Source organism: Mesorhizobium sp. CNPSo 4670 (assembly GCF_057784235.1).
Genome location: NZ_JBWJFQ010000021.1, coordinates 1 through 57,671, shown reverse-complemented (window position 1 = coordinate 57,671; position 57,671 = coordinate 1). Strand labels below are relative to the sequence as shown.

Annotated in this window: 48 protein-coding genes and 2 pseudogenes (1 of these 50 running past the window's edge); 28 read left to right on the top strand and 22 right to left on the bottom strand. The window is 62.8% G+C overall.

From position 1 onward, the window contains the following. The 9 genes and pseudogenes from AC0ZT5_RS27955 to AC0ZT5_RS27915 form a co-directional block, all read right to left on the bottom strand. Window positions 1-484 (bottom strand): annotated as a pseudogene (locus AC0ZT5_RS27955) (GNAT family N-acetyltransferase); it reaches 4 nt to the left of the window's first position. A 4-nt stretch (window positions 485-488) separates the two neighbouring features. Beyond that, window positions 489-1,244: a molybdopterin-synthase adenylyltransferase MoeB gene (locus tag AC0ZT5_RS27950; protein ID WP_488499058.1), complete on the bottom strand. Its 756-nt coding sequence runs from the start codon at window positions 1,242-1,244 to the stop codon at window positions 489-491. A gap of 156 nt (window positions 1,245-1,400) precedes the next feature. Then, window positions 1,401-2,540, bottom strand: coding sequence for a DNA replication/repair protein RecF (recF, locus tag AC0ZT5_RS27945; RefSeq protein ID WP_488499057.1), 1,140 nt, complete (start codon window positions 2,538-2,540; stop codon window positions 1,401-1,403). 186 nt (window positions 2,541-2,726) lie between these two features. Then, the gene (gene dnaN, locus AC0ZT5_RS27940; protein WP_488499056.1) at window positions 2,727-3,845 is read right to left on the bottom strand and encodes a DNA polymerase III subunit beta; all 1,119 of its coding nucleotides are present in this window, start codon (window positions 3,843-3,845) and stop codon (window positions 2,727-2,729) included. Between the two features lie 305 nt (window positions 3,846-4,150). Continuing rightward, window positions 4,151-5,698: a chromosomal replication initiator protein DnaA gene (gene dnaA / locus AC0ZT5_RS27935; RefSeq protein ID WP_488499055.1), complete on the bottom strand. Its 1,548-nt coding sequence runs from the start codon at window positions 5,696-5,698 to the stop codon at window positions 4,151-4,153. A gap of 846 nt (window positions 5,699-6,544) precedes the next feature. Beyond that, window positions 6,545-6,811 (bottom strand): 30S ribosomal protein S20, encoded by a 267-nt coding sequence (gene rpsT / locus AC0ZT5_RS27930; protein ID WP_095084274.1) that lies wholly within the window; start codon window positions 6,809-6,811, stop codon window positions 6,545-6,547. 160 nt (window positions 6,812-6,971) lie between these two features. After that, window positions 6,972-7,745 carry an enoyl-CoA hydratase gene (locus AC0ZT5_RS27925; RefSeq protein WP_488499054.1) on the bottom strand — a complete coding sequence of 258 codons (774 nt, stop codon included), beginning with the start codon at window positions 7,743-7,745 and terminating at the stop codon, window positions 6,972-6,974. A gap of 157 nt (window positions 7,746-7,902) precedes the next feature. Further along, the gene (gene mutM, locus AC0ZT5_RS27920) at window positions 7,903-8,793 is read right to left on the bottom strand and encodes a bifunctional DNA-formamidopyrimidine glycosylase/DNA-(apurinic or apyrimidinic site) lyase (RefSeq protein ID WP_488499053.1); all 891 of its coding nucleotides are present in this window, start codon (window positions 8,791-8,793) and stop codon (window positions 7,903-7,905) included. Beyond that, window positions 8,786-10,027, bottom strand: a complete 1,242-nt coding sequence (locus AC0ZT5_RS27915) for a phosphopentomutase (RefSeq protein WP_488499052.1) — start codon at window positions 10,025-10,027, stop codon at window positions 8,786-8,788. The genes mutM and AC0ZT5_RS27915 overlap by 8 nt, the downstream gene beginning before the upstream one ends. Window positions 10,028-10,307: 280 nt before the next feature. On the opposite strand from AC0ZT5_RS27915, the gene AC0ZT5_RS27910 reads away from it, so the two are divergent. Beyond that, window positions 10,308-11,249, top strand: coding sequence for a phosphate/phosphite/phosphonate ABC transporter substrate-binding protein (locus AC0ZT5_RS27910; protein WP_488499051.1), 942 nt, complete (start codon window positions 10,308-10,310; stop codon window positions 11,247-11,249). Window positions 11,250-11,295: 46 nt separating this feature from the next. Here the strand turns inward: AC0ZT5_RS27910 and AC0ZT5_RS27905 are convergent, their stop codons facing one another. The 3 genes from AC0ZT5_RS27905 to AC0ZT5_RS27895 all read right to left on the bottom strand — a co-directional run bounded on the left by AC0ZT5_RS27905 (window position 11,296) and on the right by AC0ZT5_RS27895 (window position 13,094). Continuing rightward, the gene (locus tag AC0ZT5_RS27905; RefSeq protein ID WP_488499105.1) at window positions 11,296-11,907 is read right to left on the bottom strand and encodes a TadE/TadG family type IV pilus assembly protein; all 612 of its coding nucleotides are present in this window, start codon (window positions 11,905-11,907) and stop codon (window positions 11,296-11,298) included. A 44-nt stretch (window positions 11,908-11,951) separates the two neighbouring features. After that, a complete protein-coding gene (locus AC0ZT5_RS27900) occupies window positions 11,952-12,533 on the bottom strand; it encodes a TadE/TadG family type IV pilus assembly protein (RefSeq protein WP_488499050.1) in 582 nt (193 codons plus the stop codon). 138 nt (window positions 12,534-12,671) lie between these two features. Next, window positions 12,672-13,094 carry a pilus assembly protein N-terminal domain-containing protein gene (locus tag AC0ZT5_RS27895; RefSeq protein WP_488499049.1) on the bottom strand — a complete coding sequence of 141 codons (423 nt, stop codon included), beginning with the start codon at window positions 13,092-13,094 and terminating at the stop codon, window positions 12,672-12,674. A 327-nt stretch (window positions 13,095-13,421) separates the two neighbouring features. On the opposite strand from AC0ZT5_RS27895, the gene AC0ZT5_RS27890 reads away from it, so the two are divergent. The 9 genes from AC0ZT5_RS27890 to AC0ZT5_RS27850 all read left to right on the top strand — a co-directional run bounded on the left by AC0ZT5_RS27890 (window position 13,422) and on the right by AC0ZT5_RS27850 (window position 22,527). Next, entirely contained in the window at window positions 13,422-13,598 is a 177-nt protein-coding gene (locus AC0ZT5_RS27890) for a Flp family type IVb pilin (RefSeq protein WP_184877599.1), read from the top strand. Window positions 13,599-13,783: 185 nt separating this feature from the next. Continuing rightward, window positions 13,784-14,302: an A24 family peptidase gene (locus AC0ZT5_RS27885; protein WP_095082371.1), complete on the top strand. Its 519-nt coding sequence runs from the start codon at window positions 13,784-13,786 to the stop codon at window positions 14,300-14,302. A gap of 214 nt (window positions 14,303-14,516) precedes the next feature. Further along, window positions 14,517-15,335 (top strand): Flp pilus assembly protein CpaB, encoded by an 819-nt coding sequence (gene cpaB, locus AC0ZT5_RS27880; RefSeq protein ID WP_488499048.1) that lies wholly within the window; start codon window positions 14,517-14,519, stop codon window positions 15,333-15,335. Then, entirely contained in the window at window positions 15,332-16,849 is a 1,518-nt protein-coding gene (locus tag AC0ZT5_RS27875; RefSeq protein ID WP_488499047.1) for a type II and III secretion system protein family protein, read from the top strand. Before cpaB ends, AC0ZT5_RS27875 begins: the two co-directional genes overlap by 4 nt. 12 nt (window positions 16,850-16,861) lie before the next feature. Next, window positions 16,862-17,599, top strand: a complete 738-nt coding sequence (locus AC0ZT5_RS27870) for a CpaD family pilus assembly protein (RefSeq protein ID WP_478351324.1) — start codon at window positions 16,862-16,864, stop codon at window positions 17,597-17,599. A 43-nt stretch (window positions 17,600-17,642) separates the two neighbouring features. Next, window positions 17,643-18,926 (top strand): CpaE/TadZ family protein, encoded by a 1,284-nt coding sequence (locus AC0ZT5_RS27865; protein ID WP_488499046.1) that lies wholly within the window; start codon window positions 17,643-17,645, stop codon window positions 18,924-18,926. A gap of 29 nt (window positions 18,927-18,955) precedes the next feature. Then, window positions 18,956-20,461: a TadA family conjugal transfer-associated ATPase gene (locus AC0ZT5_RS27860; RefSeq protein WP_488499045.1), complete on the top strand. Its 1,506-nt coding sequence runs from the start codon at window positions 18,956-18,958 to the stop codon at window positions 20,459-20,461. A gap of 20 nt (window positions 20,462-20,481) precedes the next feature. Further along, window positions 20,482-21,495 (top strand): type II secretion system F family protein, encoded by a 1,014-nt coding sequence (locus AC0ZT5_RS27855; RefSeq protein WP_488499044.1) that lies wholly within the window; start codon window positions 20,482-20,484, stop codon window positions 21,493-21,495. 9 nt (window positions 21,496-21,504) lie between these two features. Then, on the top strand, window positions 21,505-22,527 hold the full coding sequence (locus AC0ZT5_RS27850; protein WP_457151533.1) for a type II secretion system F family protein: 1,023 nt from the start codon (window positions 21,505-21,507) through the stop codon (window positions 22,525-22,527). Window positions 22,528-22,698: 171 nt separating this feature from the next. On the opposite strand, the gene AC0ZT5_RS27845 is transcribed toward AC0ZT5_RS27850, so the two are convergent. Next, on the bottom strand, window positions 22,699-23,520 hold the full coding sequence (locus tag AC0ZT5_RS27845) for a tetratricopeptide repeat protein (protein ID WP_488499104.1): 822 nt from the start codon (window positions 23,518-23,520) through the stop codon (window positions 22,699-22,701). A gap of 124 nt (window positions 23,521-23,644) precedes the next feature. Here AC0ZT5_RS27845 and AC0ZT5_RS27840 point away from each other — a divergent pair, with 124 nt between their 5' ends. The 5 genes from AC0ZT5_RS27840 (at window position 23,645) to pdeM (ending at window position 29,703) form a co-directional block, all read left to right on the top strand. Further along, window positions 23,645-25,009 (top strand): leucyl aminopeptidase family protein, encoded by a 1,365-nt coding sequence (locus AC0ZT5_RS27840; protein WP_488499043.1) that lies wholly within the window; start codon window positions 23,645-23,647, stop codon window positions 25,007-25,009. A 72-nt stretch (window positions 25,010-25,081) separates the two neighbouring features. Continuing rightward, window positions 25,082-25,432: a MarR family winged helix-turn-helix transcriptional regulator gene (locus AC0ZT5_RS27835; protein WP_488499042.1), complete on the top strand. Its 351-nt coding sequence runs from the start codon at window positions 25,082-25,084 to the stop codon at window positions 25,430-25,432. A gap of 94 nt (window positions 25,433-25,526) precedes the next feature. Then, a complete protein-coding gene (locus AC0ZT5_RS27830) occupies window positions 25,527-26,387 on the top strand; it encodes a C40 family peptidase (protein ID WP_488499041.1) in 861 nt (286 codons plus the stop codon). A gap of 66 nt (window positions 26,388-26,453) precedes the next feature. Beyond that, on the top strand, window positions 26,454-28,973 hold the full coding sequence (locus AC0ZT5_RS27825) for a ligase-associated DNA damage response DEXH box helicase (RefSeq protein WP_488499040.1): 2,520 nt from the start codon (window positions 26,454-26,456) through the stop codon (window positions 28,971-28,973). Window positions 28,974-28,986: 13 nt separating this feature from the next. Further along, complete coding sequence (gene pdeM, locus AC0ZT5_RS27820; RefSeq protein ID WP_488499039.1) at window positions 28,987-29,703, top strand: ligase-associated DNA damage response endonuclease PdeM; 717 nt, start codon at window positions 28,987-28,989, stop codon at window positions 29,701-29,703. 23 nt (window positions 29,704-29,726) lie between these two features. Here the strand turns inward: pdeM and AC0ZT5_RS27815 are convergent, their stop codons facing one another. The 3 genes from AC0ZT5_RS27815 to AC0ZT5_RS27805 are packed head-to-tail and all read right to left on the bottom strand — an operon-like array spanning window position 29,727 to window position 34,329. Then, window positions 29,727-30,662 carry a dimethyl sulfoxide reductase anchor subunit family protein gene (locus tag AC0ZT5_RS27815; RefSeq protein WP_488499038.1) on the bottom strand — a complete coding sequence of 312 codons (936 nt, stop codon included), beginning with the start codon at window positions 30,660-30,662 and terminating at the stop codon, window positions 29,727-29,729. Window positions 30,663-30,667: 5 nt separating this feature from the next. After that, entirely contained in the window at window positions 30,668-31,402 is a 735-nt protein-coding gene (locus AC0ZT5_RS27810; RefSeq protein ID WP_488499037.1) for a 4Fe-4S dicluster domain-containing protein, read from the bottom strand. Further along, entirely contained in the window at window positions 31,399-34,329 is a 2,931-nt protein-coding gene (locus AC0ZT5_RS27805) for a molybdopterin oxidoreductase family protein (RefSeq protein WP_488499036.1), read from the bottom strand. The genes AC0ZT5_RS27810 and AC0ZT5_RS27805 overlap by 4 nt, the downstream gene beginning before the upstream one ends. A 278-nt stretch (window positions 34,330-34,607) precedes the next feature. On the opposite strand from AC0ZT5_RS27805, the gene AC0ZT5_RS27800 reads away from it, so the two are divergent. Further along, complete coding sequence (locus tag AC0ZT5_RS27800) at window positions 34,608-35,516, top strand: LysR substrate-binding domain-containing protein (protein WP_488499035.1); 909 nt, start codon at window positions 34,608-34,610, stop codon at window positions 35,514-35,516. Window positions 35,517-35,526: 10 nt separating this feature from the next. Here AC0ZT5_RS27800 and AC0ZT5_RS27795 read toward each other — a convergent pair whose 3' ends face one another. The 4 genes from AC0ZT5_RS27795 to AC0ZT5_RS27780 form a co-directional block, all read right to left on the bottom strand. After that, window positions 35,527-36,783, bottom strand: coding sequence for an Hsp70 family protein (locus AC0ZT5_RS27795; protein ID WP_488499034.1), 1,257 nt, complete (start codon window positions 36,781-36,783; stop codon window positions 35,527-35,529). A 112-nt stretch (window positions 36,784-36,895) separates the two neighbouring features. Next, the gene (locus AC0ZT5_RS27790; protein WP_488499033.1) at window positions 36,896-37,687 is read right to left on the bottom strand and encodes a TIGR02186 family protein; all 792 of its coding nucleotides are present in this window, start codon (window positions 37,685-37,687) and stop codon (window positions 36,896-36,898) included. Continuing rightward, a complete protein-coding gene (locus tag AC0ZT5_RS27785; protein WP_095082339.1) occupies window positions 37,687-38,610 on the bottom strand; it encodes a sulfite exporter TauE/SafE family protein in 924 nt (307 codons plus the stop codon). The genes AC0ZT5_RS27790 and AC0ZT5_RS27785 overlap by 1 nt, the downstream gene beginning before the upstream one ends. Before the next feature lie 192 nt (window positions 38,611-38,802). After that, entirely contained in the window at window positions 38,803-42,771 is a 3,969-nt protein-coding gene (locus tag AC0ZT5_RS27780; RefSeq protein ID WP_488499032.1) for a peptidoglycan-binding protein, read from the bottom strand. Window positions 42,772-43,225: 454 nt separating this feature from the next. Here AC0ZT5_RS27780 and AC0ZT5_RS27775 point away from each other — a divergent pair, with 454 nt between their 5' ends. The 8 genes from AC0ZT5_RS27775 to AC0ZT5_RS27740 all read left to right on the top strand — a co-directional run bounded on the left by AC0ZT5_RS27775 (window position 43,226) and on the right by AC0ZT5_RS27740 (window position 52,674). Further along, entirely contained in the window at window positions 43,226-43,687 is a 462-nt protein-coding gene (locus AC0ZT5_RS27775) for a MerR family transcriptional regulator (protein WP_095082335.1), read from the top strand. A 276-nt stretch (window positions 43,688-43,963) separates the two neighbouring features. Next, entirely contained in the window at window positions 43,964-45,754 is a 1,791-nt protein-coding gene (locus AC0ZT5_RS27770) for an acyl-CoA dehydrogenase (RefSeq protein ID WP_488499031.1), read from the top strand. 50 nt (window positions 45,755-45,804) lie between these two features. Further along, complete coding sequence (locus AC0ZT5_RS27765; protein WP_488499030.1) at window positions 45,805-46,977, top strand: acyl-CoA dehydrogenase family protein; 1,173 nt, start codon at window positions 45,805-45,807, stop codon at window positions 46,975-46,977. 86 nt (window positions 46,978-47,063) lie between these two features. Beyond that, complete coding sequence (locus AC0ZT5_RS27760; protein WP_488499029.1) at window positions 47,064-48,272, top strand: acetyl-CoA C-acetyltransferase; 1,209 nt, start codon at window positions 47,064-47,066, stop codon at window positions 48,270-48,272. A gap of 15 nt (window positions 48,273-48,287) precedes the next feature. Continuing rightward, window positions 48,288-50,507 carry a 3-hydroxyacyl-CoA dehydrogenase NAD-binding domain-containing protein gene (locus AC0ZT5_RS27755; protein WP_488499028.1) on the top strand — a complete coding sequence of 740 codons (2,220 nt, stop codon included), beginning with the start codon at window positions 48,288-48,290 and terminating at the stop codon, window positions 50,505-50,507. Between the two features lie 198 nt (window positions 50,508-50,705). Next, a complete protein-coding gene (locus tag AC0ZT5_RS27750) occupies window positions 50,706-51,011 on the top strand; it encodes a hypothetical protein (protein ID WP_488499027.1) in 306 nt (101 codons plus the stop codon). Between the two features lie 160 nt (window positions 51,012-51,171). Beyond that, window positions 51,172-51,813, top strand: coding sequence for a S24 family peptidase (locus tag AC0ZT5_RS27745; RefSeq protein ID WP_488499026.1), 642 nt, complete (start codon window positions 51,172-51,174; stop codon window positions 51,811-51,813). A 9-nt stretch (window positions 51,814-51,822) separates the two neighbouring features. Continuing rightward, entirely contained in the window at window positions 51,823-52,674 is an 852-nt protein-coding gene (locus AC0ZT5_RS27740) for a thermonuclease family protein (protein WP_488499025.1), read from the top strand. Here AC0ZT5_RS27740 and AC0ZT5_RS27735 read toward each other — a convergent pair. After that, window positions 52,640-54,286 (bottom strand): lysine--tRNA ligase, encoded by a 1,647-nt coding sequence (locus tag AC0ZT5_RS27735; RefSeq protein ID WP_488499024.1) that lies wholly within the window; start codon window positions 54,284-54,286, stop codon window positions 52,640-52,642. The two genes, AC0ZT5_RS27740 and AC0ZT5_RS27735, sit on opposite strands and share 35 nt — an antisense overlap. A 156-nt stretch (window positions 54,287-54,442) precedes the next feature. Here AC0ZT5_RS27735 and AC0ZT5_RS27730 point away from each other — a divergent pair, with 156 nt between their 5' ends. Continuing rightward, window positions 54,443-54,856, top strand: a complete 414-nt coding sequence (locus AC0ZT5_RS27730) for a tellurite resistance TerB family protein (protein WP_488499023.1) — start codon at window positions 54,443-54,445, stop codon at window positions 54,854-54,856. A gap of 19 nt (window positions 54,857-54,875) precedes the next feature. On the opposite strand, the gene AC0ZT5_RS27725 is transcribed toward AC0ZT5_RS27730, so the two are convergent. Next, window positions 54,876-55,736 carry an ABC transporter substrate-binding protein gene (locus AC0ZT5_RS27725; protein ID WP_477289836.1) on the bottom strand — a complete coding sequence of 287 codons (861 nt, stop codon included), beginning with the start codon at window positions 55,734-55,736 and terminating at the stop codon, window positions 54,876-54,878. Window positions 55,737-55,994: 258 nt separating this feature from the next. Here AC0ZT5_RS27725 and AC0ZT5_RS27720 point away from each other — a divergent pair, with 258 nt between their 5' ends. The 3 genes and pseudogenes from AC0ZT5_RS27720 to AC0ZT5_RS27710 form a co-directional block, all read left to right on the top strand. After that, a complete protein-coding gene (locus tag AC0ZT5_RS27720; RefSeq protein ID WP_488499022.1) occupies window positions 55,995-56,726 on the top strand; it encodes a helix-turn-helix transcriptional regulator in 732 nt (243 codons plus the stop codon). Between the two features lie 97 nt (window positions 56,727-56,823). Continuing rightward, complete coding sequence (locus AC0ZT5_RS27715; protein WP_095082315.1) at window positions 56,824-57,462, top strand: acyl-homoserine-lactone synthase; 639 nt, start codon at window positions 56,824-56,826, stop codon at window positions 57,460-57,462. A gap of 14 nt (window positions 57,463-57,476) precedes the next feature. After that, window positions 57,477-57,671, top strand: a pseudogene (locus AC0ZT5_RS27710) (enoyl-CoA hydratase-related protein); the annotation flags it as partial.

Here is a 57,671-nt window from a genome sequence, read left to right as displayed (position 1 = left end):
GCAAGGACCTTGCGCATGGTGATAGAAGTCGGCCTGATGTAGCCCTCATGCGCCGTCCGTTCGGTCTCGTGAAAGCCGAGGCGGGCAAAGGCGGCATGGTTTCCGGTCAGCTCGATCCGCGTCTGAAGTTCGACCGCAGCCTTGCCGCGGCTGCGGGCAAGATCCTCGACCGCCAGCATCAGCCGCCGGCCAATGCCTTGTCCCTGACAATCCAGCGCGACGGCGAGCTTGCCGACGTAAAATTCCGCCATCCTTTCAAGGGCAAACACGCAGCCGACGATCCTGTCTCCTTCGAACGCCACGAAGCCGGCCTCCTGCCGCGCCTTGTCGCGCAAGGTTTCGGCGGTCAGAAGGTGCGCCGAGGAGGGCGGGTCGATGACACCGTCCATGGTGGTGAACGCGTGCATGATCATGCGAGCATATCGTCCCAACGGTCGAAATCGGCCGGGATCCGCGTGATGGAAACAGCTTCGGTCCGATTCACGATGTCAGCTTCTCTTGTAGCGGATCGTGTCGAAGCGCGCGGCCAGCCCATCATAGAGCAGCAGCCGGCCAACCAGCGGCTCGCCAATGCCGGTGATCAGCTTGATCGCCTCCATCGCCTGCAGCGTGCCGACGACACCGGTCAGTGCACCAAGCACCCCGGCCTCGGCACAGGAGGGCACCAGGCCAGGCGGCGGCGCTTCCGGAAACAGATCTCGATAGCCCGGATTTGGCTTCCCGTCCTTGCCGTCTTCGAATGGCTTCAGCACGGTCACCGAACCATCGAAGCGTCCCACGGCGGCGTGCACCAGGGGTTTCCTCTCGCTCGCGCAGGCGTCGGCCACCGTATAGCGGGTTTCAAAATTGTCGGAACCGTCGACGACGACGTCATAACGGGCGACGAGGGCAGCGGCGTTGTCCGCGGTCAGCTGGAACGTATGTGTCTCGACGGCGGTGTTGGGATTGATGCGCGCGATTGCCGCCTTGGCGCTATCGGTTTTCAGCATGCCGACGGCGTCGGTGCCGTGAATGACCTGGCGCTGCAGGTTGGAAAGCGAAACGGTGTCGTCGTCGATCACGCCGAGCGTGCCGACGCCGGCGGCGGCAAGATACTCGAGCACCGGCGCACCCAGCCCGCCGGCGCCGATCACCAGCACCCGCGCCTGCTTCAACCTCTGCTGGCCGGCGCCGCCGACCTCGGGCAGCACGATGTGGCGGGCATAGCGTTCGATCTCTTCGTCGGTCAGGGCGGCAGCGGTCATTGCCGGACCATATAGCGGCTGAAAAACCTTGTCAGGAGCTAATGCATGTCGCCCAAAAGTGTCAGCGGTTTTGGGACGACGACATGCATAAACCCGATGCATGTCGCCCAAAAGTGTGAAGCGGTTTTGGGGACAACGACATGCGTAGACAAAGATCTAGGTCGTTGGCACGACCGTGCCGTGGTCGACAGTCAGGAATTGCGCACGTCCCTTGAGACTGGAAAACAGCGCCGCATCGGTTCCGGTCATGAACGCCTGGCAGTTCAGGTCTTCGAGGATGGAAAACAGCGCCGCGCGCCGCCCGCCATCCAGATGCGCGGCGATTTCGTCAAGCAGCAGGATCGGTGTCATGCCAGACATCTCGCCGGTCAGCCGGGCGTGCGACAGGACGATGCCGACCAGCAGCGCCTTCTGCTCGCCTGTCGAGCAGAGCTCTGCCGGCATCGCCTTGGGACGGTGCCGAACCACCAGATCCGAACGGTGCGGTCCCTCGAGCGTGCGCCCGGCGGTGCGGTCGCGGTCACGACCCTCGGCAAGTGTCCGGCGGAACCGCTCCTCGACGTCTACCGCCGGCGCGATGGCAATCTCGGCCTCAAGCTCACCCGAAAGGCCGATATCGGCCTGCGGAAACGGTCCGGTGTCGGGCAGCCTGTCGATCATCGCGGCCAGCAGGCGCACCATCTCGGCGCGTGCGGCGGCGATCGCCACACCGGTTTCGGCCATTTGTGTCTCGATCGCGTCGAACCAGCGGTCGTCCCGGGAGCCTTCAGTAAGCAACCGATTGCGGCCGCGCATCGCCTTTTCGTAGTCGATTGCGCGCTGGCCGTGCCCGGGATCGATCGCCAGCACCAGCCGATCGAGAAAGCGCCGGCGATCCGCAGCTGGTCCGGTGAACAAGGCGTCCATTGCCGGCGTCAGCCATACCACGCGCAGCCACTCCAGCATCTCCTCGGCCGATCGCGCCGAAGCGCCGTTGATACGCACCCGCCTGCCGCCTTCGCCGGCACTGTCGCCGCCTGAAATGCCCGTACCGATCTCGACCTGGCCGTCGGGCCCATCTAGCCGGGCGTGCAGGGCAAAGCCGCCGTCGCCGCCCTCGCGCGCGACATCCGCATAAGGCGCGCGGCGCAAGCCGCGTCCCGGCGTCAGCAAGGAGATCGCTTCGAGAAGATTGGTCTTGCCGGCACCGTTGTCGCCGGAAAAGACCACAGCACCAGGCGCTAGGTCGATCGCCAACCCCGCATAGTTACGAAAATTAGTAAGTGTAAGCTTACTTATGTGAGTCTGTGCCGGCAACCGCTATCCGCCTGTAGAGCGGTCGTCGTTTCACGGAAACGCAGACCTGCTCCAACTCTTTGTTTTGACGCAATTCCGGGCGGAAACCGTTTCATGCTTTTCTCCTGGAATTGCTCTGGAAGTCGCCGCAACCAACGATCTCGCTGCCGGTCCAGTCGCGGGGCCGGGTTGGTGACGCCGCGCCGGCTAGACCCGCATCGGCATCAGCACGTAAAGCGCGGTCTCGTCGGCCATGTCGTGGATCAGCGTCGGCGAACCGGCGTCGGCCAGCATGAACTTGGCCTCCGTGCCGGTCAGCTGCGCGGCGACATCGAGGAGGTACTTGGCGTTGAAGCCGATCTCGATCGGATCGGACGAATAGTCGGCGGCCAGTTCCTCAGTGGCGCTGCCTGAATCCGGATTGTTGACCGCAAGCGTCACCTGACCGTCGCTGATCGAAAGCTTTACCGCGCGACCGCGTTCGGAGGAGATGGTCGAGACGCGATCGACAGCGGCGGCGAAACTCTGGCGGTCGATGATCAGCCTCTTGTCATTACCGGTCGGAATGACCCGCTGATAGTCCGGGAAGGTGCCGTCGATCAGCTTCGAGGTCAAAACCACGCTGCCGATGGTGAAGCGGATCTTGGTGTCGGACAGTTCGGTGGTGACCGCGACATCCGGATCGTCGACCAGCTTCTGCAACTCGCTCACGGTCTTGCGCGGAATGATGATGCCCGGCATGCCCTCGGAACCCGCCGGCGCGTCGATCTCGGCGCGTGCCAGGCGGTGGCCGTCGGTCGCCACCGAGCGCAGCTTCAGCTTGCCGCTGACCTCGTGCGTGTGCAGGTAGATGCCGTTCAGATAATAGCGCGTCTCTTCGGTGGAGATGGCGAACTGTGTCTTTTCGATCAGGCCCTTCAGAGCAACCGAGTCGAGACGGAAGATATGCGAGAAGGATCCGGCCGAAAGCTCGGGGAAGTCGGATTGCGGCAGGCACTGGAGGCGGAAGCTCGAACGGCCGGACGTCACCGTCATGGCGTTGCCGTCCTCGTCCGTCTTCAGCATCACCTCGGCGCCGTCGGCGAGCTTGCGCACGATGTCGTAGAGCAGATGTGCCGGAACCGTCGTCGCCCCGCCGCGCTCCACCTTGGCGGGCGTCGCTTCCGTCACCTCCAGGTCTAGGTCGGTCGCCTTCATTTCGAGGCTGGCGCCCTCGGCGCTGAGCAGCACGTTGGACAGGATCGGTATGGTGTTACGCCGCTCGACGACACGGTGGACGTGGTTGAGCGACTTCAGGAGATTTGACCGTTCCAGGATAACACGCATGACGAAACAGGCTCGCTTGAATGAATGACGGGTCACCAGTGAGCGGCGCCCCGCGAAAGGTCTGAACAGGCTCAGAATCTGCGTAAACTGACAGGAAAAAACCAGCAAACGCAAGCCCGCGACACCGGTTCAGGCCGGCTACGCGGGCTTTCTGGGGATAAAGGCCACGAAGTCGGCGAGCCGGTGTCGCAAAACCAAAATTCGGATCGCCCCCAGGCGACACCACGAACCCATTTCGGATCCAGGACCGCACCGGCAAGTCATTGAATTCCGGTGCTATTCTGGTCTCGACTTGCCCAGACCGGTCAGGCCTGGTCGTTGATCAACCGCCTCAGGAGCTCAAGTTCCTGCGCCAGCGTGTTGTCGTTGCCCGAAAGGTCCTCGATCTTGCGCACTGCGTGCAGCACCGTGGTGTGATCGCGGCCGCCGAAGCGCCGTCCGATCTCGGGCAGCGAGCGCGGCGTCATCACCTTCGACAGGTACATGGCGACCTGCCGTGGCTTGACGATGGTGCGTGTGCGCCGGTTGGACAGCAACTCGGTCTTCGACACGTTGTAGTGGCGCGCGACGATGCGCTGGATGTCCTCGATACGGACCCGCTTCGGCTCGCCAGTGCGATAGATGTGGCCGAGGATCTCGTCGATCCGGTCGATGGTGATCTGCGGTTCGAAGGACTGGCGGAACAGCAGCTGATTGAACGCCCCTTCCAGCTCGCGTCCGCTGCCGGTCACGGTGCGGGCGACGTGATTGAGGATCTCCTCCGAAATATAGAGCGATGCGTCATCGATCCTTGCGGTGGCAAGGCGCAAGTTGAGCATGCCAAGGCGCATGGCGAAATCGGGCGCCGACATTTCAAGCGCGACGCCGCCATTGAGGCGCGACCGGACCCGCGGTTCGAGCGATTCCAATTCCGACGGCGGCCGGTCGGCGGCAACGACGACTTGCTTGGCGCTGTCGAGCAACATGTTGATCAGGTGGCAGAATTCATGCTGGATCGACTTGCCCTGCAGGAACTGCATGTCGTCGATGATGAGCAGGTCGATGTCGCGCAGCTGTTCCTTGAGCGTCAGCGCATTGTTGTCACGGATCGCGGTGGCAAAGCGCCACATGAAATACTCGGCCGTGAGATAGACGACGCGCGACTTGGGGTTCTGCTTCAGCGATTCCGCGGCGATCGCCTGCAACAGGTGTGTCTTGCCGAGCCCGACGGTTGCGTGAAGGAAAAGCGGGTTGAAGCGCACCGCGCTCGATTGCGATTCCGCCACCGCCTTGGCGGCGGCGAAGGCCACCCGGTTCGACGGTCCCTCGATGAAGGAGCCGAATGTGTACCGTGGATCAAGCGGTGATCCGAGCACATTGTGCCGGAACTCGCTCTCGACCGGAGTGCCCGGACGCGGAGCCGGTGCACGCTCTGCCCGGCCAGGGCTGACAGTGCCGGCGGCGAGCGCCGTCTGCGTCTGCCGCGTCATCTTGGCTCGCGCAGGCGCCACCTCCGGCTCGGCATGGCTGTGCCCCTGGCGGGTCGCAGTCCGCACGACGATCTCGATCTTGAGGAGATCGGGATCCTCCTGTTTCCACAGCTCGGAAATGAGGTCTAGATAGTGACCGTTGATCCATGAGCGCAGAAAGGCGGTGGGCACCGAGATGCGGATAATGCCCTTGGAAGCCTCCGCGACCTTCATGCGGCCGAACCAGCTCGAATAGACTTCAGTTCCCAGGCGCGCCTTCAACTGGGTCTTGACCCGGTCGAACTTCTGTTCCGCGTCGCTGGACACCGCCATGTCGTTTGCTCCGGTCAAAGTTCCAGGAAATGGGAGGTCGCCCGTAAGCTCCCTTTCGATGCCGCTCTGCATGGTCTCTTCCTTGTCTTTCCGTACCCTGTTCCACCGGGGATGCGCCCCTGCACCCGTGTCCCGGCAACTGCGTCGCTACGATGCTTGCTGCCGCCGCCGGCAGATGACATCGCCAATATCCGGGGGAAACCGGTGCCGGCCCATGGAAGCCAGTCCGCGTTCAGGTAAGTCAGGGCAATACAGCGCCGTCCGGCGAAAGTGCGCCGGCGCGCCAACTACCTGCCATGTCTAGTTACGCCAGTCCCCTACCGTATCGAAAAAGACAAACCAAACCCGTCCACGGACTTGATCCGCGTCGCAAATCCCGCCAATTTAAGCTGGCCGTTTCTGGCTGGGTTAAGGGCCGGAGCCCTTCCCTTTCGATAGATCGACATTACCGAAATCGCTGTGGATAGGGCAAGGCCGGGACTAACCGATTTTTAAGGAATCTGGTTACTGAAGGCGGGTTCGAGTGGCATGCCGCAACGGCACATTTTAACAAAGCCATTGTGATTCAAACTCTTTTCCGGCGAATATGAAAAAGCCGGCCCGGCACGAAATTTTATGAAATAATTCGCTTGACAGCTACTTGTCCCCCATCGCCCCGGCTCGATGTGAACAAGCTGTGGACGACTATCCGCAACTATCTGAAAACTATAGATTATTTCTGAGTGCCGACTTTTTTCGAGAGAACCCTTTTCAGGGATACCGGCGATCAACCGGCATGGCAGTGCCGGCAAAGCATTTCGAACAGCTAAGCCCGCACCGGAGGCCGTTTTCGGCCATCCTTTTTTAAGTGCTTGCCGGCAAACGAAAAAACCCGGCACAATCGGCCGGGTTCGCAGAACGTCAGTCTAGGACGTGATGTCAGGCAGACAGAACCTTGACCCGCTGGGCCAGTCGCGACACCTTGCGGGACGCCGTGTTCTTGTGGATCACGCCCTTGGTTGCGGCGCGCATCAATTCCGGCTCCGCGATCTTGAAGGCAGCCTGTGCGGCAGCCTTGTCACCGGAGGCAAGTGCCTCTTCGACCTGGCGGATATAGGTGCGGACGCGCGAGCGACGGTTCTTGTTGACCGCCGCGCGGCGTGCGATCTTGCGCGTTGCCTTTTTGGCCGAGGATGTATTGGCCATGATGCCTCTCTTCTGATCTGGTCGGCGCATGCGGGATGCCGCAGGGCGCAAAAAACAAACGGGCAGCCACGGGGCCGCCTCGGTTGGTGCGGCTTATAGTTCAGCTTTTCCGGCGCGTCAACGCTGCATGGCCTTCTTTTTGGCGGCCATCAGACTGGCGTCAGCGGTTGTTGAAATTCGGCTTCCGCTTCTCGGCGAAGGCCGCCATGCCTTCCTTCTGGTCCTCGAGCGCGAACAGCGAGTGAAACAGTCGGCGCTCGAACCGCAATCCCTCGGCCAGCGTCGTCTCAAAGGCGCGGTTGACAGCCTCCTTTGCCATCATCACCGATGGCAGCGAGAAGTCGGCGATCCTGGCAGCCGCCTTCAGCGCCTCCTCGACGAGCTCGCCGGCAGGCACGACCCGCGACACCAGGCCCGAACGCTCGGCTTCGGCTGCATCCATCATCCGCCCGGTCAGGCACATGTCCATCGCCTTCGACTTGCCGACGAAGCGGGTCAGCCGTTGCGACCCGCCCATGCCGGGAATGACGCCGAGCGTGATTTCGGGTTGGCCGAACTTGGCCGTGTCGGCGGCAATGATGAAGTCGCACATCATCGCCAGCTCGCAGCCGCCGCCCAGCGCATAGCCGGCCACCGCAGCGATGATCGGCTTCCGCGCCCGCGTAAACTCCTCCCAGCCGACGAAGAAGTCCTGCAGATACGCATCCACATAGGAGATTGCCTGCATCTCCTTGATATCGGCGCCGGCGGCGAAGGCCTTTTCGGAACCGGTGATGACTATGGCGCCGATGCCGGCATCGGCGCCGAAGCCGTTCACGGCTGCCACCAGTTCGGCCAGGATCTGGGAATTCAGCGCGTTGAGCGCCTGCGGCCTGTTCAGCGTGATCAACCCTACCTTGCCGCGCGCTTCGGTGATGATCGTCTCATAGGCCATGACTTGCTTCTCCTCGCTCGCCCATCGTCCGGAGCGGTTCATCGTTTCACGGAAACGCAGAACCGCTCTATCTCTTTGTTTTGAGGCAATTCCCCAGGGAAGCGCTACCCGCTTTCCCGGGAAAGCCGTCTCACACGTTTCCTGGAATTGATCTAACTCACCGCTGACACGTCCGGCAATAGAAGGTCGATCGGCCGCTTTGCACGATCCGCTCGATGTGGCCGCTACAGCCGGGTTTCGAGCAAGGCTCGCCCTCGCGGTCGTAGACGGCGAAGGAATGCTGGAAGTAGCCCAGCGAGCCATCGGCCTGCATATAGTCCCTGAGCGAGGATCCGCCGGCCGCGATCGCATCTGATATCACCGAGCGAATGGCTTCGGCGAGGCGCTCGCTTTGGGCCTGGGCCTTCTTCCCGGGCTTGGCGATTGTGCCCGCCTCGCGCAGCGGCGACAGGCTGGCGCGCCACAGCGCCTCCGAGACATAGATGTTGCCGAGCCCGGCGATCAGTCTCTGGTCGAGAAGCGCTGCCTTGAGCGGTGATCTCCGCCCCTTCATCAATGAGGCAAGCAGCGCGCCGTCCAATGTGTTGCCGGTTGGCTCAACGCCGAGCCCGGCCAGCATCGGATGGACGTCCGGCGGGCCTTCGGCAAACAACATGAAGCCGAAGCGGCGCGGATCATTGAAGATCACGCGCGAACTGGCGCCGCCCGCGGATACGACATGGAAGACGACGTGGTCGTGGTTGGAGCTCTTCGAGCGGTCGTGGTGGAAGATATCAGGCATGTCGCTGCCATCCGCCGTCTCGATGCGGAATGAGCCCGACATGCCGAGATGGCAGATCAGCACCGGACCGCCTTCAACGTCCATCGTCAGATATTTGGCCCGGCGGCCGAGCGCGGTGACCCTCTTGCCGGTCAGCCGCTGCGAAAATTTTTCGGGAAATGGAAAGCGCAGATCCGGTCGGCGCGCCTCGACACGGGTGATGGTGGCGCCTTCCAGAACCGGCTGCAGCCCACGCCGGACCGTTTCGACCTCGGGCAGTTCAGGCATGGCCGCCAATCGCTGCATAGAAAGACGTGCCGTAACGGCCGGCCGCCAGCCCAAGATGCTCGGCCACGGTTTCACCGATGTCGGCGAATGTCGTTCTCAGTCCGATGTCACCGCCCTTGAAACCCGGTCCGGTGCCGATCACCGGAATGCGTTCGCGCGTATGGTCGGTACCGCGCCAGGTCGGATCGTTGCCATGGTCGGCCGTCAGGATGAGAAGATCGCCCTGCCGCAGCCTTGCAAACGCCTCCGGCAGCCGCCGGTCGAAGGTCTCGAGCGCGCCAGCATAACCTGCAACGTCGCGGCGATGCCCGAATTCGGTGTCGAAGTCGACGAAATTGGCGAAGACGAGGTCGCCGTCGCCGGCATCATCCATCGCGCCCAGCGCTTCGTCGAACATGGCCATGTTGCCCGCCGCCTTGCGCACTTGCGATATTCCGCGATGGGCGAAGATGTCGCCGATCTTGCCGATGGCGATGACGCGGCTGCCACGCGCCGTCAGCCGGTCGAGCAGGGTTGGTTCCGGCGGTGGCACCGCGTAGTCATGGCGGTTGTAGGTTCGCTCGAAGGTCGCGGTGGTTTCGCCGACGAACGGCCGCGCAATCACCCGCCCGATCCTCAGCGGGTCAACCAGCCTGCGCACCACGTTGCAGAACTCATAAAGCCGCTCGAGGCCGAAATGGGCTTCATGCGCGGCAATTTGCAGGACCGAGTCGACCGACGTGTAGCAGATCGGCTTGCCGGTACGGATGTGCTCCTCGCCGAACCGCTCGATGATTTCGGTGCCCGGCGCATGACAGTTGCCGAGAATGCCGGGCACCTTGCCCTCGCGGATGATCGCCTCGGTCAGATCCGCCGGAAAGGCGGGAACCGTATCCGGGAAATAGCCCCAGTCGAATCGCACCGGCAGGCCGGCGATTTCCCAATGGCCCGACGGCGTGTCCTTGCCGCTCGAAACCTCTTGCGCCGCGCCGTGGAAGGCCGTGGTGAGCAGATCCGCGCCGCTGCTGGCGAAGCCCAGTCCCGTGGCGGTTTCGGCAGCCTTGCCAAGCCCGAGCGAGGCCATGTAGGGGACAAACAGCGGTCCGCTGCGCAGCCCTTCGCGATCCGCGCGGCCTTCGGCACAGGCTTCCGCGATGTGCGCGAATGTGTTGGCGCCGGTGTCTCCATAGCGGTCGGCGTCGGCCGCCCCGCCGATGCCGAAGGAGTCCAGAACGAAGAGGAAAGCGCGCGCCATCGAATTGTTGCCAGTTTGAACGCCCAGACATAGGGTTCCGCGACTTCGTTGGCAATTCGGAAACCAATCGGCAACGACCAGGCGCGATAGTCCGATGCATGTTGCCCAAAAGTGCGAAGCGGTTTTGGGGCAACGACATGCATAACTGAGAATGCATGGCGCCCAAAAGTGCGCGGCGGTTTTGGGACAACGACATGCATAGTGCGTGGCGGTTTTTGGCATGTCGCAACGATGCGGCGGGCATGGGTATGGATCGAGGAAAGCAGGCGGCGGTTCTGTCATGAGGGTTGCCCTGAAGGCATACGCCGCTCTCTTGCTTGTGCAGGGTGCGCTCTGGTCCAATCCGGCGCATGCCGACTGGCGCGATGATATCGGTACGTTCCGCGTCGGCATCGTTGCCGAGCCAGGCGCCGGCAACACCGTTCCGGGGCTGGCACGGTTGACCGACGCCTATACCAAGGCCCTGGGTATGAAGGTCGAGTTTGTCATTGCCCGCGACTATGCCGCGCTGATCGAGGCGCAGGCCAATGCCCGCATCGAATACGCAATCTATTCCGCGACCGCCTACGCGACGGCGTCGCAACGCTGCGGATGCATCGAGCCGCTTGTGGCTCCGGTCGATTTTGACGGCGCGATAGGCATCCGCTCCGTTCTGCTGACGCGCGACGGCAAGCTGCCTGATCTGGCGGCAATGGAAAGCCATCGCATTGCCATGGCCCCTTCGGACAGTGTCGGCGGTTCTCTGTTGCCATTGGCGGCGTTGACAGCGGAAGGCCGCAGGATTGCGCAAGATGCACCATTTCTGGTCCATGCCGAGTCGGCTGCGGCGGCGGAAACGATGCTGCTCGATGGCAAGGCGGATGGCCTGTTCGGCTGGGTAACGGCCGCTGCCGACGGCCAGCCGGAAGCATCTGGCGCTCAAACGCAGGCATCGGGCACCCAGGCGAGGCTCGAAGCGGCGGGGCTTTCGGCAGCCGCGCTTCAAGTCATCTGGAAGTCGGGCCTGCTGAGATATGGTCCCCACGCCGTCCGCAGCGATCTCGACCCGGAAGCCAAGCGCCGGCTCACCGTCTTCCTCACCAATCTAAAGTCGATGACGCCAGACATCTACGATCTGTTGGAATCGAAGCATTCCGGTGGCTTCGCTATCGTGGTGCCAAAGGATTACGACATGGCCGGCGCTGTCGTGCGCTTCGTCGCGGGCAGTGGTCCGGGACAGTAACGCGACGCTTTGGAGCAGTTTTTGCGAACGGCTCAGCGGTCCCGGTTCAGCAGTCGCCGCAAGGGATCGTCACGCTTCTACGCGGACGCAGATAGTAGGATTCGCCCATCGTCAGGGCGTTGAAAGCCGAGGTCAATCCAAGCTTCTGTTGGCTGCCCGCCGACCAGGTGATGACCGGCTTGTAGCCAAGAGTGCTGTCGACGCGGATGAGGAAGGTGCCGGCGACCTTGAGTTTTGCTGGAACCGTGGTGGTGGTGGGGCCAGTGCTGGCGACGCCATTGACCAGCTTGCGCGACCACACCACCTGCACCAGCGGCGTTGCGTCGGTCGTGACCTGTATGGCCGTGATGGTGATGCTCGGGACCGAGCGGTTGTAGGGCTGAAGGGTGACGGCGCCGATCGCCATGATGGCGTCGATATCCGCCTTGACGACTGTCGTCTGCTGGGTGACGAGATCGGCCACCATGCTGCCGAGACGACTGACCTTCTTGCTGGTCTCGATGGCTTGTGACGCCTCCATGGTGATAAAATACATGGCCAGCAGAAGAGGCATGATCAAGGCGAATTCGACTGCCGCAACACCACGGCGATCGGACCCAAATCGAATTGCCTTGCGCCAAATCCCTGAAGTCTTGAGATGTGCCCCCGCACGCGTCATGCCCATTGCCCTTTTCTTTTACTGCTCGTGCATCCGCCTCGAACTCAATTGTCGAACGGCTCGTTCTGCCAGGTTACCGACGCGAAATGCAGGGTCTTGTTGCCGCCCATCGACTGGGCCAGTAGATCGGTCATGATCGGCCATTTGTAAAAGACCCGCAGCATGTTCTTCGATTCCGCGGCACCCGCCGTAACAGCAAAGGACTGGTTGGCGCCGCCGTTGGTCAGGACGACCTGGCCAGCCTGTATCTTGAAGCCGGCCGCGGCGGCGGCGGCGAACGTCGTATATTGGCGAAGATCCACGTCCAGCTGATTGGGACAATCCTGCGAGACGATGATCTCCAGTTTGTCGCAGATCATGTTCTTCAAATTGTCTCCGGCGACGTCGGCCGCCCTTAACTGGCCGGTCCGCAAGCGGCGCGCGACATCGTCGGTGATGTTGGACAACACTTCCTGGCCCGCAAATGCGATGCAGCTTTCCAGAATGGCAAAGACAAGCAGCGCAAACGGGATTGCAAGGATTCCGAATTCAATAGCCGTACTGCCGCGCCGGTCGCGAAGGAAGCGAACGAAAAATCTTGGGCGTCTCGCTTTGTGCTCGTCTGCGGAACCGAATTCCTTGCTCATGTCTGATCCTGCCGATCTCTATGCGGTCTCGGAAGGCGTATTAGCGCAAACCAATTGAGGCCCGGTTTGAATGATCGTTAAAGTCGTCGATGGCGTCTAAACCAGCCGATAACCTGAACGGCATTCCACCGCGCCATCCTATCGGGTGCCGTTCATCTCAGCCTCGGAGGATTTCTCCGCATCACTCTTATAGGAGCTTTCGCAATAGGGCGTGCAGGACATGGTCTGTATTTCTGCACGGCGATAGATACGCACCGACGAGGCGGCCTGCCGCACGACGGTAACCTGTTCGTCGACGATCGGGCTGCCATCCGTATCGAGAACGACCAGATTGGTAACGCCGAAACCCTTGCCGGTCAGCACGATCGTCGAGGCGTCCTGTACGGAAGCGTCGGCGATTGCCGGATTGCCGACTACGATCGTATCGGCGGGACGCGACAGTTTGACGATCTTGGCCTGGTTCATCGTGACCTCGATGCCGGCCCCGGCCATGGCGGGCGCCACGAAGCCTGCGGCGACAAGAAGCGCAGCAATCACGATTGACGATCTCGGCTGGGCCATTGAGGCGCTCCACGCAAGCAGACTGATCAACGGAACATGAACGAGATTGGTGAACCAACGGTTAAGCGGACACCCTAGTCGAAGGGTGCGGCGTGCCAACTTGATTGCCTGCGGAGCGCGATCTCCCCACCATCGACCCCTGCAAACGGATGGGGCCGGCCGGCATTTAGTGCTGGGTTAACCACGCAATATATTCGAACCGGGAAAGGAATCGGTAAGGCTGTTTATTAAGCCGATCGAAAGAGCTTCTCCCTAGATTGCCAGTATCCGATCAACCAAGGCAGAAGTTGACGGAAGTGCTGTAACACGTGGAGTAGGAGCTCTCGAATGTCTAATCTCATCGCACGTTTTGTGAAGGATGAATCCGGCGCGACCGCTATCGAATATGGTCTGATCGCCGCTCTCATCGCGCTCGCCATCATCACTGGCGCTGGCGCGCTCGGCAATGCACTCAACACCAAGTTCCTGGCTATCGGAAACACCCTGAACAGCAGCGGCAGCTAATATGCCGCATAGCTGAGCGCTGGGCGCTGAGCGCTCGGATCACGTTTTGGAGAAGGGCTGCCGCGTGGCGGCCCTTCTCTATTCCGCTGCCAATACCAGTCGCCTTTTCGTTCCGGGCCTCACCAATCGTTAATCGAACATGGCTAGATTGAGCCCTGTGAAATCGGACAATAGGCATAGCGCCGATGCTTGAAGCCCTGATCTTCGTCGTGTTTCCGTTCTGCATGCTGTTTGCCGCGATCTCCGACATGCTGTCGATGACGATCGCCAATCGCGTGCCGGTGCTGCTTGTTGTTGTTTTCGCGCTGGTTGCGCCGCTGACGGGTATGGAATGGGCAGCCTATGGCGGACATATCGCCACTGGCGCCCTGGTCCTGGCCGTGACGTTCGGCCTGTTTGCAATGGGTGGCATGGGTGGTGGCGACGCCAAGCTGCTGGCCGCCTCCGCGATGTGGATGGGTCTCAATATACATCTCGTCGAATATCTTGTGGTCTCGACAATCATCGGCGGCCTGCTGACGCTCGCCATCCTCCTTTACCGGAAATCGCTGCTTGCGGCCGTTACCGGCCAAAATCCGTTTCTGCGCCATTTCGCCGAAGAGTCAAATGGGGTTCCCTACGGGATCGCGCTTGGCCTTGGCGGGTTGCTGACCTATCCGGATTCGCCCTTGATGGTGTGGGCGCTGACCAGGCTGGCGACCTGAACACGATCCGATTTCGGTTATCCACCAGCATTGCCGCAGCCGGCTTTCAACAACGCCGGGACGGCCCGTTTTGGCCGGTCAGGCCACATTCCAGCTAATTTATGTAAACGTTAAATTAATCACGATCGTAAGCATTACATTAACCTTGTTTTGACGATTGCCGCTGCAAAGTCCGGCTTGGCTACGTGGTTTGCCAGGGCAAGGGTTCGGACAGATGCCAGCATCGCGATTGATAATTCTGAGCGTGGCGGTGGCCGCGGCGGGTGGTGCCGGTTATGTCGCGAAGAACATGGTGGCACCGCCGCCCCAGATCGTCGTCGATTCCGGGCCCCAGGCGCCGGCGGTGTCGCTGCAGGATGTGCTAGTGCTTTCGGGCGACGTTCCGATGGGCAGTCCGCTTGAGAAAAACATCGCCTGGCAATCCTGGCCAGCCGACGGCATCAACGCGAATTTCATCACCCGCACCGCCGAGCCAGAGGCGCTGGAAAAGCTGAAGGGTTCCGTTGCCCGCGTGGCGATGTACGCCGGAGAGCCCCTGCGGCGTTCCAAGCTGATCGGCGAGGGGCAGAGCTTTATGTCGTCGATCCTGCCTTCCGGCATGCGGGCGGTCGCCACCGCCATCTCGGCCGACACATCGGCCGGCGGCTTCATTCTTCCGAACGACTTCGTCGATGTCATCATGACCCGCAGGGGCGATGCCAGCGGCGGCGGCGGCGCCACCAATTTCAACACTGAAACCATCCTCAAGAACATCCGCGTCCTGGCAATCGACCAGACCATTCAGGAGGACGAGGAAGGCAAGAAGACCAGGGTGGGCCAGACCGCCACGCTGGAACTGACACCACGTCAGGCTGAGATCATCACGGTTGCCCAGCAGATGGCGGATCGCCTGACCCTGGCGCTGCGGGCGGTCGCGGACACACAGGAAAAGAACCTGGGCGAGGCCGACTATCTCGTTTCCGGCAATGGCCGCAGGGGAACGGTGAGGCTGATCAAGTCGGGCGAAGTTTCCGAAGTGGGGGCAAGGAAATGAGGCTAAGTGGTAAACTGCCGGCAATTGTAGCCGCGGCATTCGGCCTGCTGCTCATCGGGACGAATCTGCAAGGCGTTGTCGAGGCAAAGAACGCGCAGGTCACTGCATCGACGGCAACCCAGCGCGTCAAGCTTGGCCTCAACAAGTCGGTGGTCATCGACCTGCCGAGCGATGCCTACGATATTCTCGTCGCCAACCCGGCGGTTGCCGATGCGGTGACCCGCACCGCAAGGCGTATCTATCTGTTCGGCAAGGCGGTCGGCGAGACGAACATCTTTGTCTTCGGTCCGAATGGCGAGCAGATCGTCAGCCTGGATCTGGCTGTCGAACGCGACGTTGCCGGCCTTGAAGACTATATCAAGCGCTTCATTCCAACGTCGGCAATCAAGGTGGAACTGCTGAATGACAACGTCGTCCTGACAGGGACGGTCGACACGCCGCTGGACGCAAAACGCGCCGTTGACCTGGCGACGATCTTCGTGTCGGGCGGTGAAGCGACCACGGGACAATATTCGCAGACCGCGGCCGGCGGTTCGGCCCAGAACGGTGTCCAGATCGACAATCCGGACCAGGAACGCCGCACCAGCAAGATCGTCAACCTGCTTCAGATCATCGGCGACGATCAGGTCACGCTGAAGGTGACGGTCGCCGAAGTCAGCCGCTCGGTGATGAAGCAGCTCGGCGTCAACATGGTCGGCAGTGGCGGCAGCAACGGCATCAGCTACGGCGCGGTCAGCGACAATTTCACCGGCCTCGGCAAGCAGCTGTCGAATTCGGGCTTCAACATCGGCGCCTCGGGGCTGCAGGCCTATATCAACGCCATGGAGCAGTCCGGCGTCATGAAGACACTGGCTGAGCCGACCTTGACCGCCGTGTCCGGCGAGAAGGCGACCTTCAAGGTCGGTGGTGAATACAACATGGTGAGCGGCGTCTCCCAGAATGTATCGACCGACAACCAGACCGGCCTGAAGACCTACAGCGTCGACAAGATCGAGTACGGCATCGGTCTGGAATTCCAGCCGGTGGTGTTGTCTCCCGGCCGCATAAGCCTGAAAGTCAGAACCTCGGTTTCCGAGCCGACAACGGAAGGGTCGGTTTCGTTTTCCAGTGGCGTGACCAGCCCCGGCATGAATGCCCTGTCACTGCGCAAGCGCCTTGCCGATACGACCGTTGAACTGCCCTCGGGCGGCTCCATGATGATCGCCGGCCTGGTTCGCGACGATGTCAGGCAAGCCGTCAACGGGTTGCCAGGGCTGACAAAGATCCCGGTCCTCGGTGCGCTCTTCCGCAGCAGGGATTTCGTGCGCAACGAAACAGAGCTGGTGATCATCATCACGCCGTATCTCGCACGGCCCGTGGCACGCAACGACCTTGCCAAGCCGGACGACAATTTCAACGCTGCCAGCGATGGCGCCGCCATGTTCCTTGGCAGGGTCAATCGCGTCTACGGCACCATGCAGACTGACAAGCCCAACGGCCGTTACCATGGCGTTGTCGGCTTCATCTACAAATAGGCGGGAGCGGATATGTCTCAGTCAGCATTGAAGGCAAGCACCATCGCCACGACGATGCGCTTTGGCCGTTCGCGGATTTGCGGGCGAGCCGTTCCGGTCCTGGCAATTGCGGTAGCGGCGCTGCTGTCCGGCTGCGCCAATCGCGACAGCGTCACTGTCGGTGCGATTCCGGATGATTATCGCACCAATCATCCGATCGTTATCGCGGAGAAGAACCAGAAGATCGACCTGCCTGTCGGCGCCGGCGATCGCGGCATGACCGGATCGCAGCGCGACACGCTTCTGGGCTTCCTCGACAGCTATGACAAGAGTGCCGCCCCGACGCTGACGATCCAGGTCCCGAGCGGGTCGGCCAACGAGGTCGCCGCGACGGCGGCCGCTCGCGATTTCGCACGGCTCGCGGTCGCCGCCGGTGTCAAGCGCAACCGGGTCGTCGTCACCTCTTATCAGGCCGCCTCGAGCGAGATCTCCTCGCCGGTTCGCGTCTCCTTTGTCTCGGTGAGAGCCCAGACAGACAAATGCGGACGCTGGCCAGCTGACCTGGTCGAGACCTCGGAAAACAAGCATTATGCCGACTTCGGCTGCTCCTATCAGAACAATCTCGCCGCGCAGATGGCCAACCCGGCCGATCTGCTCGGCCCGCGCAAATCTACCGACATCGATGCTGAAAATCGCGGCGCGGTGATCGATGTCTACCGTCAAAGAGGCATCTCGGGCGATTTCCTTGGCAATTCGGAAGTAGATTACTGAGCCGCCGTCTCGGACAGAACAGGCCACGCGAAAGAGTATGATCATGAGCAACCTTGCCTACGACGCCCCGGTGGATGGCAGCGATACTTCGCAGCAAGACATCGCCGCGATGCAGGCATTGCGGCCGATCCCGCGCATCTCGATCCAGGCATTCTGCGAGACCGAGGGCGTTGCCAATCCGGTCGAGCGCGCCGGCGAGGACCGCCGTATGACGAAGGCGCATCTCAAGGTCCATATGGGCGGCGTCCCCACCGCCATCGAATTCTACCAGTCGGCGCCAACGCCCAACCTGATCCTGCTGGAATCGCGCAGCGAGCCGAAGCAATTGCTGGAGCAACTCGCCCAGCTCTCGGAATATTGCGATCCGACCTCGAAGGTGGTGGTGATCGGTCATTACAATGATGTCGGTCTCTATCGCGAGCTCATCCGCTCCGGCATTTCCGAATATGTGATCGCACCTGTGTCGATGGCTGACATCGTCAGCGTGGTGTCGTCGATTTTCATTGATCCGGAAGCCGAGCCGCTCGGCCGCTCGATCGCCTTTGTCGGCGCCAAGGGCGGCGTCGGTTCCTCCACGATTGCCCACAATGTGGCCTGGGCGATGTCCACCCTGTTCAAATCCGAGGTGGTCGTCGCCGATCTCGACCTCGCTTTCGGTACGGCCAACATCAATTTCGACCGGGATCCGGCGCAAGGCATCGCCGAGGCGGTGTTTTCGCCGGAGCGCATCGATGAAGTCTATCTCGACCGTCTGCTGACCCAGTGCGCCGAACACCTGTCGCTGCTGGCAGCCCCTTCGACGCTCGAACGGGTCTATGATTTCGATCCCGATGCCTTCGCGCAGCTCATCGACACCGCCCAGCGCAGCGTGCCGCTGCTGGTGCTCGATATTCCCCATGCCTGGACGGGCTGGACCAAGAACACGCTGATCAAGGCCGACGAGATCGTCATCACGGCAACGCCGGAACTGGCCAATCTGCGCAACACCAAGAACATGGTCGACATGTTGAAGCGGCTTCGTCCCAACGACCCGCCGCCGAAGCTGATCATCAACCAGGCCGGCGTTCCCAAGCGCCCAGAGATTTCACCGTCCGATTTCGCCGAGCCCCTCGGCCTGTCGCCGATGTCGGTCATTGGCTTTGATCCGTTGCTGTTCGGCAATGCCGCCAACAACGGGCGCATGCTTGGCGAAATGGATGCCAAGAACTCGGTTGTCGCGATGATCAACGAAATCGCGCACGTGCTGACTGGGCGCAGTGAAATCAAGACGAAGAAGAAGGCAGGGCTTGGCAATCTGCTTGGCAGGCTCTCGCGCAACAAGAAATGACGTTTCAGCGGTGGAATCGGTAGCAGATCATGTTTGGTAAAAGAGGCAGCGACGACGGAAACCGGTTCACGCCGGAATTTCGCCAGCCGGCACCGACCCCGGTTGCGCCGGCGGCCGTAAGTTCTGCGGATACGGCGGTGCTTGCCCGCCCCGCTGCGCCTCCGCCAAGCGCACCTGTCGCGTCGCCGGCGCGCCGCACAATCGATGCGCCGTCATCGGCACCGGACCTGAAGCGGGTCCAACGCGAAAAGAGCGAATCCTATTACGACACCAAGAGCCAGGTTTTCTCCGCGCTCATCGACACCATCGATCTGTCGCAGCTCTCCAAGCTTGATCCCGAAAGCGCACGCGAAGAAATTCGCGACATCGTCAACGACATCATCGCGATCAAGAATTTCGCGATGACGATCGCTGAGCAGGAGGAACTTCTCGAGGACATCTGCAACGATGTGCTCGGCTATGGGCCACTCGAGCCGTTGCTGGCGCGCGATGACATCGCCGACATCATGGTCAACGGCTCCAAGAACGTCTACATCGAAGTCAACGGCAAGGTCGAACAGACCGGCATCCGCTTTCGCGACAACCAGCAGCTCCTCAACATCTGCCAGCGCATCGTCAGCCAGGTTGGCCGCCGTGTCGACGAATCCAGCCCGATCTGCGACGCGCGTCTTCCCGACGGCTCACGCGTCAACGTCATCGCGCCGCCGCTCTCCATCGACGGTGCCACGCTCACCATCCGCAAATTCAAGAAGGACAAGCTGACCCTGGATCAGCTGGTCAGGTTCGGCGCCATCTCACCGCAGGGAGCCGAAGTTCTCAAGATCATCAGTCGTGTTCGCTGCAACATCGTCATCTCGGGCGGTACCGGCTCGGGCAAGACGACTCTGCTCAACTGCCTGACCAACTATATCGACCGCGAGGAGCGCGTCATCACCTGCGAGGACTCGGCCGAGCTGCAATTGCAGCAGCCGCATGTCGTGCGCCTCGAAACCCGCCCGCCCAATCTGGAGGGCGAGGGTGAGGTAACGATGCGTGACCTGGTCAAGAACTGCCTGCGCATGCGTCCCGAGCGCATCATCGTCGGCGAAGTGCGCGGACCCGAGGTGTTCGACCTTCTGCAGGCGATGAACACCGGCCATGACGGTTCGATGGGAACGATCCACTCGAACAGCCCGCGCGAGTGCCTGAACCGTATCGAATCCATGATCGCGATGGGCGGTTATTCGCTGCCTCAGAAAACCGTGCGCGAAATCGTCGTCGGCTCCATCGACGTGATCATCCAGGCGGCGCGCCTGCGCGATGGATCGCGTCGCATCACCCACATCACCGAGGTGATCGGCATGGAGGGCGACGTCATCATCACGCAGGATATCGTCCTCTATAACATCAAGGGCGAGGACGCCAATGGCAGGCTGCTGGGAGAGCATGTATCGACCGGCATCGGTCGTCCGCATTTCTGGGACCGGGCTCGCTACTATGGCGAGGAGCAGCGCCTCGCCACTGCGCTCGAAGCGATGGAGAAACGCGCTGACTGACGGCGTGAGGGTTCTGGCCAATGTTTGGAATTGACGGCACAGTACTGGCGTTTGTCGTGCTCGCCGGCTTTAGCGCCGGCGCGGTCGCCTATGCATTCCTGTTCACCCGGATCAGCAACGAGAAACAGGTCGGCAAGCGGCTTGAAACGATCAAGTCCGCCGAGACTGATCGCTCCGTCGTCAAGGCCTCGCGTGACCGCGCGGCGGAAGCCGTCAAGCGGCGCAAGTCGGTTCAGGATTCGCTGAACGAGCTCGACGCAAAGCAGAAAACCAACGACAGCAGGGTCAAGAAACCACCGCTGAAAGCCCAACTCCGTCAGGCTGGCCTGAAGACCACCGTCGAGCGCTTCTATATATACTCCGCCATATGCGGCCTCGCTTTGACGATGGTTGCCTTTGTGGCCGGAGCGCCGCGGCTCGTTCTGCCGGGCGTGCTGCTGGCCGGCGCATTCGGCCTGCCGCGCTGGTTCGTCTCGTTTCGTCGCGCCCGCCGCGTCAAGGCATTCCTCAACGAATTTCCAAACGCGCTCGATATCATCGTGCGTGCAGTCAAGTCCGGCCTGCCGCTGAACGACGCCGTGCGCCTCATAGCCAACGAATCTCCCGAACCGGTGAAGACCGAATTTCGTCGTATCGTCGATTCCCAGCAGATGGGCCTGTCGATCCCCGATGCGACCTTGCGCATGCCCGAAACCATGCCTTGCACGGAGGCGAGCTTCTTTGGCATCGTCATCCAGATTCAATCGCAGGCTGGCGGCAACCTATCCGAGGCGCTGGGCAATCTTTCGCGCGTGCTTCGCGATCGCAAGAAGATGAAAGCCAAGGTCCAGGCACTGTCGATGGAAGCGAAAGCGTCCGCCGCCATCATCGGTGCGCTGCCTTTCATCGTTGCGTTTCTCGTCTACCTGTCGAGCCCGAACTACCTGATGCCGCTGTTCGTCACCAACGTTGGACACCTGATCCTTGGGTGCTCGGCGGTCTGGATGTCGATCGGCATCTTTGTGATGCGCAAGATGATGAACTTCGAAGTCTAGGATGCTGGCATGACCGACCAAGTCATCAAATCCCTGACCGATCCGAGCTTCCTGATCGCGATGCTGGTCGCCATAGCGGTGTTTGCGACCGTTTTCACCTTGCTGCCGGCGTTTGGCGGAAACCAGCTCAAGTCACGCATGAAAACCGTCGCGCTGGAACGCGACGAACTGCGTGCCAAGCAGCGCGCCCGGCTTGCCGTCGAAGCGGATCGCCGTCGCAAGGGCCTGCGCGAGGAACAGTCGGTTGGTATGCGCAACATTGTCGACCGGCTGGATCTGAGGCGCGCGCTCGCCGATGAGGGCACATTGCAGAAACTCAAGGTCGCCGGCTTTCGCGGACAGAACCCGCTGACGCGGTTTCTTTTCTTCCGTCTCGTGCTTCCTTTTGTCGGCTTCGCGCTGGGCGCAATCTACACCTTCGTACTCGGAGGATTGCCCGACAAGCCATTGGTCATCAGGGTGTTCGTCTGCATCCTCGTTGCGTATGGCGGCTTCTACGCTCCGGTCGTCTACGTCAACAACCGCGCTACCAAGCGCAAGCAGTCGATCCAGATGGCGTGGCCGGATGCGCTCGATCTGATGCTGATCTGCGTCGAATCGGGCATGTCGGTGGAAGCGGCCCTGCGCAAGGTCGCCGACGAGATCGGCGCGCAATCGGTGGCGCTGGCGGAAGAATTCATCCTCACCAACGCCGAGCTTTCCTATCTGCAGGAGCGCAGGCAGGCCTACGAGAACCTGGCAAGCCGCACCGGCCTGGAATCGGTCAAGTCGGTGTCGCAGGCACTCGTCCAGGCCGAACGTTACGGCACGCCGGTGGCGCATGCACTGCGCGTGCTGGCCGCCGAAAGCCGCGACATGCGCATGAACGCGGCGGAGAAGAAGGCGGCGGCCTTGCCGCCGAAGCTCACCGTGCCGATGATCCTGTTCTTCCTGCCGGTGCTTTTCGCCATCATCCTGGGTCCCGCCGGCATTCAGGTCAGCCAGCGCGGCATCTTCGGCGATCGTTCGGCACCATCATCGACCGCGCAATAGAGGTGAGGGTCGTCCCGCTCGAAAAATGACGAAGCCGCGCTGAACACAGCGCGGCTTCGTCATTTCAAGGCTGTCGCAGATTGTCGTCTATTGCATGTCGCACAAAAACGCAGCGGTTTTGGTCAACGACATGCATGAAACAAAGACTTAAAGCACGTTCGGAGAGACGCTCTAGTTGGTCGCGGACTTTGGCTTGTCCTGGTCCTTGAGCTGGCTCCAGGCATTCTGCTGGGCCAGCATCTGGCGCAGATAGGCGACGTTTGCCTGTGCCTGTTCGGGCGAGAGTTCCTGCGAGGCGATCTTCTCGGCTTCGTCGAAACGGCCCTGCAGGCCGACGACCAGCGCCAGGTTCTGGCGCACCCGGCTGTCTGCGTTCGGCTGTTGCGCGGCGGAACGCATATAGGTTTCGGCGGTGCGCAGGTCACCTTCCAGCACATAGGACATGCCGAGATTGGAGAGCACCGAAGGCTCGTTCGGCTTCAGTTCGAGAGCCTTGCGATAAAGCTGGCGCGCGTCGTCCTTCTGGCCGATCTGGTCGAGAATGGCCGCTTCGGCCGACACCAGCCTCCAGTCGGGATATTCCGGTGTCTGGGCGCGGCGCACGGCGTCCAGAGCGGCCTCGAACTGGCCATTGGCAGCCAGCGCCTTGCCATAGGAGGCGAGCACGTCGCGATCCTTCGGCAGGGCGATCGCCAGCTTGCGCATCACGGCGAGCGACTGGTCTGCGTCGCCATCCATCTGCAGCGCCGCCGCATAATTGGTGGCGATGCGCTTGTCGGCGGGGTTCCTGGCGTAGGATTGGCCAAGTGCCGCCGTTGCAGTGTGCAGTTCCCCGCCCGACATGGCCTCCAGCGGTTTGCCGCTGTTGCGTCCGATCGAACCGGTGGTGAACTTGTCGGTTGCGCAACCGGCGACACCGGCCGCGAGCGCCAGCACGAGGGCCGTGGTGATGAACCGTTTTCCCGTGGCATTGATCGTGCGGTTGGTCGGCATCGGCACCGGGCCTCCATTCATACGCGGCCATTGCGTGGCCATCTTCCCTCCCGAAGAAATATTCTGTTAACCCTAACGGACGGTTAAGAATGGCGACTCAAGCGCGCCGCACGGAGAACATCGAATGCCTGTCGAACTCGTCGAAAAGAAACTGCCGTTCGCGCTGCCGGTCCATCTGGTCGCCAGGGATGGGCTGGACGCAGCCGGTCTTGCGCCTGCCGCGGTCGCCTGGGCCAGGGCAAACGGCTTTTCCGGCGAGTCAGGCAGGACGCTGGTCGTGCCCGGCGAAAAGGGAGCCCTCGGCGGCGCCTTGTTCGGTATCGGCGATGGCGAGGGCGCGCTTGCTCTTGGCGCGTTGTCGAAAGCCTTGCCGGAAGGCGACTGGCATTTCGCCTCCGCGCCGACCGAGCCGGAACTGGCGGCAATCGCGCTGGTGCTCGGCGGCTATGTCTTTACCCGCTATGGCAAGAAACCCGCCAAGGCGCTGCGCTTCGACTTGCCGGCCGGCGTCGATGCCGGGCGCGTTCGCCGCATTGCCGATGGCGTTTTCCTGACACGCGATCTGGTCAACACGCCGACCAGCGACATGGGTCCGGAAGAATTGGAGAAGGCGGTGCGGAGCCTGGCCGTAGCCCACGATGCCGAAATCTCGGTTGTGAAGGGTGACGATCTCCTCGACCGTAATTTCCCGATCATCCATGCCGTCGGTCGCGCGTCGACCGGCGCGCCGCGCCTGATCGACATGAGATGGGGGCAGCAAGGCGCGCCGAAGGTGACGCTGGTCGGCAAGGGCGTCTGTTTCGACACGGGCGGTCTCGACATCAAGCCGTCGTCCGGCATGCTTTTGATGAAGAAGGACATGGGCGGCGCGGCCAATGTGCTTGGTCTCGCATCGATGATCATGGCCGGCGGGCTGAATGTGCGTTTGCGCGTGCTCATTCCCGCGGTCGAGAATTCGATCGCCGGCAACGCCTTCCGGCCCGGCGACGTGCTGACGAGCCGCAAGGGCATCACCGTCGAGATCGGCAACACGGACGCCGAGGGGCGGCTGGTGCTGGCCGATGCGCTGGCCCTGGCCGACGAAGAGGAACCGCAGCTTCTGGTCGATATGGCGACGCTGACCGGGGCAGCCCGTGTCGCGCTCGGTCCCGACTTGCCGCCCTTTTACACCAGCGACGAAGCGCTGGCGTCCGATCTGGCGGCGGCTTCCGTCGCGGCCGAGGATCCGTTGTGGCGCATGCCGTTGTGGCGGCCTTACGATGCAAAACTGTCGTCGAAGATCGCCGACATCAACAACGTCACCACCGACGGTTTCGCCGGCTCGATCACGGCGGCACTCTTCCTGAAGCGCTTTGTCGAAAAGACCGCGGGCTGGGTGCATTTCGACATCTTCGCCTGGAACCCCGCCGACCGTCCGCATGGCCCCGCTGGCGGTGAGGCGCAAGGCATTCGCGCGCTGGAGCGGATCATCTCAAAACGCTTTGGCTGATAGCGACAAGCAGAGCCGACAAATTGCAGAAACTGAAACGGAACCGAAACAATTTGCCGTCATGCTGCTCGGATGTCGATTGCCATGCGCCCCAGCCAGGCCTTGCGACTGTGGCAGCAAGTGATGCTGTCGCAGGTACGCGACGACGCGCCCGACCTGACCATGCGCCAGACGGCGATCCTGTTCACCGTCTATCTCGATCCGCCGCCCCACACGGTGCGCGGGCTCGCCGCCCGCCTCAATGTCACCAAGCCGGTGATCACCCGTGCGCTCGACACGATGGGCGCGTTGAAGCTGGTGTCGCGCCATCGCGACGAACTCGACAAGCGCAACGTTCTGATCAGGCGCACGGTCGAGGGCGCGCTCTTTGTCGAGCGCTTCGGCGATGGTATCATTGCCAAGGCCCACGAGTTGCCCATCTAAAGCACGATCCCGAACCGCAGGTCAGCGCAGGCAAAAGCGGAACCGGTTTTTCGGACAAGATCATGCGTCAACAAAACAAAGCAGAGTTGCTGATTTGACTGCCAGGGATGCCCGCCTTCACGCTTTCCGTTCCGACCTTGCCGATGCACGGCTGAAGGGCGAGGTCGCCGCCGACCGCTTCGTCGCCGGCCGGCCGGCGCGGATCACCGCCTCGGTGGCCGATGTCCGCAAGGCGCCGCGGCCGGATGCCGGCGTCAACACGCAAGCCCTGTTTGGCGATGATGTCCTCGTCTTCGAGGTCGCCGAAGGCTGGGCCTGGATCCAGGCCGAGCGCGATGGCTATGTAGGTTATGTCGCCGATACCATGCTTGGCGGGCGGGACCATGCGGCGACCCATATCGTGTCGGTGCCGCGCACCTTCCTCTACCCCGGGGCGGATCTGCGGTTTCCGATCACAGGACAATTGTCGATGGGATCGACGGTTACGGTGACGGGTGCAGCCGAAACGCGCGGCACGCACTATGCCGTCCTGCCCTCCGGCGAGGCGATCATCGCCGGCCATCTGCGGCCTGTCGGTGAGACGGCCGCCGACTATGTTGCGGTGGCCGAGATGTTTCTCGGCACACCGTATCTGTGGGGCGGCGCTTCGGGTTTCGGCATCGACTGTTCGGGCCTTGTGCAACTGGCGATGCGCATGGCCGGCAGCGACGTACTTCGCGATTCCGACATGCAAGCAGCGAGCCTTGGCGAACCGCTCGATCCGGATCCGGATTATGGCGGCCTGAGACGCGGCGACCTCGTCTTCTGGAAAGGCCATGTCGCCATCATGACCGACGCCGATACTATGATCCATGCCAATGGCCACACCATGCTGGTGTCGCGCGAAGGGCTGAAGGAGGCGATCGCCCGCATCGGCTATCTCTATGGCGGCCCGACCGGTTTTCGGCGGCCTTAGGGGCTTCGATCCCCTTTTGTTCCGATTCTTCTTGGCGATCGCCCACCTTCGCGCTACCTCTGGCGCGTGACAGAGCAGCCGCGCCTTGCCGAACAGAATGCCACTGTGGCCCTGCCCGAACCATTCATCAGGTGGTTCGGCGAGAAAGGCTGGTCGCCGCGTGCCCACCAGATCGAATTGCTGGCAAGGGCCCAGAGCGGGCAATCGGTGCTGCTGATTGCCCCGACCGGGGCAGGCAAGACGTTGGCCGGGTTCCTGCCTTCACTGACCGAGCTGGCCAACCGGCCAAGGCGAAAACCGGGGCAGGCACATCGCGGTATCCATACCCTCTACATCTCGCCGCTGAAGGCGCTGGCGGTCGACATCGAGCGCAATCTCGGCAAGCCGGTCGAAGAGATCGGCCTGCCTATCACCATCGAGACGCGTACGGGTGACACGCCCGCGCACAAGCGTCAGCGCCAGAAGCTGGTGCCGCCCGACATTCTTCTGACCACGCCCGAGCAATTGGCGCTGCTGATCGCGGCGCCAGACGCCAGACGCTTCTTCGAGGATCTGCGCTATGTCGTGCTCGACGAGTTGCACTCGCTGGTGACGTCGAAGCGCGGCCATCTGCTGGCGCTCGGCCTGGCGCGGCTGCGCAGCTACGTGCCTGGCCTGCAGACGATAGGCTTGTCGGCGACGGTTGCCGAGCCCGACGAATTGCGGCGTTGGCTGGTCGCCCAGAATCCGCCAGGCGACATGGCCGGCCTGATCACCGTGGCGGGCGGAGCCAAGCCCGACATCTCCATTCTCGACTCCGAGCAGCACGTGCCGTGGTCCGGCCATTCGGCCCGGTATGCCATTCCTGAAATCTATGAGGCGATCAAGCGGCACCGCACGACGCTGCTGTTCGTCAACACCCGCAGCCAGGCCGAATTGCTGTTCCAGGAACTGTGGCGGGCCAATGAGGACTCGCTGCCGATTGCCTTGCACCACGGTTCGCTCGATGTCGGCCAGCGCCGGCGGGTCGAGAAGGCGATGGGCGAGAATGCGCTGCGCGCCATCGTCGCGACGTCGACGCTCGATCTGGGCATCGACTGGGGCGATGTCGATCTGGTCGTGCATGTCGGCGCGCCGAAGGGTGCCAGCCGCCTGGCGCAGCGCATCGGCCGCGCCAACCACCGCATGGACGAACCGTCCAAGGCGATCCTTATTCCGGCCAACCGTTTCGAGGTGCTGGAATGCCGTGCCGCACTCGACGCCAACTATCTCGGCGCGCAGGACACGCCGCCGCTGATCAATGGCGCGCTCGACGTGCTGTCGCAGCATGTGCTGGGCGTCGCCTGCGGCGCGCCCTTCGATGCCGACCATTTGTTCGAAGAAGTGCGCGGCGCCGCGCCCTATGCCGGACTGGCACGCGAGACCTTCGACCGTGTCGTCGATTTCGTCGCCACCGGCGGCTATGCGCTGAAGAACTACGAGCGCTATGCCCGCATTCGAAAGACCGTCGGCGGGCTGTGGCGCGTCTCGCATCCGCGTGTCGCCCAGCAATACCGGCTGAATGTCGGCACCATCGTCGAAATGCCGGAACTCAATGTCCGCTATGTCCGGCAGGGCCGTGGCATGGCTGGGCGCGGCGGGCCTGTGCTGGGCAAGATCGAGGAATATTTCGCCGAGACGTTGCGGCCCGGCGACAATTTCCTGTTTGCCGGCAAGGTGCTGCGTTTCGAGGGCATTCGCGAGAACGAATGCGTCGTCTCCAACGGCGCCGGCGCAAACATCATCGTCCCGTCGTATGCCGGCGGCAAGTTTCCGCTATCGACCTATCTCGCCGATCAGGTGCGCGGCATGCTGGCCGACAGCAACCGCTGGCAGGCGCTGCCCGAGCAAGTCGCCGACTGGCTGCGGCTGCAGAAGGAAAAGTCGGTGCTGCCGAAACGCGGCGACCTTCTGGTCGAGACCTTTCCGCGCGGCAACCGCCACTACATGGTTGCCTATCCCTTCGAGGGCAGGCTAGCGCACCAGACGCTCGGCATGCTGCTCACGCGGCGGCTGGAGCGCGCCAACGCTCGTCCGCTCGGCTTCGTCGCCACCGACTATTCGCTGGCCGTCTGGGCGCTGGACGACATGGCGGCCCTGTTCAAGGCCAAGAAACCATCATTGGCCGCCCTGTTCGATGAAGACATGCTGGGCGACGACCTCGAGGCCTGGCTGAACGACAGCTGGATGCTGAAGCGGACGTTTCGCACCTGCGCAGTGATCGCCGGGCTGATCGAGAAGCGCTTTCCCGGCCAGGAGAAGAGCGGCCGCCAGGTGACCGTCTCGGCCGACCTGATCTACGACGTGCTGCGCAGTCACGAACCGGACCACATCCTGCTGCAGGCGACGCGCACCGATGCGTCGGCCGGACTGCTCGATGTCAGCAGACTTGCCGAGATGCTCTCGCGCGTTCGCGGTCGAATCATGCATAAGCATCTTGAGCAGATATCGCCGCTGGCCGTGCCGATCATGCTGGAGATCGGCAAGGAATCGGTGAATGGCGGCGCCAACGAGTCCTTGCTCATGGAAGCCGCCGATTTGGTCGAGGAGGCGATGGGCCAAAGATGAGACTGATTTCGAGATGAATTTTTCGCTGGCGCGCACGTCGCTGATCGCCGAGGCCGACCTTGTCGGCATCGCCGGCGAGCGCGCGGTCTGCGACCGGCGCGGCGTGCTTTATTTTCCGGATCTGCGGCTTCTGGCCGTTTCCGACCTGCATCTCGAGAAGGGTTCGTCGCTGGCGCGGCGCGGCGCGCTGATCCCGCCTTACGACACCGGCGCGACCTTGCTGAGACTGCAGGCCGTGATCGCCGACTACCAGCCATCCATCGTCATCAGCCTGGGCGACAGCTTCCACGATGGCGGCGGCGCCGAGCGCATGCATGCGAGCTTCCGCGAACGGCTGGAAGCGCTGATATCAGGCCGCGACTGGTTCTGGGTTGCCGGCAATCACGATCCGGAAGCGCCTGCCGACCTGCCCGGCGAGACGGTGCGTGAGCTTGCCATAGGTTCGCTGCTGTTCCGGCATGAGCCGTCGAAGGAGCGTGTCGAAGGCGAAGTAGCGGGCCATCTGCACCCGTGCGCGCGCATCGTGCAGCGCGGCCGTTCGGTGCGGCGGCGCTGCTTTGCCGGCGATGGCGGCCGCATGATCATGCCGGCCTTCGGCGCCTATACCGGCTCGCTCAACGTGCTCGACCGCGCCTATGCCGGGCTGTTCCGGCTGGACACGCTGATGGCTTACATGCTCGGCACTGACCGCATTTTTGCGATCTCCCGCTCGATGCTGCGGCCCGGCTGAAGCCGCCCTTTCGCCAAGAGTCCCTACCGCCCGTAATAGAGCGTTACCGTGTGCTTCGCCTCGGCGAAAAACAGCCATCTTTCGACAAGCATGCCGGCGAACTGAGCAATGGCGGCAAGGACCGACAGCAGCGCCGCGAAGGGCCACGGCAAGGCAAATGCGGCGGCCAGCAACAGGATGGGCAGGGCGAAGGCCAGAACCTGCGTGATCTGGCGCAGGCGGGCGCTGTGCTTGCGCGCGATGCGGAACCCCATTTCCTTGAGCAGATAATTCTCTTCGGTATGCGGCCATTCCAGCGATCGTACCGTGCCGCCGGCCAGCCCGGTCGCGGTGTTGGCATTGGTCGGGATTTCCAGCCGGTCGTTGTAGCGCCAGGTCGCCAGCTTCCAGCCCCAGCCGAGCAAGGTCAGCAGGGCGGAAGTTGCCAGAAGCTTTTTCGAGCCGAGAGCAAATCCCTGAAGCAGCGCGTTCAACAGCACACTGCCGGTCATCGCCGAAAAAAAGAGGTAACGGGGCAGCGTGAAGCGGCTGTGCCACTGGGCGATCGGCTTCAGCGACGCATAGATCATGCCTGTGGTGCAGACGGTGACGACCGCGCCACAGGCTGCCAGCAATCCGGCCACAGTCACCCAGCCGCCGCTGCGGCCGAAAAACACCCAGCCGATGCCGAAAAGGCCTGCCGGAACGAAAGTGATGACAGAGGCAACGCCTTCGCGCGACAGCCATGAACTGCGCCATTGCGAGAACGCCCGCCAGGCGCGTTCGGGTCTGCCGAGATGACCTGTCGAGGACAACAGCCCGGCCATGATCAGGCCAAGCGCAAGGCCAATGCCGATGAGGCCAAGCCAGAAATCGGGTGGGATGATCTGGAGACCTCCGAGCACCCCAAGCAGCGCCAGCAACCCGTAGCCGGCGCCCGTGGCGGTGGTGAAGAAGACGACGGAGAAGGCTGGATGCATGGATGTCAGTTCGAAAGCATGCGGTCGACCCAGCCGAGGAAGCCGCCTTCGGCCCGCACCGGTTCGAGTGCCGGCGCGGCCACCGATGCGGGGCGCTTGGTGTGGGCGCGCGGCGGCAAATATTTGTTGGTCGGGTGATAGCCGAGTTCCGGCATCAGGTCGACGCCTTCACGCTCCGCCACCAACTGCGAGACGGCCGACGCGGGATCGCCGAGATCGCCGAAATGCCGGGCGCTGGTCGGGCAAGCGGCGACGCAGGCCGGGACGCGGTCTTCCTCGGCCAGATTGTCATTGTAGATGCGGTCGACGCACAGCGTGCACTTCTTCATCACGCCGACGTCGGTGTCGAATTCGCGCGCCCCATAAGGGCAGGCCCAACTGCACAATTTGCAGCCGATGCACTTGTCCTCGTCGATCAGCACGATGCCGTCCGAGGCCCGCTTGTAGGAGGCGCCGGTCGGGCAGACCGTGACGCAGGCCGGCGTCTCGCAATGCAGGCAGGAGCGTGGGAAGTTCACGGTCCGCCCACCCATCTCGGTGGTGTGTTCGTAGCTGTGGACGCGGTTGAACCATACGCCGTCGACATGGCCGCCATAGGGGTCGATGTCGGTCAGCGGCGCCATGTGGCCGCCTGTGTTCCATTCCTTGCAGGCGGTGACGCAGGCCTGGCAGCCGACGCAGGTGTCGAGATCGATGACGAGGCCGAGCTTCTTGCCGCTTTGACTTGGCAGACAGGTCATTTTGCCGCCTCTCTTGCCCGGCGGAATTCAGCGCCGAAGGTCAGTTTGTCGGGCGAGGGTTCGAAACCCGGCGGTTTCTGGAAACGCTCGAATTGCGGCTCGGTGAAGCCGGCTTCTTCGGCCGCGCATTTGACGATGCGCACGCGCAGGTCGAACCATGCCGCCTGGCCGGTCACCGGATCGGAGTTCGAATAGCGCTTGCCGCTGGCGTCGGCCGAGGTCTGGTCGCCGATGATGTGGTTGAGCAGGAAGCCGCGGTTGGATTCGGCGGCATCGTCCTTCAGCCCCCAGCTGCCGCGCCGCTTGCCGATCGCATTCCAGGTCCAGACCGTGCTTTCGTTCACCCCGTCGACCAGCTTGATCTGCCCCTTGACCTTGCCGTTGATGCTTTCGATCCACACCCAGTCGTCATCGACGAGGCCGAGACCAGCGGCGGTCCGGTGATGCACGAACAGCCGGTTCTGGCTGGTGATCTGCCTCAGCCACGCGTTCTGCGAACCCCAGGAATGGTACATGTGCATCGGCCGCTGCGTCAGCGCGTGCAGCGGATAGTCTTGCAAATCGACGACCGCTTCCTCGAACGGCATGTACCAGAACGGCAGCGGGTCCATATAGGTCTCGATGCGCTGGCGGTCGCCCTCTGGCGGCATCACGCGGCCATGGCCCCGTGTGGCCAGTCTGAAGCGCTGCAGAGGCTCGCAATAGAGCTGGAAGACGACCGGCTCCGCCTTGGGGATGAAGCCCATCTGCACCGCGAAGTCGAGATAGGAGCGGTTGGCCATCTTGTAGTAGCGCTGGTCTTCAGCGAAATCGTGGTGCCAGAAGCCGCCATTGTCGATGTAGCGCTGCAATTGGTCCGGATTGGCCTCGCCCTTGCCGATCGCACTCCCATCCTTGCCACGCCAGCCGGCAAGCGGGCCGATGCCGGGCGTCCGCTCATGGTTGACGATGTAATCGGCATAGTCGCGGTATCTGGCCGAGCCATCGTCATTGACGAAGCACGGCAGGCCAAGCCGCGCGCCGAGTTCGATCAGCACCGACTGGAATGGCCTGACATCGCGATCCGGCTCGACGACGGGATGGCGGATAGCGTCCCCTGGTCCGTCGGCATGGCTGATCGGCCGGTCGAGCAGGCTGATGCAATCATGGCGTTCGAGATAGGTTGTGTCCGGCAGCACGAGATCGGCGAACGGCACCGTCTCGGAACAGTAGGCGTCGGAATAGATGATGAAGGGGATCCTGTAATCGCCCGCTTCGTCCCTGTCGGTCAGCATCGCCATGGTCTCGACGGTGTTCATCGAGGAATTCCAAGCCATGTTCGACATGTACATCATCAACGTGTCGATCGGGTACGGGTCGCCGGCCCACGCATTGCGGATGACGGTGTGCATGAGGCCATGTGCCGCCAACGGCGCATCCCAGGAATAGGCCTTGTCGATGCGAACGGGCGTACCGGCCTCGTCGACCAAAAGGTCGTCCGGCCCGCAGACGAAGCCGAGCGGCATGCCGTCGAGCGGCGTCATCGGCTTGACGGTCTTGCCTGAAGGCTTTGGGCCTGGCGGCGCCGATCTCGGGTAGGGCGGCTTGAAGCGGAAGCCGCCGGGAACATCCACGGTCCCGAGCAGCACCTGCAAGAGATGGATGGCGCGGCAGGTGTGAAAACCGTTCGAATGGGCGGAGATGCCGCGCATGGCATGCATCGAGACAGGCCGCCCCTTGATCGTCTCGTGCCTTCGCCCGGCCCAGTCGGTCCAGGCGACTGGTAGTTCGATCGTCTGTTCGAAGGCGACATGAGCGAGTTCGGCGGCGATCCTGCGGATCGTGTCGGCGGGAATGCCGCAGCGCTCCGCGACCGTATCGGGTGCGTAGCTCTCATCGAGGTAGCGGTCGGCGATGAGTTGGAACACCGGCACGCAGCGGCGGCCGTCGACGGTGAAACTGCCCGTCAGCGCAGGTTTCGCGTCGGCATTGTTGGCGCTGACAGGCGTCTTCGCAACCCTGTCCCAGGCCAGCGGATTGCCGTCGGCGTCACGCACGAACAGCCCGTCATCGGCAGCATTCGGCTCCTGGATGACGAGCAAATGCGCATTGGTATAGCGCAGGAGATAGTCGAGATCGACGCGGCCGGCCTTCAGCAATTCGTGGACGAGGGCGAACACGAACAGGCCATCGGTGCCGGGCCGGATGCCGATCCAGTCGTCGGCAATGGCGTTGTAGCCGGTCCGGCACGGATTGATCGAAACCACCTTGGCACCGCGCGCCTTGAGCTTGCCGAGCCCGATCTTGATCGGGTTGGAATCGTGATCCTCGGCGACGCCGAACAGCATGAAGTATCTGGTGTTGTCCCAGTCGGGCTCGCCGAACTCCCAGAACGAGCCGCCGATCGTATAGAGGCCTCCGGCCGCCATGTTGACCGAACAGAAGCCGCCATGCGCGGCGAAGTTCGGCGTGCCGAACTGGCTTGCCCACCAGCCGGTCAAGGATTGCGACTGGTCGCGACCGGTGAAGAAGGCGAGTTTTTTCGGATCGGTCCGGCGGATGGCCGAGAGCCGTTCGGTCGCGATCGAGAAGGCTTCCTCCCACTCGATCTCACGGAATTCTCCCGAGCCGCGCAGGCCTGTGCGCAGCAATGGTTTTTTCAGCCGGGCCGGGCTGTAGTGCTGCATGATGCCGGAACTGCCCTTGCCGCAGATCACGCCGCGATTGACGGGATGGTCCTTGTTGCCATTGATGTAGCGAACCTTGCCGTCCTTGATGTGGACGTCGATGCCGCAGCGGCAGGCGCACATGTAGCAGGTCGTCTTGGCGATGCTGTCGGAAATGTCCGGCGAGGTGTCGACGCCGTCGCCTTCATCGGGCGCGCGCGTGTCGGCCAGCGGGCGTTGCGATGGAGCCGAATTTGCGCCGCGCGGCGGTCGGTGCATCATGATCCGCTGCTGCCCGCACGGTCGGCGGACTTGGCTCGAGTCTTCGGCCCGGGGCCGCGCATATAGTGCTCTTCGGGGTGGTATCGGTCACCGGCCAGCCGCCGCCGGATGCCGCGGGTCCAATGGGCAAGCAGGGATCTGAACCGCCCGATCATTTTGTTCTCTGCGATTCGATGGCGAATTTTTTCTAACTTCACTCGAAAACGTAGAATAAAGCTATCGATCTGTCTAATCAGTTGTTCTTGTAAATTCGATCGATATTGGTTCTTAATGCACGCATGACCCTGGACCAATTGCGGATTTTCGTCGCCGTTGCCGAGCGCGGCCACATGACCAAGGCCGCCGAGCTGCTTGGCATATCCCAATCGGCCGCGTCGGCCGCTATTCGCGCGCTTGAAGAGCAGCATGGCGTCCATCTGTTCAACCGGGTCGGCCGCAACATCGAGCTCGCCCAGACCGGGCACCGCTTCCTGCCGGAAGCCAAGGCCGTGCTGGAGCGGGCAGCCGCTGCGCGCAACGTGCTGGAGCATGTCTCGCAGACGGTCACCGGCAGCCTCTCGATCGCCGCCAGCCAGACCATCGCCAGCTATTGGCTGCCGCGCCGGCTGGCTTCCTTCCACGAGGCCTATCCCGCCGTCAGGTTGAGCGTCACCATCGGCAACACCAGGCAGGTCGAGGCCAATGTCCTCGATGGCGCGGCGGATCTCGGCCTGGTCGAGGGGCGCACGGAATCCGACATCCTGCGCCGCGCCAAGGTCGACGTCGACAGGCTGATGCTGGTCGTCGCCAGCGCGCACCCCGAGATCGCCGAAGTCTCGCAAGGCCGGCCCGACATCAAGGGCCTGCGCTGGATCATCCGCGAGGGTGGTTCGGGCACGCGCGAGGTGTTGGAAGATCTGGCGCGCCGCGAAGGAATTTCGCTTGCCGACCTGCAGATATTCCTAGTGCTGCCGAGCAACGAGGCTATCCGCCAGGCGGTCGAGGCGGGGGCCGGCGCCACCATCATTTCCGAACTCGTCGTCGGCGGCGCGATTGCCGAAGGCAGTTTGCGCGCGGTGCCGATTGACCTGCCGAAGCGCGACTTCGCCATCATCACCCACCGAGACCGGCAGGCGAGCCTTGCCCAGATGGCGCTCAAGGCGCATCTCAGCGCCAGCGCCGATGAAGCAGTGCCTGCCCGCCCGTGAGTGGGCCGTGTCAGCCAAACTTTCGCTGGGCGTCGAGCGCCAGGCCAAGCCCGACCGAGCCGAACACGTCGCCTTCGATGACGGATGCCTGCGGCACCAAGGAGAGAATCTCTCGCCTTGCCAGCGGGATTGCGGTCGACCCGCCGGTCAGAAATACTGCGGTGATGTCGGATGGCTTGACCTGGGCGTCGCGGATGGTCTGCCCGACCGTTGCGGTGACCCGCTCGATATCCCTGGCAATCGTGGCGTCCAGCCCGGTGCGCGTGATTTCGGCGGCGAACGCCGCCCCCGGCAGCTTCACCGCCACCTGAGCCGATGATCTGTCGGTCAGCTCGATCTTGGCCTTTTCGACAAGGGCTGCCAGCGCATGACCATAGCGATGCTCGACAATGTGGATGAAGCGGTCGACCAGGTCGGCGCGCTCGGCTTCGTAGCGGATCTGGCGCAGATGCGTCATTGCCTTGGCGGTGTAGACCAGGTTGATTCGCTGCCATGTCGCGAGATCGATGAAGTAGCTGGCCGGCAGATTGCGCTTGCCGTCCTTGGTCGGGGTCAGATAGCCGAGCTGCGGCATCACATGGGCGATGCTCAACAGCCGGTCGAAATCCGTGCCGCCGATATGGATGCCGCGGCTGGCCAGGATGTCGTCCTTGCGGTCGAGCGACCGCGAGCGCTGCGGTGAGACACGCACGATCGAGAAGTCCGAGGTGCCGCCGCCCATGTCGGCGATCAGCGCCAGTTCCTCGCGCGTCACCTTCTGCTCATAGTCGAGCGCCGCCGCGATCGGCTCGAACTGGAAAGCGATGTGTCTGAAGCCCTGGGCGCGCGCGGCCTTCTCAAGTTCGCCCTGGGCATTTGCATCGGCCTCGGGATCGTCGTCGACGAACTGCACCGGGCGGCCGAGCACCACCGTCTCGACCACGCCGCCGGCATCTTCCTCGAGTTTTCTGCGGAGGTGGCCGAGGAACAGGCCGACGATCTCCATGAAGCCGATCGAGCGGGACTTGATGCGGGTCTTCTCGTGGGCAAGCGAACTGCCGAGCACGCTCTTCAGCGAGCGCATCAGCCGGCCTTCGATGCTGTCGGTGTAGTTGGCAATGGCGTGGCGTCCGAAACAGGTGCGGTTGTCCTCGAAGTTGAAGAATACGGCACTGGGCAGCGTGACCTGCCCATCTTCAAGTGCGACGAGGCGCGGCTGCCCGTTGCGGACCACGCCAACGGTGGAGTTTGAAGTGCCAAAGTCGATACCGCCGAATGCTGGTCGCATGGCAAGTTTCCTGATTTTGTCTTTGGGGAGCGGCAACTCGTGTCCGGTCGGGCCGGGGGCGTGCTCTAACGCAAGACGCCGTAAAGGGAAACCCTTTTTGGAAATCCGGCGCCTAATCCTTTCGGAAGATCACCCTACCGAGCCAGCCCGTCAGCATGGCCAGCGATATCGCGAAGACGCCATAGAGGAAGGAATAATTGTGCGCGACACGGAAGATCGACTGCTCGAAACCGGATTTGCGGATTTCGAGCTGGGCCGAGCTTTCCTTGATGAATACGCCGCTCTTGAACAGGAAGGCGCGTGCCTTGTGGGTACCGACCGGAACATTCGGTGCCAGCCTGACGGTGGCGCGGAACAGGTTCTGCGACAGGAATTGCACGCCGCCGACATTCTCGCTGTAGAGGCCGGTCGCTGTTTTGCGGCTGCGCAGCGCCGCGGTGAATTCCTCGATGGTCGCCGGGTTGTCGCCAGCGTCGGCCGGCTGCATGTAGAGGTTGGAGGCACCGAGCGACAGCTGCTTGTAGCTGTTCGGTTCGGTGATGTCCTGCAGCGGGCGCGTCGTCGCCACCGAATAGGACATCGGCACATTCTCGAAGGTTTCGGACTCCAGGTTGACCCAGACGCCAAGCACCCGGTCCTTGCGGCGCACCACGACCGGGCGCGGCGGACCCTCGAGCACGACGATGACATCGTATCTGCCTTGACGGGCAACCAGCGGGTCGGGATTTTCCAGCGAGCCGAAAATGGTCAGGTCGGCGCCGGAAAAGCCGGCGGTGATCGAGACGTTGTCGGTGGAGAGCCCGATCTGGATACCCTCTACCGGTGGTGTCTGTGCCTTGACCGGCACGGCAACCGCAAGCAACGACAGGAGAATGGCGGTTGCGAACGCTTTGGGCCCCCTCATCAGTTGAGGCCCGTGGCGGTCAGCGAATAGAGATTGGGCGGGGTGACGAAGAGGTCGATGGCGAGGCGGATCGCCACCGCCAGCACCAGCAGTGCCAGCAAGGCCCTTAGCTGCTCGCCGCGCAGCCTCTGTCCAGCCTTGGCGCCATATTGCGCCCCGGCAACGCCGCCCGCCATCAACAGGAAGGCCAGCACGACGTCGACCGTCTGGTTGGTGGTGGCATGGACCAGCGTCGTGTAGGCGGAGGTGAATATGATCTGGAACAGCGAAGTGCCGATGACGACGTTGGTCGGCACTTTCAGGAGGTAGATCAGCGCCGGCACCATGATGAAGCCGCCGCCGACGCCCATGATCGACGACAGGAAGCCGATGCCGGCGCCAAGACCCAGCACCGGGATGACGCTGACGAACAGTTTCGAGGCCCTGAACCGCATCTTCAGCGGCAAGCGGTGGATCCAGTTGTGCTGGCCGGATTTCTTCAGGACCGGTGCCGCACCGCTGCGCGTGGCTCGCAGCGCATTGACGCTTTCGACCAGCATCAGCCCGCCGACCGTGCCGAGCAGCACGACATAAAGCAGCGAGATGAACAGGTCGAGCTGGCCGAGCCTGCGCAGGAAGGCGAAGACGAAGATACCGCCGGTGGAGCCGACGATGCCCCCGGCCAGCAGCACGCCGCCGAGCTTGAAGTCGAGCGTACCTCGCTTCATGTGCGAAAGGACGCCGGAGAAGGAGGAGGCGATGACCTGGTTGGCGCCGGTGGCGACGGCGATCGCCGGGGGGATGTTGTAGAAGATCAGCAGCGGCGTGATGAGGAAGCCGCCGCCGACGCCGAACATGCCCGACAGGAAGCCCACTGCCGCACCCATGGCCAGCAGCACGAAGACGTTGACGGAAATTTCCGCGATCGGGAGATAGATGCCCACCCGTCAGTCTCGATCAGTTTTGCCTGTCGGTGAATGCAACCGTTGCGGGCATCTTGACCCGACAAGCCGATTTGTTCTTGCGCCGGAGGTGCTACGAAGTCAAACCGCGCAGCATTGCCGAAACAAAAAACATCTCAATCAGTTAACAGGCAAATGTGTGGCAAGGGCGTCGTGGAAGCGACGCATCTGCCGTTATTTGCGCGCCAGCAGCGCCTTGACCAGTTTTTCATCGACCGTGCCGGTCGCCGGCAGCTTGTTGTCGGTCTGGAAAGCCATGATCGCGGTCTTCGTCTTCTGGCCCATCCTGCCGTCTGCGTCGCCCGCATCGTAGCCATTCTTGTTGAGAATGCGCTGGATGTTCTCGACGGCCTTCTTCATGTCGACGCTGGCGGTCGTCTGCGGCGTGCCGTTCTGCCAGGATTCGGGAATGTCGACCGAATTGGCTGCCGCATCCAGCGGCTTGGCCTTCCACAGTTCGGCCGCGGCGCGGGCGCGTTCGAGCTGCTCGGGCCGCATCGCATTGGCGATCTCGTCTCGCTTGGCCGACGCATCTTTGTCACCGGTCTTGGCGACGAGCGCGAACCATTTGTAGGATTCCTCGAGGTTCTGCTTCATGCCGACGCCCTTGGCGGCGAGGATGCCGAGGTTGAACTGGCTGTCCTTGACGCCGACGTCCGCCGCCGCCTGGAACCAGTGCGCGGCCGACTCATTGTCGGTGACGCCATCAGCGGCCATGGCGAACAGCACGGCCAGGTTGTGCATGGCGCTGGCGTTGCCCTGCTCGGCGGCCAGCTGGTACCAGGTCTTCGCCTTCTTGATATCGCGCGCGACGCCAATGCCCTTCTCGAAGAAATTGCCGATGCGGTATTCAGCAGGCGCGAAGCCGAGTTCGGCCGACTTCTCGTACCATTTGGCCGCTGCCGCCATGTCTTCCTTGACGCCGCGCGACTCGGCGTAGCGCGAACCGACCTCGAACAACGCCTTGGCGTCGCCATTGCCGGCGGCATCGCGCAAGGCGAGCGGGCCAACGTCGGTGGGAATGTCGAACTTCGCCGTGGCCTCCGCCGGCGAAGCGTCCGCGGGTGGAACCGCGCCCGTCGTGTCCTTGGCAGTGTTCGGCTCGGCCGTCGTAGGCTGGGTGCCGGTATCGGCATCGGTCGCTTCCGGGACAGGAGCCGGACCAGCCGGGAGCGCAGCAGCCGAAGCTGTTATGTCGGGCGCCGGGCTTGCGTCGGCAGGTGTTGCCGAAGCAACAGGCTCGGGAGCAGGCTCGGTTGTCGGTGTCGCATCCATCGAAGGCTCGATGCTTGGCGGCGTGGCCATCGTGCCTTGCGCGGCCATGTCATCCTTGGTAGCCGGTTCGGACGGCTCGGCCTGTCTGACGGCACGGGCCGGCGCGCTTTCCACGGCCTGCGGCTGAACGTCCGTCTTCGGCTGGCTAGCGGCATCGGCCGAGGCGGTTTGCACCGGTTGCGAGGCGACGATCGGCGCGGCGTCGTTGCTCGCCACCTGCGCCGGATCGGCGAAGAAGGCCTTGCCTAATTGCAGGCCGGCGAGCGCCAGCATGATTGCGGCGGCCGCCATCAGGATCGGCTTGCGCCGCGCCTTGAGCAGGTCGCCGATCCGCAGTGCCTTCACCGGTCCGGTCATCGTCGATTGGCGCTTCAGCGCATCGGCCTCGGCGGCGGCGGCCTGCGCCGCGCGCCGCGCTGCGGCGATGAAATCCGATTTAGCTGCATCGGTGTCGCTTGGCTTGGCCGGCTGGCCGCGCTCGTCGCGCACGCGCTTCATGATGGCATTGAGGTCAGGTGCGCCGGAGCCGGGCTCCAGCGGCCGGTTGGCCAATTTCGGGTCGAGCGGTTCGTCGAGGTCGACGCTCGGTGTCGGGGCAATCGGCGCCGAGCCGGCCAGCGGCGGAATGTCGGCCTCCTTCTTGCCCCTGAATGCACGTGCCAGCCCGCCGAACAACGATTTGCGGCCACCTGCCTGTTCGCTTTTCTCGGCGATGGTGTCGGAACTGAGGGCAGCCAGGGCTGCGGCAGCGGCGGCTTCGGCCGGTGAGCGCGTGCCCGGCTCATTGCGCATGATGGCGGCGGCGCGGCCATCGAGATCGGCCATGTCTCCGGTCAGCGGCATCGGCTGATCGATATCCATCGACGGTGCCTCGACGGCCATCTTGGACCGCCGCGCACCGCGCCGGCTGTTCGGTTCGACCACAGCCGCATCGAGGAGTTCGCTCACCGCCTCGACCGGTTCGCCGGGTTCCAGCGACCCCAGCCGGTCGACGATCTTGAGCAGCGTGTCATGGATGGCTTCGAATGTTCTCGAATTGCGCTCGTCGGAGCGCCGCGTCAGCGTTTCGAGTGTCTTCAGGTCCTGGGCGAGGCCGGAAACGGCCGTCGCGTTGGCACTCGAACCGGCCAGCGAACGCACCGCGTTCTCGGCCGCTTCGCGCGCCGCGCCGAGGATGGAATCGCGGGTTCCGGACAGCGACTTCTCGATCTCGTCGAGACGCGGGCTGATGTCCTCGAATTCCGGCAGCGGTGTGCTGGGCCTTGAAAGGTGGGCGGACAGGCCGGCGACCTGCGCTTCCAGGCTGCGGATCAGCGCCGGATCGATGCCTGCCACCTGCGCGGCCGATGCGTCCAGCCGGCTTGAAATGTCTTCGAGCCGGCTTTCCAGGCCGCGGATCGCGGCTTCGCCCGCGGGATCGGGAGCGCGCGTTTCCAAGCGCTTGGCCAACGCGGTGAAGCGGGCGTCGATGGCTTCCATGATGCCGGCGCTGTCGACGTGCGGCATGCGCTGGTCCAGCCTGTCGGCAACCTCGTCCAGCCGCCGTTCGAGATCGCGGAACAGCATGTTGCCCTGTTCGATGGCGTCACCCTGGCGGCGTTCCATCATGCCCGACAGCACGTCGAAGCGTTGCTCCAGGCCATGGAAGATATAGTCGGCGTCGGGCATCGCAGGCGCCTGGTCGATCTTGTCGGCGATGAGCGCGATCTGCTTGGCCAGGCGCTCCATCGCCTGCTCGGGCAGGTTGGCGCGACCGGCGAGCTCGTCGACACGGCTCGACAGCGTGCTCAGCCGGTCCATGACCGCGTTGCCTGGGCGATCCTGCGCCACTTCCTCGATCTGTTGGGCAAGCGAGTCGATCCGCTTCTCGATGCGCTCGAATGCCTCGTGGTCGAATGTATTGGCTTGCGCGGCAACCGTCGAGGCGACGATGGCGCGGGAGATCTCGTCCAGCCGCTCGTCGATCATGCCAAGCGTGTCACTGCCACGATTGTCCTGCTGGCTGGCGAAATGATCGACGGCGCCAGCAAGCGTGCGCACCTTTTCCTCGAGCGAGCGCAGCGACAGCGATTCCGGAAGATTGTTGACGGCGTTGCTGATCTGCTCCAGCCGGTCGGTCAGCATTGATAGGCCGGGGTCGTCGGAGCGCTTGCGCTGGTCGGCGTCGACGCGATCCTCGAAGGCGGTCCAGCGGCGATCGAAATCGTCCCAGCGGCGGTCGACTTTCTGCACGCTCTCCTCGCGCGCCAGCGTGTCGAGCGCGGCCTTGACCTGTTCGAGTTCGAGCCGCAGCATGTTGACGCTTCTGTCGTCGCTCTTCTCGGCCAGTGTCTGGATGGCGCCGGAGAGTCGTTCGAATTCAAGGCCGAGTTCGGCGCTGCCCTTGGCCGAGGCGCCCGGCCTGGCGCCCGACTGGAAAGCCCGCTCGATGTCCTTGCGCAGCGCTTCGAATTCCCGCTGCAGCCCAGCCGTCATCTGGTGGCGCAGTTCCTCGCGCATGCCGCGCAACTCGCCGGCGATCTTGCCGACCATGGCGACGCCGTCCTCCTGGCCACGCACGCGATCGATGTCGCGGGCGATGGCCTGGTAATTCTGCCCGAAGGCGGCGGCGGGCTGCGCTGGGCTCGTCGGGCGCGGCGCCGGCTGCGGATCCTCGTACCAGCGCTGCTGGGCAGACGGTTGGGCGGCGGGATAGCGCGCATCGGCCCCGTATTGGCGAGGCTCGGGACGTGCCAGCGGGTCTTCGCGCGTACGCTCCAACCGCTGCTCCAGCGTTTCGAGGGAACGGTTCAACTGCTCGAGCGTGGTCTGCGGCCTGCGCTGCCTGCCGGCGTTGAGTGTATCGAGGTAGGACCGCTTGCTGTTCATCGGTGCGTCCGTCTTTCAGATTGGCTGGCTCGCGGCCAGTTCCCCCAAGTCCCTGTCGGAACGAGGCGACAGCGGCTATGCCGCGGTGGAAGACGAGCTTCCCGGGCTCTCACCCGCGCTCCGAAAAACCGTGAAAAATTCGATACAGGATAACCACGGGTAGCCGACGCGCCCACATTTCGCCCAACGTGGTAAACAACGCGTTAACCAAACTTAAGAAGTTGCAAGGATGTCGGATGTCGGCAGCACGGTGCGGCATAACGCTCGCAGCGCAGAACGCCCTTGCGTCATGAGGCGGCTATCGGTATAGAATTGACGTAAACGTAAAAGGCGCCCTGAGCGTGCTGTTTGCGATTTGTTTGTTGAAACCACGACCGGAAGCAAGCCCCTGCTTCCAGTCAGGCGACGCACGGTCCAGGACCGCGACGCCACCAGATGGGGAAAGCCAGTGACCATGAAGCTTATCTCGGCCGGCGAGACCGCGGCCAATACCAACAATATGTCTGTCGAAACCGGCGAGGATCTTGTCCGCATCGGTGAGATGGCCAAGAAATATGGAGTGACGCTGCGCACGCTGCGTTTCTATGAAGACAAGGGCCTGCTCAACCCGCAGCGCGACGGTTCGACCCGTCTCTACACGCGCCGCGACAAGGCCCGGCTGAAGCTGATCCTGCTTGGCCGCAAGGTTGGGTTCTCGCTGCGCGACGTCAAGCAGATGATGGACCTCTACGATCCGACCGGCTCCAACACCAAGCAACTGCGGCTGGCGCTGGACAAGTCGGAAAAGCAGCTTGCCCGGCTGCAGAAGCAGCGGGCGCTGATCGATGACGCCATCAACGAGCTGAGCGGCTCGATGTCGGCGGTGCGCCAGATGCTGGCCGAGCGTTCGGCGCCGCAGGCGAGCGTCGCGGGCTAACTCATCCGCTGACTGTCTGACTATCAAAACCGCGTGGCCCTGCCGCGCGGCTTTTCGTCGTCTTGGCCGCGCCCCAATGCAGCCTCTCGCCGCTAGCTTGTGCAACGCCTCGCCGCTACGTTCACCGCGCGGTGGGCGGGAAATCTTGTCGCATCGAAAAAATTGACGTTTACGCAAACGTCAATTTTTGCTATCCCGCTCGCAACATGGGTCCGCATGCTGCCCTGGCCGACTTCGGGGGCTTTCGGATCAGGTCTGCAGGGTGGAGAAAAAGGCATGCCGACATACAGGGCTCCGGTCCAGGATACGCTGTTCGTGCTCAACGAGGTGCTGGGTTACCAGCGCTATTCGAACCTTCCCGGATTTGCCGACGCCACGCCCGATGTGCTGGAGGCTATCCTCGCTGAAGGCGCCAAGCTTGCCGAAAACGTCATGCATCCGCTGAACCGTGTCGGCGACATCGAAGGCTGCGTCCGCCATGACGACGGCTCTGTGACGACGCCAAAAGGTTTCAAGGAGGCCTTCGACCAGTATCGCGAGGGCGGCTGGATGGGACTGGCCGCACCCGTCGAGTTCGGCGGCCAGGGGCTGCCCTACGCGGTGCACACCGCCGTTGCCGAATATATGGTGTCGGCCAACATGTCGCTGATGATGTATCCGGGCCTGACGCAGGGCGCGATCGCGGCGATCATCACCCACGGCACCGACGAGCAGAAATCCAAATGGCTGCCGAAGATGGTTGAGGGTGCCTGGACCGGCACCATGAACCTGACCGAGCCGCATTGCGGTACCGATCTTGGCCTGCTGCGCACCAAGGCGGTGCCGAATGGCGATGGCACCTACAAGATTTCAGGCCAGAAGATCTTCATCTCGGCCGGCGAGCACGACATGTCGGACAACATCGTCCATCTGGTGCTGGCCCGCATCGAGGGCGCGCCGGAAGGCGTCAAGGGCATCTCGCTGTTCATCGTGCCGAAGCTCAAGCTCGACGCCTCCGGCAATCCGGGCACGAGGAACACCGTCTCCTGCGGCTCGATCGAGGAGAAGATGGGCATCCACGGCAATTCGACCTGCGTCATGAACTATGACGAGGCCGAAGGCACGCTGCTCGGCGAGGCCAATGGCGGCTTGAAGGCGATGTTCACGATGATGAACGAGGCGCGCCTCGGCGTTGGCCTGCAAGGGCTGTCGCTGTCGGAGATCGCCTACCAGAACGCCGCCGCTTACGCCAAGGACCGCTTGCAGGGCCGCTCGCTGTCGGGGCCGAAGGCGCCGGACAAGAAGGCCGACCCGATCATCGTCCATCCCGACATCCGCCGCAGCCTGATGACCATGAAGGCCTTCAACGAGGCCGGCCGCGCGCTGGCGCTGTGGACGGCGATCAAGTCCGACATCGCCCACCGCTCTGGCGACGACAAGGATCGCCAGGCCGCCGACGACTACACCGGCCTGATGACCCCGGTGGTCAAGGGCGTGCTCACCGACAAGGGGTTCGACCACGCCGTGATGGCGCAGCAGGTGTTCGGCGGTCACGGCTACATCGAAGAGCACGGCATGAGCCAGTTCGTGCGCGATGCCCGCATCGCCATGATCTATGAAGGCGCCAACGGCATCCAGGCGCTCGACCTTGTCGGCCGCAAGCTCGGTTTGAATGGCGGCCGCGCCGTGCAGGCCTTCTTCAAGGAGGTCGGCGAATTCTGCGAGGAAAACCGCTCCGACGAGAAGATGGCGCCGTTCACCAAGGCGCTGAAGAAGGGCCTTAACGATTTGCAGGCGGCGACGATGTGGCTGCTGCAGAACGGCATGGCCAAGCCCGACAATGCTGGCGCTGCCTCCACCGATTTCATGCATCTCTTCGGCCTTGTGGCACTGGGCTACATGTGGGCGCAGATGGCCAAGGCTGCGCTTGGCAAGACGGGTGCCAACGGTTCGCAGTCCTTCTACGACAACAAGGTTGTGACGGCGCGCTTCTTCATGGAGCGCATCATGCCGGAAACCGGCGCTCATCTCGCCCGCATTTCCAGCGGTGCCGACACGCTGATGGCTCTGCCGGCGGAAGCGTTCTAAGCTCCAACGCCGGCACCGCCGGCCCTGTCTGTCGATACGCGGAGGAAATCGTGGCGACAAATCCCGCCGAAGTGCTCTCTTTGCCGACGCCCGCCTGGGCGGCGGACGAGGTCGGCATGCTCTACGACATGGCGCACCGCTTCATGTCGGAAGAAATCGCGCCGCGCTACGATGAATTCGAGAAGAACGAGATGGTCGACCGCGAGAGCTGGTTGAAGGCCGGCGCTGCCGGTCTGCTCTGCGCCTCGATGCCGGAGGCATATGGCGGCTCCGGCGGCACCTTCGCGCATGAGAGCGCCATCATCGAGGCCATTGGCCATGTCGGTGTCGATGGTTTCGGTATCGGCCTGCACAACTCGATCGTCGCCCCTTACATCCTCCACTACGGCTCTGAAGAGCAGAAGAAGAAATGGCTGCCGAGGCTGGCGACCGGCGAGCTGATCGGCGCCATCGCCATGACCGAGCCAGGTGCCGGCTCCGACCTGCAAGGCGTCAAGACGCGGGCCGAGAAGGATGGCAACCAGTACAAGATCAACGGTTCCAAGACCTTCATCACCAATGGCCAGCTTGCCAACTTCGTCATCGTCGTCACCAAGACCGATCCGGAGAAGGGCGCCAAGGGCACCTCGCTGATCGTCGTCGAGACCGATGAGGTCGAAGGCTTCCAGCGCGGCCGCAACCTCGACAAGATCGGGTTGAAGGCCAACGACACCTCGGAGCTGTTCTTCAACGATATGCGCGTGCCGACTTCCAACTTGCTCGGCCACGAGGAAGGGCAGGGCTTTGTCCAGCTGATGCAGCAATTGCCGCAGGAGCGGCTGCAGATCGGCACCAGCGCCATTGCAATGATCGAGCGGGCACTGGCGCTGACCATCGACTACGTCAAGGAGCGCAAGGCGTTCGGCAAGGCGATCATCGATTTCCAGAACACCCAGTTCAAGCTGGCCGAGTTGAAGACCGAGGCGACCATCGGCCGCGTCTTCTACAATGATTGTGTGACCCGTCACATCGCCGGCGGCCTCGACCCGGTGACGGCGTCGATGGCCAAATACTGGCTCAGCGACCTGCAGGGAAAAGTCGTCGACGAATGCCTTCAATTGCATGGCGGCTATGGCTACATGAATGAATACCCGATCGCCCGCATGTTCCGCGACGCTCGCGTCCAGCGCATCTACGGCGGCACCAACGAGATCATGAAATTGCTGATCGGACGCTCGCTCTAATGCATGTCGCCCAAAAGTGATCCCGGTTTTGGGAGATCGACATGCATCAGTCCAAAGCCGTTCGATAAACCCAAGGAGCAAAAAAGATGGCCGAAGCTTATGTCTATGACGCTGTGCGCACGCCGCGCGGCAAGGGCAAGAAGGACGGATCGCTGCACGAGGTGCCGGCGGTGCGACTTGCCGCCAAGACGCTCGAAGCCTTGCGCGATCGCAACGGGCTCGACACCGGCAATGTCGACGACATCATCTTCGGCTGCGTCGATCCGGTCGGCGAGGCGGGCTCGGTCATTCCGCGCGCCGCCGCCTTCGAGGCCGGCTATGACACCAAGGCGCCTGGCATGCAGATCTCGCGCTTCTGCGCGTCGGGCCTCGACGCCATCAATCTCGGCGCTGCCAAGATCGCACAGGGCGCGGACGACATCGTCATCGCCGGCGGCGTCGAATCGATGTCGCGCGTCGGCATGGGCGCCTCCGGCGGCGCCTGGTTCATGGATCCTTCGGTTGGCCTGCCCGGCTGGTTCGTGCCGCAAGGCATCTCGGCCGACCTGATCGCCACCAAATACGGTTTCTCGCGCGACGACGTCGACGCCTATGCGGTCGAGAGCCAGAAGCGCGCGGCAAAGTCCTGGGCCGATGGCCGTTTCAAGAAGTCCGTCATCCCGATCAAGGACCAGAACGGCCTGACCATCCTCGACCATGACGAGCATATGCGCCCGTCGACCGACATGCAGTCGCTGGCCTCGCTCAACCCTTCCTTCGTCATGCCTGGCGAAATGGGGGGTTTCGATGCCGTCGCGGTGCAGAAGCATCCGGAGGTGGAAGAGGTCAACCACGTCCACCATGCCGGCAATTCGTCCGGCATCGTCGATGGCGCTGCCGCTGTTCTGCTAGGCTCGAAGAAGGCCAGCAAGGCGATGGGGCTGAAGCCGCGCGCTCGCATCCGCACCTTTGCCAACATCGGCTCCGAACCAGTGCTGATGCTGACCGGCCCGGTCGACGTCACCGAGAAGCTGTTGAAGCGTGCCAAGATGAAGCTGTCGGATATCGACCTGTTCGAGCTCAACGAGGCCTTCGCATCGGTCGTGCTGCGCTACATGCAGGCCTTCGACATCGAGCACGACAAGATCAACGTCAATGGCGGCGCCATTGCCATGGGCCATCCGCTCGGCGCGACCGGCGCGATGATCTTCGGCACGGTGCTGGACGAACTCGAGCGCCGCGATCTCAACACCGCACTGATAACGCTGTGCATCGGTGCCGGCATGGGCACCGCAACGATCATCGAACGCGTCTGATAGGGGAGAGAAATCATGAGCTACACCAATTTCACCCTCGACATCGACGCCAACGGCATTGCGCTGGTCACCTGGGACATGCCGGGCCGATCGATGAATGTCTTCACCGAAGAGGCGATGCTGGAACTGAACGCCATCGTCGACACGGTGGCGGGCGATGCCGCCATCAAGGGGGCGGTGATCACCTCTGGCAAGGACACCTTCTCCGGCGGCGCCGACATCACCATGCTGCAGAAGATGCTGACCACCTTTGCCGCCGAAAAAGACAAGGATGTCGAAAAGGCCACCAAGGCGCTGTTCGACAATGCAGGCACTATGACCGGCCTGTTCCGCAAGCTGGAAACGTCAGGCAAGCCCTGGGTGTCGGCGATCAATGGCACCTGCATGGGCGGCGCCTTCGAATTGTCGCTCGCTTGCCACGGCCGTGTCGCGGCCGATAGCGACAAGGTCAGGATGGCGCTTCCCGAAGTGAAGATAGGCATCTTCCCGGGCGCCGGCGGCACCCAGCGCGTGCCGCGGCTGACCGATCAGCAGCAGGCGCTGCAGATGCTGACTTCCGGCCAGGCGTTGTCGCCGCAGAAGGCCAAGTCGATGGGCCTGATCCATGAGCTCGCCGAACCGGCCAAGCTGGTCGAAACCGCGAAGGCGATGATCAGGAACGGCCTGAAGCCGGTGGCGCCGTGGGACGAGAAGGGTTTTAAGCTGCCCGGAGACCAGATCTATTCGCCAGCAGGCTTCAATCTGTGGCCGCCGGCCATTGCGATCCTGCGCCGCGAAACCTATGGCAATTATCCAGCTGCCGCCGCGATCCTGAAATGCGTCTATGAAGGCCTGCTGGTGCCGTTCGACACGGCCCTGCGCATCGAGCAGCGCTATTTCACCGAGATCATGCAGACCCAGGAAGCGGCGGCGATGATCCGCTCGCTGTTCGTTTCGCTGCAGGAACTGAACAAGGGCGCGCGTCGCCCTGCCGGCGTACCGGAAACCAAGTTCAAGAAGATCGGCATTCTCGGCGCCGGCTTCATGGGCGCCGGCATCGCCTATGTCACCGCCAAGGCGGGCATTCCGGTGGTGTTGCTCGACCGCGACATGGAGTCGGCCGCCAAGGGCAAGGCGCATTCCGACAGCCTGGTCTCGGATCAGGTGAAGAAGGGCCGCGCCAAGCCCGAGGAGAAGGACAAACTTCTGTCGCTGATCACGCCGACGGCCGACTATGCCGACCTTGCCGGTTGCGACCTGGTGGTCGAAGCGGTGTTCGAGGATTCCGCCGTCAAGAAGAGCGTCACCGAGCAGGCGGAAGCGGTGCTAAAAACCTCGGCGATCTTCGCCTCCAACACCTCGACCATTCCGATCTCGTCGCTGGCCAAGAATTCGGCGCGGCCGAAGAACTTCATTGGCATCCACTTCTTCTCGCCGGTCGACAGGATGATGCTGGTCGAGATCATTTTGGGCAAGAAGACCGGCGACAAGGCGCTCGCGACAGCCATCGATTTCGTCCGTGCCATCAAGAAGACGCCGATTGTCGTCAACGACACCCGCGGCTTCTACGTCAATCGCTGCGTGCTGCGTTACATGTCGGAAGCCTACAAGATGCTGATCGAGGGCGTGCCCGCGCCAATGATCGAGAATGCGGCAAAGGCCGCCGGCATGCCGGTCGGCCCGCTGGCTCTGACCGACGAGACGGCCATCGACCTCGCGCAAAAAATCATGAAGCAGACCATGCGCGATCTCGGCGACGCCGCGGTCGACCAGAAGCAGATGGCGTTGATCAACAGCATGGTCGACGACCATGGCCGCTTCGGCCGCAAGAACGGCAAGGGCTTTTACGACTATCCAGCCAAGCCGGCCAAGAAGAAGCTGTGGCCGGGCCTCAAGGATCTCTTCCCTCAGCTTGCGGCGGAGAAGGTCGATTATGAAGAGTTGCAGCAGCGGCTGCTGGTCACCATCGCGCTGGAAGCGGCCCGGGTGATGGAAGAGGGCATCGTCACCGACCCGCGCGAGGCCGATGTCGGCTCGATCCTGGCCTTCGGCTTCGCGCCCTACACCGGCGGCGCGCTGTCCTATATCGACGGAATCGGCGCCAAGGCATTCGTCAAGATCGCCAAGAAGCTGCAGAAGAAATACGGCGCCGAATTCAAGGCGCCCAAGCTGCTGCTCGACATGGCCGAAAAGGGCGAGACCTTCTACGGGCGCTTCGATCCCTACGCCAAGGGTGACGTGAAGCAGGCGGCCTGACGCTGGTCGATCTATGTCTGGGTGCGACGGCAGCGCTGCGCGCGCCTTTCGGAGGCGCAAAGGACGCTTGTCGCCCTTTGATTTGCGCATGATGGCCACGGCACGTAGCCGTGGCCGGCGCGCTTCAGCTTTCCCATACGATCCGTCGGTGATAAATTAGCTTTTGCTAACTAAAGTTGGCAGAAGGACGCAATCGTCATGCGTATGATGCTGAGAGTTTCCATCCCGGCCGAGGAAGGCAACAAGGCGATCAAGAACGGCAGCATGGCCAAGTTCATCGAGCACACCTTGTCCGACCTCAGCCCGGAGGCCGCCTATTTCACCGTCGACGGCGGCCGGCGGACGGCCTACCTCGTCGTGGAGGTAAAGGACAGTTCGGATATGCCCTATGTCGCCGAGCGGTTCTTCTTCGCCTTCAATGCCAGCGTCGAAATGATCCCAGTGATGAACGCCGAGGAACTCAGGAAGGGCTTGCCGAGGGCGATGGCGGCGATGGCCGGATAGGTTCATCGGCGATCATTGGTGTCTGATCTCTGAACCGCGCGGCGTTGTCGCGGCGGCACAGAGTTTTGTCGGCAATCCGCCGGCTACGCACGGTGGACATGGCGGCGGTTGCGCGTTAGACAGGAAGAGGCATTTTTTCCTGTTTCGAGGGAGAGCGAGCTTGCTCTCGCATGACCGTGTCTGGGCTGCCATCGATGCTCTCGCCGAGCGCTATTCGCTGTCGGCTTCGGGGCTGGCCCGGCGCGCGGGGCTCGATTCGACGGCTTTCAACAAGTCGAAACGTCTGTCGTCGGATGGCCGGCCGCGCTGGCCTTCGACCGAATCGCTGGCCAAGATCATCGAGGCGACAGGGGCTACGCTCGACGAATTCATCGGCCTAGTCGAGGGCAGGACCGGATCCGCATCGGTCGCCCTCAGGCGCTCCGTGCCGTTGCTCGGCTTTGCCCAAGCCGGCGCCGGCGGCTTCTTCGACGATGCCGGCTTCCCGGCCGGGCAGGGCTGGGATCTGGTTGAACTGCCGGCGCAATCGACCGAGAACTCCTATGCGCTGCAGGTGCAAGGTGATTCCATGCTGCCGCTCTACCGCAATGGCGACGTCCTCATCGTCGAGCCTGGCGCAATCGCCCGCAAGGGCGATCGCGTCGTCGTCAAGACAACCTCCGGCGAAGTGATGGCCAAGGTGCTCGAGCGCCAGACCGTCAAGTCGATTGCACTGGTCTCGCTCAATCCCGATCATCCGGACCGCGACATTCCCATGCGCGATGTCGAATGGGTGGCGCGGATTGTCTGGGCAAGCCAGTAGGCCCGGCTGGTGCGGTTCCCTCATCTTGTCCTGGCGGTTCTGATGATCCCGGCGATGGCCGCCATGGTCGTCGCCGGCGGTCGCACGCTGAAGGGAACTGAAGGCGTAGTAACGGTGGATCAGGTCGATCCGGGCGCCGACACGATCTCGCAGGAGGGCACCGAGACGGTGCCCGCCGAACCGGCGACATCCGCCATAACCGCTCCGCAGCCGCCAAAGCCGGCGCCCCATTCGAGGGCGATCGATCCTGAAATTATCGTACCACCGGAACTGCCCGCCGAAGGGCTTGAGCGCGTCGAGCCGCGCGAGCCGTTGAGCAAGTTGGCGCTGGCCGTGCCGCCCAGGCCGAAAATGCCCGACGACTGGAACGGGACAAAGCTGTTCCAGCCGGTCGCGCAGGCCGCCGGCCTGATCGAGGCCAAGGGCTATTCGGTCGCGGTGTCGGGCATCGACATCGTCAGGCAGGACGAGACCTGCAGCGATGACGGCAAAGCCTGGCCGTGCGGTATCCGGGCGCGAACGGCGTTCCGCGCCTTCCTGCGCGGCCGCGCGGTGGTCTGCACCGTGCCGCCGGAGGGCGGTCGCGACCTGATCGCCGCCGAATGCCGGATCGGTAAGCAGGATGTCGGTCAATGGCTGGTCGAAAACGGCTGGGCCCGCGCCGCCAAGGGTGGGCCCTATGTCGAGGCCGGCGACAAGGCGCGCACGGCCAGGAAGGGCATTTTCGGATCGGCGCCAAACCTTTCCGGCATGCCGGCGATGCCGGCCGCACCCAGCCCGGCGCCTCAGGCGCCGAGCTCGATCCTGGAAGAGGTCGACGGCGTGCTCAAGCCAGCTGACCAGCCAGCGCCCGCTCAATGAGCGCCCGCGTCTCGGCAATGCCATAGAGCGCGGCGAACGAGCCGAAGCGCGGGCCGCGCTCCTGGCCGATCAGCACCTGGTAGATCATCTGGAAGAAGGCGCCCGACACACCGGGGCCACCTTCCGGGCTCTGCTTGGAATGATCCTGATAGCGTTCGATCCTGCGTGCGACGTTGAGCGAAGCGTTCTGGATCGCTTCGCCGTTGGCGTCCGCCGGCAGCGCGCCAAGCGCCGTGTCGAGGGCTGCTAGCGCCTCGCGCTCGACCTCGTCGGCCGGGCGGAAGGTTTTCGTCGGCTTCACGAAATCGTCGAAATAGCGGATCGCATGGCCGACCAGCTGGTCGAGCTCGGGATGCGTCTTTGGCGTCACCCCCGCGGTATGACGCGAAATGAAGCCCCACAGCACATCCTTGTTCTGCGCGTTGGAAGCGCTGACCAGGTTGAGCAGCAGCGAGAACGGCACCGGCATGTCGATGGCCGGCGGGTTGCCGTCATGCATATGCCAGACCGGGTTGCCCAGCCGCTCCTTCCAGTCCTGCCGCGGGTAAGCGCCGAGGAAGGTGTAATACTCGTCCACCGCCCTCGGGATGACATCGAAATACAGCTTCTTGGCCTGCCGCGGCCGCTGGTACATATAGAGCCCGAGGCTCTCGGTCGGCGCATAGGTCAGCCACTCGTCGATGGTCAGCCCGTTGCCCTTCGACTTCGAGATCTTCTGGCCGTTCTCGTCGAGGAACAGCTCATAGACGAAATGCTCCGGCGCACGCCCGCCCAGGATGTTGCAGATGCGGTCATAGACCACCGCATTGGTCTGGTGGTCCTTGCCGAACATCTCGAAATCGACGCCGAGCGCTGCCCAGCGCATGCCGAAATCCGGCTTCCACTGCAGCTTCACCCTGCCGCCGGTGATCGAAAGCGTGGTCTCGGTGCCTTCATCGTCGAAGGTGATGGTGCCGGCCTTGGCGTCGACATGCTTCATCGGCACGTAGAGCACGCGGCCGCTCTTCGGCGAAATCGGCAGGAACGGACTGTAGGTGGCCTGCCGCTCAGAGCCGAGCGTCGGCAGCATCACCGCCATGATCTGGTCATAGCGTTCGGCGGCGCGCAGCAGCATCGCATCGAAGCGGCCCGACTTGTAATATTGCGTCGCGCTGGCGAACTCGTAGTCGAAGCCGAACGTGTCCAGGAAGCGGCAAAGCATCGCGTTGTTGTGATCGGCAAAGCTCGGGTAATCGTCGCCGAACGGATTGGGCACCGACGACAGCGGCTTGTGCAAATGTGGCTCCAGCGCTGCACGATCCGGCACGTTGTCGGGGATCTTGCGCATGCCGTCCATGTCGTCGGAAAAGCACAGCAGCTTGGTCGCAACCTTGTCCTGCGTCAGGACGCGGAAGGCGTGCCGCACCATCGTTGTGCGCGCCACCTCGCCGAACGTGCCGATGTGCGGCAGGCCCGACGGTCCGTAGCCGGTCTCGAACAGGATTGTTTCAGGAAAGTCGGTGCCTTTGTAGCGTTCGATGATCTTCTTGGCTTCCTCGAACGGCCATGCCTTGCTCTCGGTCGCGGCCGCCAGCAGCTCGGGATTGAGATCGATGGTGTTTGATCCCGCCATGTCACAGTTTTCCAAATAAATCGCCGGTGTTGCCCGGAACAGGGGTTTTCAACCGGTCTCTAGGCGTGCGTGGCCGGAGCGTCAACGCGTGCAGCGCTTTTTCCTTGCGGTGCAGATACCGCTTTCCTACCTTCGGAGCCGTTCAAGGAGTACAGAATGCCGTTGCCGACGCCGCATGAAGCGCTGATCTACCTGATGGTCATCACCTCGGCTTCCGACCGCGACATGACCGATGTCGAGTTGGCCCGGATCGGCGACGTCGTCCGCTCGTGGCCTGTGTTCGAGGACTTCAATCGCGACCGGCTGGTCAGCGTCGCCCAGGCCTGCCAGAAGATGGTTAATGAAAAGGACGGGCTGGAAGGCGTTCTTGCGCGGGTTGCCCAGGCCCTGCCGGAGCGCTTGCGCGACACCGCCTATGCCGCCGCCTTCGAAGTGGCCGCCGTCGATCTCGAAATGCGCATGGAGGAAGTCCGGGTGCTGCAGCTCATCCGGCGTCAGCTTGACCTCGACACGCTGACGGTCGCCGCTATCGGTCGTGCCGCCAAGGCGAGGCTGCGCACCCTGACCTAGGGCGCTGCCTTTCGGTTGGCTAGAAAAAGCTGACCGGGAAATAGCGCAGGTAGAATTCGGCGAACGTGCCCTTCATCGAGATCTCCTGCAGCGCGTAGTCGAACGCGGCGGCCAGCGCGGGGTCGTCCGCCCTGGTGGCGATGGCCATGCCCGAACCCAGATATTCGGGCGCCAGATAGGGACCGCCGGCAAAGCGGCAGCAGCCGGCCGCATCCGAGCCGCCCAGCCAGAAGGCCAGCCGCATGCCGTCGCCGAAGGCGGCGTCGAGCTTGCCGGCCTTGAGATCGGCATAGAGATCTTCCGGCCTGTCGAAAGGGACGATCTGAACGGTGTTGAAATAGTCGCGCAACATGCGCTCATGCGCCGAGCCGGCGAGCACTCCGACACGCTTGCCGCGCAATTTGTCGAAGACCGGTTCGGTCAGATCCTTGCTCTTCTGCGTGACGAAGCGGGCCGGGAACTGCAGGTAGGAGCGCGAGAAGGCATAGGTCGACCGAGATTCGGGCGTTGCGGCGATGCCGGCAATGATCGCTTCGCCCTCACCTTTCTGCAGCGCGCCTTCGAGCTCTGCCCAGGGCAGAGCCTGGATCTGGCATTTGTCGACAATACCAAGCTCGGCGCAGATGGCGCGTGCCAGATCGATATGGAAACCGGACAGTTTTCCCGAGCCGTCGAGGAAATTGAAGGGCGGAAAATCCGTGGTCGTCAGGAAGCGCAGCCGGGGCAGTGCCGAGAGGTCCGGTTTTGGCAGCCGCTCCTTGGCATCCCACAGCACCGGCACCTGCGGCACCTGCGGCTCGGCGGCGGGCGCGGCACCGGCGACCGACAGCGCTCCGATCAGCAGCGACGCAAGAGCCAAAAACCTCCACTGGAACGCCACGATAAGACTCCGCCGCAGTCGTGTTGGCAGGTTTTGGTACGAAAATGACAAAGGTACAATGCTTTTTGATTTCAACGCGTCGATTTCAGGATATGCTTTAGGGAGTTTGCAAATAGCAGTGGCTGCCTTGGTTGGGGGACCAGGGTTGAGAACCACGACCGGAAACATGCGGTTTGCAATCCGTGGTCGGTGGTGAAGTGCAAACGAAGCACGCATCATTGGTCGCAATGCATGAGGCAACATAGGGTTGATGTTGCGATGGGTCAGTTCGATCGCACGCTGGAATTCATAGACCAATTGCAGCACGCCGGAACGGCGGCGGCAGTCTGCGAAACGTTGCTGGGTGTAACGTCGGATTTCGGGCTCACCGCGCTGATGGCGGGAACCGTGCCGCAGCCGGGCACGCCAAGCGGCCAGCAAAAGCAGCATGTGCTTCTGTGCGACTGGCCTGTTGAATGGCTGGAGCGCTATGTGGCGCGCAACTATGTCGATCACGACCCGGTCGTCAGCCACATGAAACAGCTGCAGGCGCCGTTCCAGTGGCGCGAAGCCTCACAGGGCGTCCGCATCGACAAAAGCAGCGGCGAAGTGATGGGCGATGCCGGTGCGTTCAAGCTGCGCGACGGACTGGCCTTCCCGCTGATCACGCTCGACGGCCAGATCGTCATGGTGTCGCTGGGCGGCGAGGCAGTCGAATTGTCGGCGGCCGAGTTCGGCATGGTGTCGCTGGTGTCGACCTATGCGGTCGGCCGCGCCATGCAGCTCCATACGATGGCGAGCAACACCATCGATCACATCGTACTGACGCCGCGCGAACGCGAATGCCTGCAATGGGCCGCCGTCGGTAAGTCCGAGTGGGAGATTTCGCAAATCCTCGGCATCTCCGAACACACCTCGGAGAAACATCTTCTTAACGCCAAAAGCAAACTTGGTGCCGTCAACCGGGTTCAGGCGGTCGCGGAAGCGATAAGGCGGGGCTACATTAGTTAGGTCGGCCGTGCCGGCCTAGCAATTCTAGCCTACGCGATCACGCAATTTTCTCATCGAAGCACGGCCGTATCTTCCTCTGAAACCAGGAGATGACGGAATGCTTTTTTCTCTCACAACCCAAGAATTGATGGAACGCCCGGACCTTTGGGAGGCGGTCCATCGCTTGCGCTACAAGATATTCGTCGAGGAGATGGGATGGGAGGACCTCAGGCGCCCCGACGGGCTCGAATGCGATCAGTTCGATCATGACGAGGCCGTCCATCAAATCGTCATCAGGGGCAGTGAAGTCGCAGGCTACCAGCGGCTTTTGCCGACGACGCGGGGACATCTGCTGACCGAGGTGCTGACCGACCTCTTTGAAGGAACGCCGCCCTCCGGACCCAACATTTATGAGTTGACCCGCTATGCAGTCGCTCCAGGTTACCGCGATGGCCGTCGCGGCGTGTCAACCGTCGGCACCGAGCTGATCGCTGGCTTCGTCGAGTGGGGACTGAAGCGCAACGTCAACCAGGTGATCATCGAGTTCGAGCCGATGTGGGTGCTGCGCGCATTGCAGCTGCATTTCCTGGCGACCCCGCTGGGCTATCAGCGCACCTATGGCAACCAGCAGGTCGTAGCCACCTTGCTTACCTTCAACGAGCACACGCTCGATGTGGTGCGTTCGCGCCGCAATCATTTTGCTCCCGTGCTGACCAGGGGATACCCCGACATGCTCGGCCAAAGGCGTGCGTCGTGAAATCGGAGACAGTCATGAGCCCCCATCCGCAACCAGAACTCCGCAACCACACGTTAATGGTCACCGTATCGTCGAATGACGGCCGGCCGGTGCTGGACAGAAGAGCCTATGAAAGCCTGGCAAAGACCTTCCATGAAGCCGCCGACAATGAGGAGGTGCGCGTCGTCGTGCTGCGCGGCCTGTCAGGCTGCTTCTGTCTCGGCGGCGAT

Bases quoted from the DNA above. Each gene is read 5' to 3' on its own strand.
- AC0ZT5_RS27915 (WP_488499052.1), bottom strand. From the start codon at position 10,027: ATGGCGCGCGCTTTCCTCTTCGTTCTGGACTCCTTCGGCATCGGCGGG.
- AC0ZT5_RS27815 (WP_488499038.1), bottom strand. From the start codon at position 30,662: ATGCATCCAGCCTTCTCCGTCGTCTTCTTCACCACCGCCACGGGCGCC.
- AC0ZT5_RS27860 (WP_488499045.1), top strand. From the start codon at position 18,956: ATGTTTGGTAAAAGAGGCAGCGACGACGGAAACCGGTTCACGCCGGAA.
- AC0ZT5_RS27900 (WP_488499050.1), bottom strand. From the start codon at position 12,533: ATGAGCAAGGAATTCGGTTCCGCAGACGAGCACAAAGCGAGACGCCCA.
- AC0ZT5_RS27770 (WP_488499031.1), top strand. From the start codon at position 43,964: ATGCCGACATACAGGGCTCCGGTCCAGGATACGCTGTTCGTGCTCAAC.
- AC0ZT5_RS27910 (WP_488499051.1), top strand. From the start codon at position 10,308: ATGAGGGTTGCCCTGAAGGCATACGCCGCTCTCTTGCTTGTGCAGGGT.
- AC0ZT5_RS27850 (WP_457151533.1), top strand. From the start codon at position 21,505: ATGACCGACCAAGTCATCAAATCCCTGACCGATCCGAGCTTCCTGATC.
- AC0ZT5_RS27760 (WP_488499029.1), top strand. From the start codon at position 47,064: ATGGCCGAAGCTTATGTCTATGACGCTGTGCGCACGCCGCGCGGCAAG.
- AC0ZT5_RS27845 (WP_488499104.1), bottom strand. From the start codon at position 23,520: ATGCCGACCAACCGCACGATCAATGCCACGGGAAAACGGTTCATCACC.
- AC0ZT5_RS27720 (WP_488499022.1), top strand. From the start codon at position 55,995: ATGGGTCAGTTCGATCGCACGCTGGAATTCATAGACCAATTGCAGCAC.
- AC0ZT5_RS27835 (WP_488499042.1), top strand. From the start codon at position 25,082: ATGTCGATTGCCATGCGCCCCAGCCAGGCCTTGCGACTGTGGCAGCAA.
- pdeM (WP_488499039.1), top strand. From the start codon at position 28,987: ATGAATTTTTCGCTGGCGCGCACGTCGCTGATCGCCGAGGCCGACCTT.
- AC0ZT5_RS27855 (WP_488499044.1), top strand. From the start codon at position 20,482: ATGTTTGGAATTGACGGCACAGTACTGGCGTTTGTCGTGCTCGCCGGC.
- cpaB (WP_488499048.1), top strand. From the start codon at position 14,517: ATGCCAGCATCGCGATTGATAATTCTGAGCGTGGCGGTGGCCGCGGCG.
- AC0ZT5_RS27730 (WP_488499023.1), top strand. From the start codon at position 54,443: ATGCCGTTGCCGACGCCGCATGAAGCGCTGATCTACCTGATGGTCATC.
- AC0ZT5_RS27865 (WP_488499046.1), top strand. From the start codon at position 17,643: ATGAGCAACCTTGCCTACGACGCCCCGGTGGATGGCAGCGATACTTCG.
- dnaN (WP_488499056.1), bottom strand. From the start codon at position 3,845: ATGCGTGTTATCCTGGAACGGTCAAATCTCCTGAAGTCGCTCAACCAC.
- AC0ZT5_RS27755 (WP_488499028.1), top strand. From the start codon at position 48,288: ATGAGCTACACCAATTTCACCCTCGACATCGACGCCAACGGCATTGCG.
- AC0ZT5_RS27905 (WP_488499105.1), bottom strand. From the start codon at position 11,907: ATGACGCGTGCGGGGGCACATCTCAAGACTTCAGGGATTTGGCGCAAG.
- AC0ZT5_RS27790 (WP_488499033.1), bottom strand. From the start codon at position 37,687: ATGAGGGGGCCCAAAGCGTTCGCAACCGCCATTCTCCTGTCGTTGCTT.
- rpsT (WP_095084274.1), bottom strand. From the start codon at position 6,811: ATGGCCAATACATCCTCGGCCAAAAAGGCAACGCGCAAGATCGCACGC.
- AC0ZT5_RS27775 (WP_095082335.1), top strand. From the start codon at position 43,226: ATGAAGCTTATCTCGGCCGGCGAGACCGCGGCCAATACCAACAATATG.
- AC0ZT5_RS27800 (WP_488499035.1), top strand. From the start codon at position 34,608: ATGACCCTGGACCAATTGCGGATTTTCGTCGCCGTTGCCGAGCGCGGC.
- AC0ZT5_RS27795 (WP_488499034.1), bottom strand. From the start codon at position 36,783: ATGCGACCAGCATTCGGCGGTATCGACTTTGGCACTTCAAACTCCACC.
- AC0ZT5_RS27875 (WP_488499047.1), top strand. From the start codon at position 15,332: ATGAGGCTAAGTGGTAAACTGCCGGCAATTGTAGCCGCGGCATTCGGC.
- AC0ZT5_RS27895 (WP_488499049.1), bottom strand. From the start codon at position 13,094: ATGGCCCAGCCGAGATCGTCAATCGTGATTGCTGCGCTTCTTGTCGCC.
- AC0ZT5_RS27890 (WP_184877599.1), top strand. From the start codon at position 13,422: ATGTCTAATCTCATCGCACGTTTTGTGAAGGATGAATCCGGCGCGACC.
- AC0ZT5_RS27715 (WP_095082315.1), top strand. From the start codon at position 56,824: ATGCTTTTTTCTCTCACAACCCAAGAATTGATGGAACGCCCGGACCTT.
- AC0ZT5_RS27750 (WP_488499027.1), top strand. From the start codon at position 50,706: ATGCGTATGATGCTGAGAGTTTCCATCCCGGCCGAGGAAGGCAACAAG.
- AC0ZT5_RS27780 (WP_488499032.1), bottom strand. From the start codon at position 42,771: ATGAACAGCAAGCGGTCCTACCTCGATACACTCAACGCCGGCAGGCAG.
- AC0ZT5_RS27805 (WP_488499036.1), bottom strand. From the start codon at position 34,329: ATGATGCACCGACCGCCGCGCGGCGCAAATTCGGCTCCATCGCAACGC.
- AC0ZT5_RS27870 (WP_478351324.1), top strand. From the start codon at position 16,862: ATGTCTCAGTCAGCATTGAAGGCAAGCACCATCGCCACGACGATGCGC.
- mutM (WP_488499053.1), bottom strand. From the start codon at position 8,793: ATGCCTGAACTGCCCGAGGTCGAAACGGTCCGGCGTGGGCTGCAGCCG.
- AC0ZT5_RS27810 (WP_488499037.1), bottom strand. From the start codon at position 31,402: ATGACCTGTCTGCCAAGTCAAAGCGGCAAGAAGCTCGGCCTCGTCATC.
- AC0ZT5_RS27840 (WP_488499043.1), top strand. From the start codon at position 23,645: ATGCCTGTCGAACTCGTCGAAAAGAAACTGCCGTTCGCGCTGCCGGTC.
- dnaA (WP_488499055.1), bottom strand. From the start codon at position 5,698: ATGCAGAGCGGCATCGAAAGGGAGCTTACGGGCGACCTCCCATTTCCT.
- AC0ZT5_RS27925 (WP_488499054.1), bottom strand. From the start codon at position 7,745: ATGGCCTATGAGACGATCATCACCGAAGCGCGCGGCAAGGTAGGGTTG.
- AC0ZT5_RS27885 (WP_095082371.1), top strand. From the start codon at position 13,784: ATGCTTGAAGCCCTGATCTTCGTCGTGTTTCCGTTCTGCATGCTGTTT.
- AC0ZT5_RS27950 (WP_488499058.1), bottom strand. From the start codon at position 1,244: ATGACCGCTGCCGCCCTGACCGACGAAGAGATCGAACGCTATGCCCGC.
- AC0ZT5_RS27735 (WP_488499024.1), bottom strand. From the start codon at position 54,286: ATGGCGGGATCAAACACCATCGATCTCAATCCCGAGCTGCTGGCGGCC.